Below are 57,671 nucleotides of genomic sequence, written 5' to 3' on the forward strand. Positions count from 1 at the left end.
GGGGTGATCCCCGCAGGGCGTCGAACGCACTGCCGCCGAGCTCTCCGACCTCCCGACACGTTCGACGTCCGAGGAGACACCCCGGCGCGCGCCCGACCCCGGCACAACCGGCCCCCCGGTATATCCCGCCCGAGCGGCGCAGCCAACCGGCGCCCGGCCCCGACACAACCAGCCCCCTGCCGCTCGGCCCCGTCCCAACCGGCCCCACCCCTGCCGAACCGCCGGAGGCAACCCGCGGCGCAGCCAAACCCACCCCTGCCGAACCGCCGGAGGCTAGCGGCGGTCTTCGATGCCGATCGCCTCCCGCAAGTCCCTGTGCGCCTGGCCCCATTCGCCCTCCTGCTGCTCCAGGAGGGCGGCGGCGATGGCGTCGAGTTTGTGCTGGATCGCGGCTTCGGCCCGGCGCTCGGAGTTCTTGAGCAGGGCCAGGAGCAGCAGGGCGACGGCGCCCATCGCGTCGCCCACCAGGTGCTGCCAGCTCGAGTCCAGGCCCGCCAGGTGGACCGCGACGAAGGCGGCCACAGCAGGACGCACAGGAAGGAGAAGAGGGGGAGCTGGTGAAGTTCGACGCGAGCTTCGCGAAGCGGCTGAGCCCCCTTCCCGCCCTGCTTCGCCGGATGCTCCAAGGTCATGCCCCGCGCCTGCCCACGCGCGGCCCCTCGAACCCCCCGGAGGCCACTCTTTGTGAAGATATCGCGCCAGACTGGCGAGATACCTTCCCCACAAGCGGTCATTTTCGCTCAGCAAGTGTCATCCACGGTCACCGGGCATTGATGCCGTCCTCCCCGCTCGGAGCCACGACAGCGTGCGGAACCGATCCTTCGAGGCCTTTCAAGGATGGCCGAAAACAATGTTCCACTATCGATGAGCAGACATCATCCGGCCATTCAATGCGAGTTGACCGGGTAGCGCGGGCCGACCTAAGGTTTGGACCAGTACTGCCCAGTACCCCATATCCGGCTTGACATTTTCTCCGCTGCACTCCGCCCGGGCGGACCGAGGAACGGGCATTTCGCGCCGACCGCACTCGTGGAGTCGCGTGTCGCTTTCGCCATTTGCCCGCCGGCCCGCACCCGGTGCGAGCATCGACTTCCGGCACTGATTGAGGCTGAGAATGCTTGACGAATCATTATCGCCGTTGCCCGCTGCCCCGGACGAAATCCCCTACGCCACCGTCGTCGACGCCCTGCACGCCCACGCCGCCCGCATTCCGCAGGACGCCCTGTTCACCTTCCTTCCCGACGGCGAGGAGGCGGAACCCTCCCTCACCTTCGCGACGCTCGACGCCCGGGCGCGCGCCGTCGCCGCGGACCTGCGCGCACAGGTGGAGCCGGGCTCCCGGGCGCTCCTGCTGTTCACTCCCGGCCAGGACTTCGTCGTCGCCTTCTTCGGATGCCTGTACGCGGGCGTGGTCGCGGTGCCCGCCTACCTCCCGCACCCCGCGCAGCGCGCCCGTGGACTGCTTCGGCTGGCCGGCATCGCCGAGGACGCCCAGCCCGCCGCCGTGCTGACCACCGCGGACATCCAGGCGGTCATCGAGACGACGGCCCGCACCATTCCGGAAATCCGGGGAACGGCGTGGCTGGCGGTCGACACGATTCCCGAGGAAAACGGAGCGGAATGGTCCGCCGCGGCCCCGGATCCGGATTCCCTCGCATTCCTGCAGTACACCTCGGGTTCCACCGGGCAGCCGAAGGGGGTGATGGTCACCCACCGCAACCTGGCCCACAACATCGACCTCATCCGCACGTCGCTCGGGATGGACGCGTCCACGGTCGTGGTCGGCTGGCTGCCGCCCTATCACGACATGGGACTCATCTCCATGATCATCCTGCCGGCGATGCTGGGGATCCATTCCGTTCTGATGCCCACCGTGGCGTTCCTGCAGAGCCCGGTGCGCTGGCTGCGCGCGATATCGACGTACCGGGGGACGCTTTCGGCGGCCCCCAATTTCGCGTTCGACCTGTGTACGCGAAAAGTGACCGATGAGGACCGCGCGTCGCTGGACCTCTCCTCCTGGACCGTCGCGACGAACGGCGCCGAGCCGGTTCGCGCGGAGTCGATGATCCGGTTCGCCGAGGCCTTCGCCTCCACGGGCTTCCGTCCGGAAACCATCATTCCGGTGTACGGGCTCGCCGAGAGCACGCTGCTGGTGAGCGGTGCGCCGCTCGCGCGGCCGTGGACGTTCCGCTCCTTCGACGAGAACGAGCTGGAGCGCGGTTTCGCGGAGCTCGTCCCGGAGGACGACCCGAACGCGCGCGTGCTCGTCAGCTGCGGCGTCAGCCGGACCCTGGACGTGGCCGTCGTCGACCCGGAGAAGCACATCCGCTGCCTTCCGGGACAGGTCGGTGAGATCTGGGTCGCGGGCGAGAGCGTCGCCGTCGGCTACTGGCAGCGCCCCGACCTCAGCCGCGAGGCCTTCGAGGCCACGCTGGGCGACAGCGGCGAAGGCCCGTACATGCGCACGGGGGACCTGGGCTTCCAGACGGAGGACGGCCTCTTCGTCTGCGGCCGCATCAAGGACGTCATCATCGTGGGCGGGCGCAACCACTACCCCCACGACATCGAGCGGACCGCCGAGAGCGCGCACCCCGCGATCCGCCCCGGATGCGTGGCGGCCTTCGGCGTGGAGCGCGACGGCGAAGAGGCGGTGGTGGTCGCGGCCGAGCTCCGCCGGGAGGCCGCCGGCGCCGCGGACGCGGCGGAGCCCGAGGGCGTGGCGAACGCGGTGCGGCGCGCCGTGATGCAGGAGCACCGGCTGACCGCGCGCGACGTCGTCCTCCTGCCCGCCGGAACCCTTCCCAAGACGTCGAGCGGGAAGTTGCAGCGCGGCGAAACCCGGAAGGAGTACCTGGCCGGCCTCGATCCGTGGAACGCGAAGCGCTGACTTGCACGACAGCAGAACACAGGGGGAAGCACATGACGGACACGGAGCTGGAAACCTGGCTGCGCCGGCGCATCGCCGAGCTGGCCCACATGGGTTCGGGCGACGACATCTCGGCCCACGAACCGCTGGCCGCGTACGGCCTGTCCTCGATCGACGCGGTCGCGCTCGCCGGTGAGATCGGCGCCCGCCTCGGCCGGAAGGTCTCGCCGACGGTCGCGTACGAACATCCCACGCTCAGGGAGATCCTGGACCACCTCCAGGGCACGCGGCCCGACCGGGCCGCCCGCAGCGCACCGCGCCGCGCGGCCGCCGGACCGCGGCCCGGCGAACCGATCGCGATCATCGGCATGGGGTGCAGGTTCCCCGGGGCCGACGGCCCGGAGGCCTTCTGGGACCTCCTCGAACAGGGCGTGGACGCCATCGGGCGGATCCCCGACGAGCGGTTCTCCCGCTGGGGCCGCGGGAACAGCGGCACGGACCGCGCCGGCCTCGGCGGCTTCCTCGACCGCGTCGGCGGCCTGGACCTCGACTTCTTCGGCATCGGCGAACACGAGGCCGCCAAGATCGACCCGCAGCAGCGGCTCGTGCTGGAGGTCGCCTGGGAGGCCGTGGAGGACGCGGGAATCGACCCGTACGGCCTGGCCGGTTCACCCACGGGCGTCTTCGTCGGCATCTCCAGCTCGGACTACCGCGACGCGCTGTCGAACGCGCCGTCGGCGGACGCCTACTCCCTGCTGGGCGGCGCCTCCAGCGTCGCCGCCAACCGGCTCTCCTACGTACTGGACCTGCGCGGACCGAGCCTGACGGTCGACACGGCCTGCTCCTCGTCCCTCGTCGCCGTCCACCTCGCCTGCGACGCGATCCGGCGCGGTGAGTGCGGCACGGCCATCGTCGGCGGGGTCAACGTGATCCTGAGCCCGGCGATCACCGAGGCCTTCGACGCCTCGGGCGTCATGGCGCCCGACGGGCGCTGCAAGGCCTTCTCCGCGCAGGCCGACGGCTACGTGCGCAGCGAGGGCGCGGGCGTCGTCGTACTGAAGCCGCTGAGCGAGGCGCTGCGCGACGGCGACCGCGTCTCGGCGGTGATCCGCGGGTCGGCGGTGACCTCCGACGGGCGGACCAACGGGCTGCTGGCGCCGAGCCGTCAGGCGCAGGAGGACGTCGTACGCCTCGCGCTCGCCCAGGCGGGCGTCGCACCGTCGGAGGTCGGCTACGTCGAGGCCCACGGTACGGGGACGGCCATCGGCGACCAGATCGAGGCCGCCGCGCTCGGGAGCGTACTGGGCCGGGGCCGCGCGGCGGACCGGCCGTGCGCGATCGGTTCGGTGAAGACGAACGTCGGGCACCTGGAGGCGGCGGCGGGCATCGCCGGCCTGATCAAGCTCGCCCTGAGCTTCGAGCACAAGGCCCTGCCGGCCTCCCTGCACTGCGAAGAGCCGAACCCGGACATCGACTTCGACGGGCTCGGGCTGCGCGTGCAGTCCTCGCTGCGGCGCTGGGAGTCCCCCGACGAGGTCGGCGTGGTCGGGGTGAGCTCCTTCGGCTTCGGCGGCACCAACGCGCACGCGGTCCTCGGCCCGGCCCCGGAGGCGGAGCCGGTGGCCGTCGCGGAGCACCCCGTCGGGCTGCTGGCGCTGTCCGCGGGCACCGAGGCGGCCCTGCGCGCGCAGGCCGCGGACCTCGCGGAGTGGGCCGGCGGGCTGAGCGCTGCCGAACTGAGCCGGGAGACGGCCGCGGCGACGCTGCTGCGGGGCCGCGGCGGGCCGCGGGGGCGCGATGTCCGCGCCGCGTTCGCCTTCGCGGACAAGGACGAGCTCCTCGCCCGGTTGCGGGAGGAGTTCACGGCCGCGCGCCACGTGCCGGACGACGCGGGCGTCGTCTTCGTGTTCCCGGGGCAGGGCGCCCAGTGGCTCGGGATGGGCCGGGCGCTGCTCGCCGCCGAGCCCGCCTTCGACCTGGCCGTCTCGCGCTGCGAGCAGGCGTTCGCACCCCATGTCACGTGGTCGCTGCGCGAGGTCCTGACCCAGGAGGACGCCGCCCCGCTGCTGGAGCGGATCGACGTCGTCCAGCCGGCGGTCTTCGCGATGCAGGTGGGTCTGGCGGCCGTCTTCCGGTCCTGGGGCGTGCAGCCCGCCGCGGTCATCGGCCACAGCATGGGCGAGGTCGCGGCGGCCCACGTCTCGGGGGCGCTGCGCCTGGAGGACGCGGCGCGGATCATCTGCCGCCGCAGCGCCCTGATGATGCGCCACCGGGGGCAGGGCGCCATGGCCCTGGTCTCGCTGCCCGTATCGGACGTGCGCAAGGCCCTGGAGCCGTACGGGGAGCGCCTCTCGCTCGCCGCGCACAACGGTCCGGCCACCACGATCGTCTCCGGGGAGACCGCGGCCGTCGACGCGTTCGTCGATGCCATGGACGCCAAGGGCGTCTTCTGCCGCCGGGTCAAGGTGGACGTGGCCTCGCACTGCGCCCTGCTGGAGGACCTGCGGGAGGACCTCCTCTCGGAGCTCTCCGGGCTGTCGCCGCGCCCCGCGGGCATCGCCTTCCACTCCTCCCTCACCGGGGAGCGCTTCGACACGGACGGGCTCACCGCCGAGTACTGGTGGCGCAATCTGCGCGAGCCGGTGCTGTTCGCCGACGCCGTCCGCGGCGCCGGGGTGGCCGGCCACCGGGTGTTCCTGGAACTGAGCCCGCACCCCCTGCTGTCGGTCTCGGTGACCGAGTGCCTGGAGGACGAGGACCGTCCCGTGGCCGCCGTGCCGGCGATGCGGCGCATGGACGACCGGGCCCCCTACGAGTCGGTCGCCGCGCTGTTCGAGGCCGGGTGCGAGATCGACTGGCGGGCCTTCCACGGCGGCGCGCCCCGGCCCGGCACGCGGTTGCCCGCGTACCCCTGGCAGCGCCAGGAGCACTGGATCGAGCCGCCCGGCCCGCAGGCGGACGGGACGCTGGTCACCGGTTCGCTGCCGGTGATCCGCGACCACCGCGTGCAGGAGCGGGCGATCGCGCCCGCCGCGTGGATGCTCGACGCCGCCCTGAAGGAGCTGGGCTCCGGCCGGGCGGGCGGGTACGGGCTCGACGACGTCCTGGTGACCAACTCACTGGCGGTCGCCGAGGGCGAGTCCCGGCACGTACGGGTCTCCCGGCGGATGCGCGCGGGGAACGAGCCGTACCTGTCCGTGGAGAGCCGCGCGGCGGACGAGCCGGGCTCGGCGTGGGAGGAGCACGTCACCGCCGCGTGGTCGGCCGCCGGACCCGTGCCGCCCGCGGTCGATCTGTCCGCGGTCCGGCGGCGCTGCCCCCGGCCGGTCGAGCCGCAGGCCCTGTACGAACACCTCGCGGCCTCCGGTCTGTCGTACGGGGACAGCATGCGGATGGTGACCGGGATGTGGCTGGGCGAGAAGGAGCTGCTCACCGAGCTGGCACCGCCCTCGTCGCGGACCCTGGGCCGCCCGCTTCCCGCGGACGTCGCGGACGGGGCGATGCAGTCGATCGCCGGGCTCTCCTTCGACGCCGGCGCCAAGGGGACCTTCGTCGGGTTCGGCTACCGCCGCGTCGACGTCTTCGCGCCGTGGTCCGGTCCGGCCCTGGCCCACGTACGGCTGCGGGGCGAACTCGACGAGGACGAGGACGCGGACACCTTCGACTGCGACGTCGCGGTCCTCGGCCCCGAGGGCCGGGTCCTCGCGCAGTTCACGGGGGTGTCGCTGAAGCGGATCCGCACCCGGCACTCCCTGCGGTTCTTCGCCGTGGACGAGCGGCCGCGGGCCCGGCCCGCCGAGCCGGCCGCCCGCCCCCGCCAGGTCGTCCTGCTGACCGGGGACGCGCAGCGGTGCGCGCCGCTGGTGGAGGAGCTGCGCGGGGGCGGCGCCGACTGCACCGTCCTGCCGCTGCCCGAGGGCGAGGACGGCGTGGCGTTCCTGGAGGCGCAGCCGGCCGCCGCGCGCCTGCTCGTCGTCGAGCCGGAGCGCGAGGCCTTCCTCGCGCTGCTGCGCTGCGCCGCGCGGACCGGGCCGGCGCCCCGCCGCGTGCTCGCGCTGGTGAGCAGCGACGTGGCGCTGCCGCCGCTGCTGCGCGCCCTCGAACAGGAGAGCGTGACCTGGTCGGGTCGGGCCGTCCGGATCGAGGCCGACGAGCTGGCGACGCGTGAACTCGCCCGTGACATCGCGGCGGAACTCGCCGTACCGGCGGACGCGTTCCTCGTCCGGTACCGGCACGGGGAGCGCACGCTGCCGTCCCTGACCCCGGTGGAGCCCGGCTCCGTACCGGCGGACCTCAGGCCCGGTGGCGTGTACTGGATCACGGGCGGTCAGGGCGGTCTGGGTTCGACGCTCGCGGTCACCCTCGCCCGCGAGGCGGGGGCCCGGGTGGTGCTCACCGGCCGCCGGGAGGAGGTCGACCCGCGGCTGGAGGAGGCGGTGGACGCCGCCGGCGGACGGCTGCTCTACCTGCAGGCCGACGTGACCGACGCGGCCGCCGTACGGGGCGCCCTGGACCGGACGCTGCGTCAGTTCGGCGCCCTGCACGGAGTGATCCACACCGCGGGGATCCTGGACGACGCGCTGATCGAGTCCACGCCGCCCGAGCGGATGCACGCAATCATGCGGCCGAAGGAGCTCGGCGCCCGGATCCTCATCGACGCGGTGGCCTCGGAGGACCTGGACTTCATCGTCCTGTTCTCCTCCATGGCCAGCCTGTTCGTGACGCCGGGCCAGGGCGCCTACGCGGCGGGCAACGCCACCCTCGACGCGCTGACCGGCACCGGGCGCAGCCGGCGCACACCGGTGCGTACGCTCAACTGGGGCCCGTGGGCGGAGCTGGGGATGGTCGCGGACCCCAAGTACCAGCGTCAGCTGCTCGAATCGGGCCTGCACCCGATGTCCCCGGACGAGGGGGCACGTGCGTTCCTGCTCGCCCTGGCCGGCTCCCACCCGCAACTGGCGGTCCTGGACGTGCGCGACGAGGTCGCGGACGGGCTGGTGGCCCGCTTCAACCGCGGCTCCGGCGGCGCCGGGACGCCGCGGGCCCGCGCCACGGCACGGCCGGAGGGCGCTGCGGGCTCCGCGGCCGACTTCGTCCGGGCGGAGCTGGCCCGTGCGCTGCGCCGCTCGCCGGGCGAGATCGACACCTCGGTCCGCTTCGACCGGCTGGGGGTCGACTCGCTGCTCGCCGTCTCCATCACCCGCAGGATCGGGGCCCACTTCGGGCTCGAACTGCCGGCGACGTTCATGTTCAACCACCGGACGGTGGACGCCGTCGGGCTCCATCTGGAAGGCCTGCTCGGGACGGCGGATCCCCAGGAGGACTCCCGGGAGGAGGCGGGTTCCGGGGCGTCGGCGCCGAGCGCGCAGGAGATCACGCTGGACGAGGCGGAGCGCCACAGCACCGTCCGCGGGTACACCGTGGTCGCGACCCCGTCCGGGCTCGACATGCGGCTCCAGGACGTGCCCGTGCGCAAGCCCGCGCCGGGTGAGGTCGTCATCGACGTGCACGCGGTCGGCGTCAACTTCATCGACGTCCTGGCCTCCACCGGTTTCCACCCGTTCCTCTCCAGCCCGCCGTTCGTCCCCGGGCACGAGGTGGCCGGTGTGGTGCACGCGGTGGGTGACGCGGTCGAGCACGTCCGGCCCGGCGACGCGGTCATCGCGCTCACCCCGCAGGGGGGTTACGCGGCCCGCGTGACGACGGAGGCGTACACGGTGGCTCCGCTGCCCGCCGGTGTCTCCTCCACCGACGCGGTGGCCATGCTGATCAGCGGTCTCACCGCCATCGCCTGTCTGGAGCGCGAGGCCCGCGTGGACCCGGGCGACCGGGTGCTCGTCCAGGCCGCGGCCGGGGCGACGGGCACGGCGTGCGTGCAGCTGGCGCTGCACCACGGCGCGACCGTGTTCGGTACGGCGAGCACGGAGGCCAAGCTGGAGCACCTGCGGGCGCTGGGCGTCCAGCACCCGATCAACTACGCGGAGGCGGACTTCGCCGACGCGGTCCGGGAGATCACGCCCGACCAGGGGCTCGACCTGATCGTCGACTCCCTCTCCGGGGACGCCGTGGGCAAGGGCCTCGCCCTGCTGCGGTCGGGGGGCCGCTTCATCGAGATCGGGGCGGCGGGGGTGCTCGACCTGGCCGTGAACGGCCGGGACCTGTTCATGAGCAGCCGCTCCTTCTGCACGGTGAACGTCGGGGCGCTGGCGCGTGATCCGTCCAGGCTCCGGCCCCTGATGGACCGCCTCGTCGAGCTGATCGACGCGGGCGTGTTCCGTCCCGCCGTGGGTGGGGTCTTCGCTCTGGAGGACGCCCCGCAGGCGATCACCCGGCTCCGCAACCGGGACAACATCGGCAAGTTCGTCATCACCGTTTCTTAGGATGGTCGTGGAAGAATCGCGCAGTCGATCAGAGTGGAAGCAGATATTCCGCACGTTTGCCGATGAGGTGATGGCACCGCACGTACGCCACTACGACGAGGCGCGGACGTACCCCGTCCCGATCCACGAACGGGCGGCGGCGCAGGGGATCCTCAACGCGGCCTTCCCCGAGGAACTGGGCGGCGCCGGGCTCTCGTACACCGAGTTCGCCGAGGGCATCGCCGAACTGTCGGCGGTCTGCCCCGGGATGACCTGGACGCTGGTGTTCAACCGCGGCGCCCTGCACCCCGTGGTCGCCGCCGGCACCCCGGAGCAGAAGGAGCTCTTCGTCACCCGGCTCCTGAAGGACAACGGGTACGCGGCGCTCGGGCTCACCGAGCCCGAGAACGGCTCGAACCTGCTGGCGGCCACCACCCGCGCCGTGCGGACCGATGCGGGCTGGCTGCTCAACGGCGGCAAGTGCATGTCCGGCAACGGGACCGTCGCCGACGTGTTCCTCGTCCTGGCCAACACGGTGATGGACAACCGCAAACGCGGTCTGTCGTTCTTCGCCGTCCCGCGCGATGCTCCTGGTGTGACCGTGAGCGAGGACATCGAGAAGGCGGCCTTCCGCTGCCTTCCCACGCCCTCGGTCACCTTCCGGGACGTGGTCCTGGAGCCGGTCAGCCTGATCGGACGGGCCGGTGACGGCGAGTTCCTGCTGAACGAGCTCCTGGCGACCATCCGCATCGGCGGGGCCGCGTGCGGCACCGGGCTCGTGGCCGCCATGCTCAAGGACGCGCTGACGTGGGTGGGCGAGCGCCGGGTGTACCCGGACGACCGCATGGACACCCTGAGCCACGTACAGCTGACCCTGGGGCGGCTGTACGTGGAGCTGTGCGCGGCGCGGAAGCTCCTGGAGGAGGCCACGGACCTCGCCGATCAGGGGCTGCCGTTCGGCAAGGAGAGCTCCATGGCGAAGTACGCCGCGACGGAACTGGCCGTGCGCGCGTCGAACGAGATCCTCCAGCTGTACGGCTGGCGCGGCATCGCCGCCGACTACGGGGTGGAGAAGCGCTGGCGCGACGCGCGCGCCCTCACGATCTTCGAAGGATCCAGCGAGATCCAGCTGTTGAACGTGTTCCGGGAGATGCGCAGGATGGCCACGAGCGAGGGAGGCCTGTAATTCCGTCGACAGAGATGACCACGGAGACCGTGCGCGCCGACGACGGCGCCACGGCCGACGTCCGGCTGTACCGCAGCACCGACGATCCGGCGGCCCCCGTCCTGGTGTGCATGCCCGCCATGGGCACCAGGGCCGCCGCCTACACCCCGTTGGCGGAGGCTCTCGCCGGGGCGGGCTTCCAGGTGGCCGTCGGTGAGCTGCGGGGCCAGGGGACGAGCTCGGTACGGGCGGGGCGCGGGGTGCGCTACGGCTATCACGAGATCGTGGCGTACGACTTCCCCGCGCTGTTCCGCACGGTCGCGGCCGCCTTCCCCGGAGCCCCGCGCCACCTCCTGGGGCACAGCCTCGGGGGGCAGCTCGGCACGCTCTACCTGAGCCAGGAGCCGCACATGGCCGCGGGCGCGGTCCTGGTGGGCGCCCCGTCCTGCCACTACCGCGGCTGGCCGTTCCCGCGGAGCCTGGGGATGCTCGCGGGGTTCCAGCTCGCGGCCGCGTTCTCCTCGGCGTACGGGTACTTCCCCGGCCGGCGCATCGGAGTGCTGGGCAACGACTCCGCGCAGATCCTGCGGGACATGGCCACCCAGGTCCGGACGGGCCGCTACGACGTGCCGTCCTCCCCGGTGGACTTCGAGCCCTGGCTGGCCAAGCTGGACCTGCCGGTGCTCGCGGTGACCGTCAAGGGCGACGGGATGGCCCCGCCCGCAGGGGTGCGGGGGCTCAGCGACAAGCTCACGAGCGCGCGGGTGACGCACTGGGAGCTGGTCCTCGGCGAAGGGGTGCGGGGCAGCCGGCACTACGGGTGGATCCGGGACCACGCCTCGCTCGTCGAACGGGTGAAGGCCTTCGCGGACCGGGCCTGACCGCCCGGGGTGAGGGCCCGTGCGCGGGCCGGTCAGCCCGGGCGGGACGGGGAGGAGGCGCCGGAGGTCAGCAGCCGGGGGGCGCCGGTGCCGTCGGCGGGCACGGTCCACAGGTCCGTGCTGTCGGCCGCCCCGTCGGTGGGCAGGGCGTAGGCCAGGGTCCGGTCGTCGAGCCAGGCGGCCTGGTCGTCCACACTGCGCTTCTCGGCGAGCGCGTGCTCGCGGAGCGTGCCCAGGTCCATGACGTGTTCGCGCCACAGCGTGGCTCCGGGCCGCACCCGCTTCTTGTACGCGATGCGGGTCTCGTCCGGCGACAGGGACGGGCATTCGACGTTCTGCGCCAGGGTGGTGACGGTACGCCGGGAGATCGACCCCCTGACCAGATGGGTCTGGCCGGCGGTGGCGAGGGTGGCGTAGAAGGTGTCGTCGTCCTTGGAGAAGGTGACGCCCCAGAAGTTCACGTCCTGGGCGCGGTAGTCCCGGCCGTCCATGGAGATGGCGAACTCCTCCAGACTGGATTCGAGCTTCCCGGTCCGCGTGTCCAGGATCGCGGTCCGGGTGGAGAAGAACGCGGAGCCGTAGGACTCGCCCGAGACGAAGACGGTCCAGGCGGCGAACCGGCCGCTGGGCGAGACGCGGGCGCGGCTCGGGGTGCCCGCGAGCGGCAGGCTGCGCACCGTGCGCAGGTCCGCGTCGACGATCAGGGCCTTGTTGTCCTGGGCGAGCGCGCCGGGCGAGGAGCGCAGGCACACGCCGGTGCCCGCGGCGGCGTAGAAGCGCTGGCAGTTGAGGTCGGAGGCGGTGCGCGCGGACTGCGGCGCACCGGCCGGGACCGAGGCGAGGGCTCCGCGGTGGGGGCCCTGTCCGCTGTTGAGGAAGACCAGTTCGCCCGGCCGGCTGAGCGTGACGCCGCCCGCGGCGATCTCCGGGCCGCCGGTCCCCGGCCGTCCGGCGCGGTCGGCGGCGCGCATCACCAGCACGGCGGCGAGGCCTCCGAGCGACAGCACCGCCACCGCGAGGACGAGCAGGCGGCGTGACAACGACAGCGTCATACGGGGGGCCTCACGGGCTTCGGGTCGGATCGGGAAGGGCGGGCGCGTCGGCAGACGGGTCGGCGGGGGCCCCGCCGGGGGCCTCGGGGCGCAGGACGTATCCGGCGACGGCCGCGCAGCACAGCAGCCCGGCCGCCGCGGCGGCGAGCGCCGGGCCGGTGCCCCACAGGCTCCACGCCCCGCCGAAGGCCAGCGAGCAGCCGAAGCGGGCCAGCGCCTGGCCGGTGCCGACCAGGGCCAGGCCGGTGGCGCGCAGCCGCCCGGGGACGGTGGCGGCCACGGCGGCGGGCAGCACCCCGTCGGTGGCGGCGTAGAACATGCCGTGCAGCGCGAGGACGAGGTAGGGAAGCGGCGGCCAGTCGGGGGCCCACAGCAGCAGCCCGTACCCGGCCAGCAGGAGGCCGTGCCCGGTCAGGAACACCGTGCGCCGGCCGATCCGGTCCGCGAGGCTCCCGGCGGGGACGGCCAGCAGCAGGAACACCGCGGCAGTGCCCAGCGGCAGCAGCGGGAACCACTGGTCGCCGATGCCGGTGCGGCGCTGCAACAGCAGGTAGACGAAGGCGTCGCTGACGGTGGTGAGGCCCAGCAGGACCGCGCAGAGCGCCAGGGCGCGCAGCCGGGGCAGCCGCAGCAGGGCCGCCGCGTCGCGCAGCCGTACGGGGTCCGGGCGGGCCTCGGCGCCGCGGCCGCCCGCCGGCCGGGGCGGCGGGGCCTCGCCGGCGCCCGACGGGACGAACAGCATGAGCACCACGACACCGAGCACCGCCACGCACGCGCTGACGCCGAAGACCGCGTCGTAGCCGTCGACCGCGACGCTCAGCACGAGGAACGCGGCGAGCGGGCCGAGCAGCGCCCCGGTGGTGTCCATGGCCCGGTGCACGCCGAAGGCGCGGCCTTGCGCGTCCGCCGGGGAGGAGAGGGAGATCATGGCGTCGCGCGGTGCGGTGCGCAGGCCCTTGCCGGTGCGTTCCAGCGCGAGGATCACGCTGATCGGGCCGAGGCTGTGGGCGAGGAGCAACAGCGGCTTGCACAGGGCGGAGAGGCCGTAGCCGATGCCGGCGATCAGCTTGTGGTTGCGGACCCGGTCGGCGAGGTGGCCGCCGGTCAGCTGCACCAGGGCGCTGACCCCGTTGTAGAGGCCGTCGAGCGCGCCGAAACCGAGCGGGCTCAGGCCCAGCCCGGCGATCAGGTACAGGGGCAGGACGGCGGTGACCATCTCGGAGGAGACGTCGGTGATCAGGCTGACCGTGCCGAGGGCCAGCACCGCCGAACCGACCGCGGGGGCCCGTAAGCGTCTGCCGTCCGGCGCGGTCCGCGTGTCCGCGGGCGAGGGCGCGGAGCGGTCCGCGAGGTACATGCTCTGGAGCTCCCGGTGCCGACGGTCTGAGTCACTCGAACGTGCGAAACCCTAATCGTTGTACGGGCCAACGGTGGGGCGTACGGCCCGATTCGGCCGGACGCCCCGATCGGCCCGGTCAGCCCTGCCGGCTGCTCTCGTCCCGCAGCCAGGTGGAGAAGTCCTGGTTCCGGATGGCCTTGCGGGACCCCCTGCGGGCGGCGAGCGCGGCCACGACGAAGACCAGCACCCCGGGGAGCAGCCGCGGCTGCGCCCGGAGGAGGGCGCGCAGGTCGGACGTGCCCGTACGGGCGGACGGCGCGGCCGCACCGGCGCGTTGCGAGGCCTGGAAGCGCTCGAACTCGGCGGAGGAGGTCGCCGCGCGGATCCGCCGCCGGACCAGGTCGGACCAGGTGCGCGGCGGGTGCACGACGACCCGGGCCGCCTCGACCACGCGCCGCTCCCCCGGCCCGAAGGCGAGGGACGCGGCCAGGTCGTCGGCCATCAGCGGGGGCAGCGCGGCGATCCGCGCGTGCCCCGGCTCGGTCACCGCGATGACCCCCCGCCCGAACAGGCCCTCGCGGACGGCCGGGAGCCGCTGCCACACCCGGTAGTACGCCCGGACCGGCCAGGCGCAGCCGGCCAGCGGGATGTCGCGGCCGGGGGCGGCGGCGAGCAGGTCGGGGCTCCCGGCGAGCGCGCCGGTCAGGGCCCGTACGTCGGCGGCACCGACGACGACGTCGGCGTCCACGTAGAGGCGGGGGAAGCCCCGCGCGTGCTCGTCCCCGACCCGGAGTGCCTTGTGTTTGGAGGGAGTCGGGATCTCCACGACGCGTACCCGGGGGCCGCGCGCGGCCGCCACCCGTGCGGTGTCGTCCGTACAGCCGTTGCACACCACGACGATGTCGGGGCCGTGGGTGTCGGTGGGGGTGTCGGAGTCGGCGTCGGCCAGGAGCGCGTCCAGGAGCCGGCCGATGACCCGGCCCTCGTTGTGGGCCGGTATCACGATGCTGGTCACCCGGGCAGTATGCACGGTCGAACACCCGAGCCAGGCGATTCCGTCAACTCTGCCCGGGGGTAGGCCCGGTGGACTAGATTGAGCGGCGCCGAGCGGTTTCGGCGAGAGGTACGGGTTCGGCTGCCTGGGGGAACATGCAGCCGGCCGGGGGGTAGTACGCGGAACACGCAAAGCATCGGTTGTGGGGGGCCATCACCGTTGAGCAGGTCATGCACGGGTCGCGCAGGCGTCCGGCGTGCCCTCGACGGCTCTTCCCTCCATCCCACGCGCCCCGGCCACGAGTTGTCGGCACGCCGTCGGCGTGCGCGGAAGGAAGGGGAACGCTGTGAAGCCCAACACTGTGAAGGACACCGGCGCGAAGGCCGCCGGTCAGGCGGAGCCGTTAGGCGTCGCCGTGGTCGGTGCGGGCTACTGGGGCCCCAATCTCGTGCGCAACTTCCAGTCCAGTCCGCAGTTCCGGCTGCGCTGGCTCTGTGATCTGAACGTCGACCGGGCCCGGCAGGTGCTCGGCGGTTACTCCACCGTCCAGGCGACCTCGGACTACGCGGCGGTCCTCGCCGATCCGGCGGTCGACGCGGTGGCCGTGGCCACCCCGGCCGGAACGCACCTGGACGTCGCGCTGGCCGCCCTGCGCGCCGGCAAGCACGTCCTGGTGGAGAAGCCCCTCGCGGCCACGTACGAGGACGGGCTGCGGCTCGTCAACGAGGCCGAGGAACGCGGTCTCACGCTGATGTGCGACCACACGTACTGCTACACCCCGGCGGTGGGCCGCATCCGGGAGATGGTCCGCTCCGGCGAACTCGGCGAGATCCACTTCGTCGACTCGGTACGGATCAACCTGGGGCTCGTCCAGAAGGACATCGACGTCCTGTGGGACCTGGCCCCGCACGACCTGTCGGTCCTCGACTTCATCCTCCCGGACCACGTCCGGCCCGTCGCCGTCGCCGCGCACGGAGCCGACCCGATCGGGGCCGGACAGTCCTGCGTGGCCTATCTGACGCTCCAGCTGAGCACCGGTGCCATCGCGCACGTGCACGTCAACTGGCTGTCCCCGACGAAGGTGCGCACCACCATGGTCGGCGGCTCCAAGCGCACCCTGGTGTGGGACGACCTCAACCCCTCCCAGCGCGTGGCCGTGTTCGACCGCGGCGTGGAGCTGAGCACCCCGCAGGAGATCGGCGCGGACGAGCGCCGCGACATGCTCGTCTCCTACCGGACCGGCGACATGGTGGCGCCCGCGATCGGTGAGAAGGAGGCGCTGCGCAGCATGGTCGAGGAGTTCGCCGCGGCGATCGGCTCGGGGCGGCCCGCGCTGACCGACGGGCGGGCGGGCCTGAAGGTGCTGGACATCCTGGAAGCGGCCTCCCGGAGCCTGGAGTTCAAGGGCGCGGTCGTCGGACTGCGCACCGGCCGCTGACCGTTCGCCGGCCAGTGACACGAAAGACGATGAACGACTCAGTGGGGGCAGGGCGTTGAGCAGCGTACGAGGCAAGAGGATTCTGGTCACCGGCGGAGCGGGCACCATCGGCTCGCACCTGGTGGACCTGCTGGTGGACAACGGGGCACGCGAGGTCGTGGTGCTCGACAACTTCGTGCGGGGGCGGACGGCCAACCTGGCCCGCGCCCTGCCGAGCGGCGTGGTGGAGGTCGTCGAGGGGGACATCCGCGACCTGGCCGCGGTGCGCAAGGTGACGGAGGGCGCCGAGCTGGTGTTCCACCTGGCGGCCATCCGGATCACCCAGTGCGCGGAGGAGCCGCGGCTGGCGAACGAGGTGATGGTGGACGGCACGTTCAACGTGCTGGAGGCGGCGGCCGGCGCCGGGGTCGGCAAGGTGATCGCCTCGTCCTCGGCCTCGGTGTACGGGCTGGCCGAGCAGTTCCCGACCACCGAGCGCCACCACCCGTACAACAACGACACCTTCTACGGCGCCGCGAAGGCCTTCAACGAGGGGATGCTGCGCAGCTTCCACTCCATGTACGGGCTGGACTACGTCGCCCTGCGCTACTTCAACGTGTACGGGCCGCGGATGGACATCCACGGGCTCTACACCGAGGTGCTGATCCGCTGGATGGAGCGCATCGCCTCGGGCGAGCCGCCGCTGATCCTCGGCGACGGCCTCCAGACCATGGACTTCGTCGACGTGCGGGACATCGCGCGCGCCAACCTGCTGGCCGCCGAATCGAACCTGACCGACGAGGTGTTCAACATCGCGAGCGGGACCGAGACCAGCCTGCTGGAGCTGGCGAACGGCCTGCTGGAGGCGATGGGCGCGGACGGCCTGGTGCCGGAGCACGGTCCGGCCCGCGCGGTGAACGGCGTGACCCGCCGGCTCGCGGACACCGCACAGGCCGCGGAGCGGCTCGGCTTCACCGCCGGGATCGACCTGCGCAGCGGGCTGCGGGACCTGGTCGACTGGTGGCGGGCCGAGCGCGCCGCCGACGCCGCCGCGGCATCGGCGGCAGCGGCGGCCGACAGCGCGGCCGGGGAGGCCGGCCGATGAGCGCGCAGGATCCCGTACCGCCCGCCCGCATCCCGGTGATGGTGCCGTGGCTGGGCGAGGCCGAGGCGAAGGCCGCGGCCGACGCCGTGCTCTCGGGCTGGGTGGCCCAGGGCCCGCGGGTCGCCGAGTTCGAGCGGGCCTTCGCGGAGCGGGTGGGCGCCGAGCACGGCATCGCGGTGAGTTCCTGCACCACCGCCCTGCACCTGGCCCTCGTCGCGCTGGACCTGGGCCCGGGCGACGAGGTGATCGTCCCCTCGCTGTCCTTCATCGCCACGGCCAACGCGGTCCGCTACGTGGGCGCGCGGCCGGTGTTCGCGGACGTCGAGGAGGCCACCGGCAACCTCACCCCGGCCACCGTGGACGCGGTCCGCACACCCCGTACGAAGGCGGTGCTCGCCGTCCACCAGGGCGGGGTGCCCGCGGACGTGCACGCGCTGCGCGCGGCGTGCGCCGACTGGGACGTCGCCCTGGTGGAGGACGCCGCCTGCGGCATCGGCGCGACGGTCGGCGGCAAGTCGGTGGGCCACGGCGCCCTGCTCGCCGCCTGGTCCTTCCACCCCCGCAAGGTGATCACCACCGGCGAGGGCGGCATGCTGACCACGGACGACGCGCAGTGGGCGGAGCGGCTGCGCCGGTTGCGCGAGCACGGGATGAACGTGTCGGCGGCGCAGCGGCACGCGAGCAGCAAGCCGATCGTCGAGAGCTACCTGGAGGTCGGCTACAACTACCGGATGACCGACATCCAGGCCGCGGTCGGCCTGGTGCAGCTCGGCAAGCTGGACGAGATCGTCGCCCGGCGCCGGGCGCTGGCGGCCCGGTACGAAGAGCTGCTGCGCGACGTGCCGGGGCTCACCCCGGTCCGGGACCCCGCTCACGGCCAGGGCAACTTCCAGTCGTACTGGGTGCTGCCGGCCGAGGACTTCCCGGTCGGCCGGGACGAGCTGCTCGCGGCGCTCTCCGAGGCGGGGATCTCGGCCCGGCGCGGGATCATGGCCTCGCACCTGGAGCCGGCGTACGCCGGGCACGGGGCGGCGCCGCTGCCGGTGACCGAGCGGATCAGCCGCGATTCGCTGATCCTGCCGCTGTTCCACACCATGACCGACGCCGAGCAGGACCGGGTGGTGACGGTGCTGCGGGAACAGGCCGGCGGATGAACGGGCCGCGGCACACCGAGGACCTGCTGATCGTCGGCGCGGGCGGGTTCGCCCGGGAGACCGCCCAGGCGGTCCGGGACGTGGCCGCCGCCGACGTGGCGCGGGGCCTCCCGCCGCGGTGGCGGCTCGCCGGGCACCTCGACGACGACCCGGCGCTGGAGGGCCGGGACGTGGACGGGGTGCCGGTGCTGGGCGGCAGCGACCGGGTGCACGAGCTGTGGGCCGCCCGGGTGGTGGTCTGCGTGGGCAGCCCGCGCGACTACGCCGTACGGGCCCGCCTCGTGCGGCGGCTGGGGCTGCCCGTGAACCGCTACGCGACGGTGGTCCACCCCACGGCGGTGGTGTCGGGTTCCTCGGTGCTCGGCGCGGGCTCGGTGCTGCTCGCGCACTGCGTGCTGACGGCCGCCGTCCGGGTGGGGTCGCACGTGGCGGTGATGCCGCAGGTGGTCCTCACCCACGACGACGCGGTCGGGGACTTCGCCACGCTCGCCTCGGGGGTGCGCCTCGGCGGCGGGGTGCGGCTGGGGCGGGGGGCCTATGTGGGGGCGGGCTCGCTGGTGCGCGAGTACACGACGGTCGGCGCCTGGTCGCTGACCGGTATGGGAAGCACGGTCCTGGCCGATGTGCCGCCCGGTGAGGTGTGGGCCGGGAGCCCGGCCCGCCGGCTGCGCGCCGCGGACGCTCCGGCGCTCGACGAGCTGCGGACCGATGGGGAGATGACCGGCCGCCGGCCGGGGACACGGATGGAGAGCCCAGTCGCATGAACCAGATACCGCTCGTGGACCTGAAGGCGGCGCACGCCGAGGTGGCCGGGGAATTACAGGCCGGGTTCGACCGTGTCCTCGCGAACACCGCCTTCATCGGCGGTGAGGAGGTCCGCGCGTTCGAGCGCGAGTACGCCGAGTTCGCCGGCGTGGGGCACTGCGTGGGCGTGGCCAACGGCACCGACGCCCTCGAACTGGCGCTGCGGGCCAGTGGGGTGGGGGTGGGCGACGAGGTGGTGCTGCCCGCCAACACCTTCATCGCGACCGCGGGCGCCGTCGCCCGGATCGGCGCCCGGCCGGTGCTGGTCGACTGCCTCCCCGACACGCTGCTGATGGACCCGGAGGCCGCGCTGGACGCGGTCGGGAAGGCCACCCGGGCGGTGGTCCCGGTCCACCTGTACGGGCAGTGCGCCGCGACCGCGGAGCTAACCTCGCGGCTGCCCGCCCACGTGCGGATCGTCGAGGACGCCGCACAGAGCCAGGGCGCGACCCGCGACGGCCGCTCCCCCGGCAGCGGCGGGATCGCCGCGACCAGCTTCTACCCGGGCAAGAACCTGGGCGCGTACGGCGACGCGGGCGCGGTGGTGACCGACGACGAGGAGAGCGCCGACCTGGTCCGGGCCCTGGCCAACCACGGCGGCGTCGCCAAGTACCGGCACGACGTGGCCGGGTTCAACAGCCGGCTGGACGGCCTGCAGGCCGTGGTGCTGCGGGCGAAGCTGGCCCGGCTGGCGGAGGGGAACGCGGCCCGCCGGGCCGCGGCAGCCCGCTACGACGGCCTCCTCGGCGAGCTCGCGGCGGCCGGCCGGATCACCCTGCCGGTCACGGCGGAGGGCAACGTCCACGTGTGGCACCTGTACGTCGTACGGGTCGCCGGAGCGGACCGCGACGCCGTCGTCGGCAAGCTCAACGCGGAGGGCATCGGCGCGGGCGTGCACTATCCGGCCCCGGTCCACCTGACCCCGGCCTTCGCCCACCTCGGGCACGGCCGCGGCGCCTTCCCGCACGCCGAGGAGGCCGCGGACCGGATGCTCTCCCTGCCCCTCTTCCCGCAGATCACCGCCGCCCAGCAGCAGCGGGTCGTGGACGCACTCAGCGCCGCCCTGCGCTGACGCCTCCCGGTTCACGCAAACAAATGAGGTACAGATGAACAAGCGGAGAAGGCTGCTCCGGTTCCGGTACGGTCTTTTCACCGTGGTCGCCGCCCTGGTGGCCACGGTTCTCTCACCGGCCTCGGTGGCCGGTGCCGCCGACCCCTGCGGTCCGACGTCGAACGCCGTCGTCTGCGAGAACTCCAAGCCGGGCACACCGATGTCGGAGTGGTTCGCACCCAGCGCCTGGGGCGACATCAAGGGCTTCAGCGCCCAGATGAGCGTCCAGGCCGGCGACACCGTGCAGTTCAAGGTCCAGTCCCCCTCCCCGTACCGCGTCTCGGTCTACCGGCTGGGCTACTACGCGGGCGACGGCGCCCGGCTGCTGTCGACGGAGGCCCAGGCCGCCCAGACCTACCCGGCCAACTTCTCCCAGGGCGGGAACCCGAAGTCCTGCACGACCAAGGCGTCGACCGGTCTGGTCGACTGCGGCAACTGGCCCGTGACGGCGACGTGGAGCGTGCCGTCCAACGCCGTCTCCGGCCTGTACATCGCCAACTTCGACCAGGCGGACGGCAACGGCCTGATGCCGTACCCGTTCGTCGTGCGCAACGACTCCAGCCACTCCGACATCCTGGTGCAGACCAGTGACCAGACCTGGCAGGCGTACAACAACTACGGCGGCCAGGACCTCTACGACGGCGGCGGTCCCGCCCCGGACGGGCGTGCCTACGAGGTCAGTTACAACCGGCCGATGGACATCGGCGGGGAGAACGGGATCTACGGCTCCGAGTACCAGATGATCTCGTGGCTGGAGCGCAACGGCTACGACCTCAGCTACATGTCCGGGATCGACATGTCGGTGCGCGGCGCCTCCCTGATGCAGAACCACAAGGTGTTCATGTCCTCCGGGCACGACGAGTACTGGACGCAGGAGCAGTTCACCAACGCCCTGAACGCCCGGCGCGCCGGGCAGCACCAGACGTACTTCGCCGGGAACGAGATCTTCTGGAAGACCCGGCTGGCGCCGAGCATCGACGGTGCCAACACCGCCAACCGGACACTGGTCTGCTACAAGGAGACCAAGCTCTCCTTCCCGGTGCCCAACGGCGTTCCCGACCCGAGCGGCACCTGGACGGGCACCTTCATGGATCCGGCCAGCGCCACCAACGGGCGTCCGTACCAGCCCCAGAACCAGCTGACCGGAACGCTGTTCACGGTCAACGGCTACCGGGCGGACGCGATCACCGTGCCGGGCGCGTACGCCAAGATGCGGCTGTGGCGCAACACGACCGTCGCGAACCTGACCCCCTCGCAGACCGCGACCTTCCCGACCGGAACGCTCGGCTACGAGTGGGACTCCGACATCGAGGACGCGGCGCGGCCGCCGGGACAGATCAAGATGTCCTCCACCACCGTGGACATCGAGGACGGCAAGTACCGGCTGGACTACGGCAACACCTACGGAAACGGCACCGCGACGCACAGCCTGGTCGCCTTCCGCGACCAGACCTCGCACGCGCTGGTCTTCGGCACGGGCACGGTGCAGTGGTCGTGGGGCCTGACCAACATGCCGACGGGCAACCCGGACGACACGGTGGTCACCGAGGACAAGCGGATGCAGCAGGCCACCGTCAACGTGTTCGCGGACATGGGGGTGCAGCCCAAGAGCCTGCAGGGCAACCTGGTCCCGGCCACCGCGTCCACCGACGCCACCGGGCCGGCCGTCACCGTGACGAGCCCCGCGTCCGGCGCCACCGTGCCGGCCCTGCGGCCCGTCACCGTCACCGGCACGGCGGCCGACAGCGGTGGCGGCGTGGTGGCCCGCGTGGAGGTCTCCACGGACGGCGGGACCACCTGGAAGGCGACCACCGGCGTCGGCTCCTGGAGCTACACCTGGACGCCGACCGCACCCGGCTCCGTGCAGATCAAGGTCCGCGCGGTGGACGACAGCGTCAACATCGGGGCCGTCACCACGGTGCCGCTGACCGTCGGCCCCCAGCAGTGCCCCTGCACCGTGTGGCCCGCAGCCGCGGTCCCGGGGACCGTCAACGCGGGTGACGGCAGCGCGGTGGAACTCGGCGTGAAGATCCGCACCACGGCGGCCGGTTCGATCACGGGAGTCCGCTTCTACAAGTCCCCGGCCAACACGGGCACGCACACCGGCAGCCTGTGGAGCTCCACCGGTCAGCGCCTGGCCACGGGCACGTTCACCAACGAGACGGCCTCCGGCTGGCAGCAGCTGAACTTCGCCACCCCGGTGCCGGTCAAGGCGAACACCACGTACGTCGCCTCGTACTTCGCCCCGCACGGCGGGTACTCCTTCGACAACACCTTCGCCTCCGCTTCCGCGGGGCTCGCCCCGCTGACCGCGCTCAAGAGCGGTACCGACGGCGGCAACGGCGTCTACCGCTACAGCGGGACGGGCGGCTTCCCGAACACGGCGGCGAGCGGCAGCAACTACTGGGTCGACGCGGTCCTGGACACCTCGGCCGCGAGCACCACACCGCCCACCGTCACCTCCACCTCGCCGCAGTCCGCGGCGACCGGCACCCAGATCACGGCCTCGGCGACGGCCACCTTCTCCACGGCCGTCGACTCCGAGACCCTGGTGTTCACCCTGAAGGACTCCGGGGGTGCCAACATCCCGGGTACGAAGGTGATGGGCGCGGCCAACAGCGCGACCTTCACGCCGTCCAGCGAACTCGCCCTGAACTCGACGTACACCCTGTCGGTCCAGGCGAGCGACCTGTGGGGCAACACGATGGCCGCACCGGTCACGTGGAACTTCACCACCAGTCCCAACCCGCCCACCGTCAACTGCCCGTGCGGCCTGTGGCCGAACACCGCCACGCCGAGCACCACCAACGTGGTGGACGACGCCAACTCCGTGGAGCTGGGCACCCGTTTCCAGTCCGCGGTGAACGGCTACGTCACCGGTGTCACCTTCTACAAGGGCCCCGGCAACACCGGCAGCCACACCGGCAGTCTCTGGGCCGCCGACGGCACCCTGCTCGCCACCGGAACCTTCGGCAGCGAGACCCTGACCGGCTGGCAGCAGCTCAAGTTCGCCACCCCGGTGCCGGTCACCGCCGGCACCTCGTACGTGGCCTCCTACCACGCGCCGAACGGCAACTACTCGGTGGACGGCGGCTACTTCGCCGGTGCGCACCGCTCCTACCCGCTGGTCGCACCGGCCGACGGAACGGGCGGCGCCAACGGCCTCTACAAGTACGGCGCGAGCACCACCTTCCCCACCAACACCTTCGGCTCGGTGAACTACTGGGTCGGTCCGGTCTTCACCACCACCCTGCCGAACGGACTCCAGTCGGACGGGTCCACGGAGGTGGCCGGCCAGTGAGCACGGTCAGCGTGGTCATCCCCTGCTACAAGTACGGCCACTTCCTGGCCGACTGCGTCAAGAGCGTCCTGGACGAGCAGGAGGGCGTCGACGTCCGGGTGCTGATCATCGACGACGCGTCCCCCGACGACTCCGCGGACGTCGCGCGCGCCCTCGCGGCCGCCGACCCGCGGATCGAGGTCCGGGTCCACGAGCAGAACCGGGGCCACATCGCCACCTACAACGAGGGCCTGCTGGAGTGGGCCGACGGGGACTACGTGGCCCTGCTGTCGGCCGACGACCGGCTGGTCCCCGGGGCCCTGGTGCGCGCCGCCGCCCTGCTCGACGCGCATCCGGAGGCCGGTTTCGCCTACGGCCGGCCGCTGCGCTTCCTGCACGGCGGCCCGCTGCCCGCGGCCCGCACCCACAGCACGGGCTCCGTCGTCTACCCCGGCCGGTGGTGGCTGGACCGACGGTTCCGGGAGGGCACGGGCTGCATCACCTCGCCCGAGGTGGTCGTCCGCACCAGTCTCCAGCGCAAGGTCGGCGGCTACGATCCCGAGCTGCCGCACGCCGGTGACATCGAGATGTGGATGCGGCTCGCGGCGCACGCCGACGTGGGCTACGTCCAGGGGGCCGACCAGGCCTTCTACCGGGTCCACGGCAACAACATGTCCACCACGGACTTCGGCGGACAGCTCGACGACCTGCGCCAGCGCCTGGTCGCCTTCGACTCGGTGCTCGACAAGTGCGCCGACCTGCTGCCGGGCGCCGACCGGCTGGCACTGGCGGCGCGCACCCGGCTCGCCCGGTACGCGCTGCGGCGCGCCTACCGGGCGTACGACCGGGGGCGCACGGCGGTGGTACCGGTGGACGAGCTGGTGGAGTTCGCGGCCGAGTGCCTGCCCGGCCGCTACACCTCGCTGGCCGAGTACCGGGCGCTGCGCAGGCGTCGGCGCATCGGGGCGCGCGTCATGCCCTACCTTCAGCCTCTGGTGCTGTCGGCCGTGGCCGACAGGGGGCGCGAGTGGCTGTGGTGGCGGTCCTGGAAGCGCCGAGGGATCTGATGCCCCGTCTCCACCGGTTCTCCCGGCGGGTCCTGCGGACCGGCGTCGGCGCGCTCGCGCCGACGCCGGTTCCGGCGCGTCAGGAGCTGGTCGGTCCACAGGGTCGCCGCCACGCCGGCGACCGCGGCCAGCAGGGCCACGCCGGCCAGGGCGCGCACCCGGTCGCCGGTCCGCGCGACCGCGTTCGGCTGCACCAGGAGGTCCACGCTCATCCGGGCCCCGGCCGGGATGCCCTGCTGCGTCTGGAGATCGTTCAGGTGCCGGGTGTAGACCTCGATGATCTTGCGTACGGAGGCGTCGGCCGCCGCCGGGTCGGAGTGCTCCACCTGGATCTGGAGCGAGGGGATCAGGTGCCGCGGGGTGACGCTGGTGCCGCTGTTGCGCGGTGTCATCCGGTAGGTGCCGGTGACCCCCGCGGCCGTGAGCTCGGCCGCGCCGGCGGGCGAGCCGAGCTGCTGCACCACCCCGTACGAAACGGCGGCGAGCGGCGGTTGGAGGTTCGCGAGCTGGTTCGGCTGGGTGCTGGTCACCGGCGGTTTGAGCACCACGATCGCGGAGCTCAGGTAGACCGGTTCGGGCCGCAGCACCGCCATCGCTCCCGCGGCCGCCAGCAGCACCGCAACGACCAGGACGTACCAGCGCCGGCGCAGCGCACGGACCAACTCACCAGGCGACACGGGGATCCCTTCCTTCATGACCGATCTTTGCAGGACCCGGGTAGGTCCGCCATCAAATCCGCTACCCGGCAGGGGTGTTCGTGAGCATTCGTGAAATGGGCGCCGTGCTGCGCCGGCGCTGGTACGTGATCGTGCCGGCGATCCTGTTCAGCGTGCTGGCGGCGCTCCACCTGTACCGGTCGGTGCCGGTGGCGTACCAGTCGCAGAGCTCGGTGGCGCTGCTCGACTCCAACGCGGCGTCCCAGCTGCCGCCCGCCTTCGGCAATCCCATATCCAACGCGGGCGGCAGCCTGGTCGTGACGGCGGACGTGCTGATCAGGACGCTGTCCGGGGCCGATGCCGCCCGCGACCTGCACAGCCTGGGCGTGACCGATCCGTACACGGTCGGCTTCGCCGCGAACACCTCGGGCCCGCTGCTGACGCTGACGGTCACGGGCACCGACCGGGGAAGGGTACTGGAGGAGACGAACACGCTGACGGCCTTCGCCGGTGAGCAGCTCAACGCGCTCCAGGCGGCGGCGAAGGTCCAGCCCGCGTACTTCGTGCAGACCGCGCCGGTGGTGCTGCCGCAGACCCCGGTGCCGCAGCTCAAGAGCCGCTACCAGCAGGTGCTGGGGGTCCTCATCCTCGGAGCCGGCAGCGGGTTCACCCTCTCCTTCGTGGCGGACGCCCTGCTGGCGGCCCGCCGCCGCAGGCGCGAGAGCGCGGCCGAGGCCGGCGCGCGCGGGAAGGCCGGCCGCCGCCGGTCCCGGGGCCGCCACGTGGACGCCACCGCGCTCCTCACCGGGTACATGGCGCTGGCCTTCTTCATCCCGTCGAACCTGACGCTGCCGGGACTGGGCGGGGTGGGCACCCCGGCCAACGTGTTCGCCCTGCTGGCCCTGTTCTGGTACCTCGCGACCTGGCTCACCGGCCGGATCCGGCCGGCGCCCGGGACCCGGCTGCCGAGGGTGGCCATGTGGCTGCTGGCCGTGTCGGTGCTCGCCTCCTACATCGCGAACGCGGGCCGCGGCAGCGTGCGCAAGGAACTGCTCGGCGCGGACCGCGGCCTGATCGCCCTGCTGGTGTGGGTGTCGCTGGTGGTGCTGGTCTCCGCCGGCATCCAGGACCGCTCGCGCCTGGACGTACTGCTGCGCCGGGCCGTGGTGATGGGGACGATCGTGGCCGCCGTCGGGTTCTACGACTTCTTCACCGCGACCAACATCGCCGACAGCATCAGCATCCCCGGGCTGCAGTCGAGCGTCCCGCAGATCGCGACCCTGGACCGCGGGGCCTTCACCCGGCCCCGGTCCACCACGGCGCAGCCGCTGGAGTTCGGCGGGATGCTGGCGCTGCTGCTGCCCTTCGCCGTGCAGCAGGCCTTCGATCCGGTACGGAGCCACCTTCGGGCGTGGCGCCGCTGGGGGCCGGTGGTGCTGATGGGCGGGGCGCTGCCGCTGACGGTGTCGCGCACCTCGATCATCGGGGCGCTGCTCGTGATCCTGGTGATGGTGCCGCGCTGGAAGCCGCAGCGCCGGTGGAGCGCGCTCGGTGTGCTGCTGGGCGCGGTGGCCTGCTTCAAGGTCATCATCCCCGGGCTGATCGGCACCATCACCGCGCTGTTCGCGTCCTTCCTGACGAACTCCGACAGCAGTACCCAGGCCCGTACGGTCAAGTACAGCGCGATCGTCCCCTACCTGGACGAGCGCCCGTTCGTCGGACGGGGCCTGGGCACCTTCATTCCCGAGCTGTACTTCTTCACCGACAACCAGTACATGCTGACCCTCGCCGAGATGGGCTTCCTGGGGCTGTTCGCGCTCCTGTTCCTCTTCCTCACCGGCATCCACCAGGGCGGGGCGATCCGCCGGCTGGCCGTCGGCGAGTCCGACCGGGAGCTCGGGCAGGCGTTCTTCGCCTCGGCCGTCGTCGCCCTGGTCGTCAGCGCCACCTTCGACGCACTCAGCTTCCCGATGTTCGCCGGGATGTTCTTCCTGACGATCGCCGCCGGAGGCAGCTACCTCGGCTTCATCCGGCGCGCGGCGCCCAAGCCCCGATCCGTGGAGTTCCCATGTCTTCCCGCCGCCCCGTCTCCCCTCAGCCCCTCCCCGGCTCCGGCTCCGACGCCGGCTCCGGTCCGGTAGCCGTCGTCGTCGTCACCTGGAACAGCGCCGCGGTGCTGCCGGAGTTCCTCGCCTCGCTGCCGGAGGGCATGGCCGGGCTCGACTGGCGCCTGGTCGTCGCCGACAACGACTCGGCCGACCACACCGTGGACCTGATCGGCTCCCTTGCCCCGGAGGCGACGGTCGTCCAGACCGGCCGCAACGCCGGGTACGCGGCCGGGGTGAACGCCGCCCTCGGGGCGGCCGCCGCGTGGGAGGGCGGCTTCCGGGCGGCCCTGGTGTGCAATCCGGACGTCCGGATGCGGCGGGGCTGCGCCGCGCTGCTCCTGGACGCGCTCGGCGCCGCGGCGCCCGGCGGCGGCCGCGTCGGCATCAGCGTCCCGCTGCTGTACGAGGAGGACGGCCGCACGCTCCTGCACTCGCTGCGCCGCGAGTCGCGCGTGACGCGGGCGCTCGGCGAGGCGGTGATCGGCAACCGCCGGGCGGGGCGGTTCCCGCGCTGGAGCGAGCTGGTCACCGACCCGGCCGCGTACGAGCGGGCGACGGTCGCGGACTGGGCCACCGGCGCGCTGATGGCCCTGTCCCGGGAGTGCCTGGACGCCTGCGGGGCCTGGGACGAGTCCTTCTTCCTGTACTCGGAGGAGACCGAGTACTGCCTGCGGGCCCGGGACCGCGGCTTCGTCACCCGGCTGGAGCCGGCGGCCGCGGCCACCCATCTCGGCGGGGACTCGCAGGTCTCGCCGCGCCTGTGGACCCTGCTGACGCTCAACCGGGTGAGGCTCTACGGGCGCCGGCACGGGGCCGCGGCGACGGCCGCCTTCCGGGCGGCGGTCCTGCTGCGGGAGTCCTCGCGGGCGGTCCTCGGCCGCCCCGCCAGCCTGGCCGCCGCCCGCGCCCTGGCCAGCCCGTCCGCCCTGCGCACCACCCCCGGCCCTTAGGAGACCGGGCCGTCCCAGGCGGTGTAGAAGCTGTCCGGGTTGACCAGGTAGCGGACCGTGGGGCGGGGCAGGTGGCGCACCTCGTGGCGGCGGGCGTAGCGGCGGACGAGCTCCCAGTCCTCGCGGGGCAGCACCTCGGGGGTGCGCCGCAGCCGGCTGAAGTACAGGGACCGGGTGCGGCGCGCCACGAAGGCGTTGGTGTCCAGGAAGGCCTCGTGGGCGGCGCGGCGGCGGTCGAAGGGCACCGACAGGACGTCGCGTTCGGTGCCGTCGGGCAGCACCCTGCGCAGCGCCGTGTAGACGGCGTCGGGGCCGCCCGCGGGTTCCAGTACCGCCAGGGCCTGCTCCAGGTGGTCGGGCTCCCACAGGTTGTCGTCGTCGAGGAAGGCCACGTAGCGCGAACCGGTGAGCCGGATCCCCACGTTGCGCACGACCCCGGCGGTCGCCGTGTTCCGGGCCAGTGACACCGCGAACAGCCTTGGGTCTGCAGGCAGTTCCGGCAGGCCGGCGCCGTCGTCGACGACGATGACCACCTGGTCGGTCACGGTCTGCTCCAGCGCCGAGCGGACCGCCGCGCGCAGCGCCTCGGGGCGCCGGTGCGTGGCGATCACCGTGGCGACCAGGGCGGCCGGGGGGCGGCCCAGGACGGCGGCGAGGCGGGTGGTCTCGGCGTCCTCGAAGCGGCGCAGCCGCACGGCGGAGGGGGCCAGCAGGAGCTTGTTCCTGGCCTCGAAGAGCACCAGCCAGCCGAAGGCCCGCTTGAGCAGCTCCCAGGGGGCCCGCGCGATCCGGCGCATCATGAACTCTCCGTCCTCAGCCGGTTGGTTCGGGGGTGACGGGCCGGCCGTCGGACATCCGGTTGCCCTTCCACACGTTCCCGGCGCCGCCCGCGTTCCAGGCGGCGACCGGGCCGTAGGCGCCTGCGCCCGGGTGGTACTGGGTGGAGAAGACGTTGTCGGTGACCTGGATGCCGGTGGCGCCGGGGCCGCCACCGTAGAGCGCGTACGCTCCCCCGGCGAGCCAGTTGCCGTCGACGACGACGGAGGACACGACCCCGGTGTCGGCGAACAGGCCGACGGCCGCGGTGGCCCCCCGGTCCACCGGGGTGGAGTTCAGCAGGGTGTTGTGGCGCAGGATCAGCCGGCCCTTGTTGCCGCCGCCGCTGATGACGGCGTCGGTGTGCTGCCATTCGCCGCCCTGGTTGCGGAAGGCGACGAGGTCGTGCACGTAGTTGTCGTGCAGGTTCCCCTGTCCCATGGACAGGGCGTTGCCGAAGACCGAGATGTCGCACCAGCCGACCTCGACGGAGCTGCCTCCCATGTTGGAGACGGCGTAGTTCACACCGCCGTTGTCGGGGCCCTTGCCCGGTACGGCGGTGATGGTGGTGTGCAGGACCTTCAGTCCGCTGAATCCGGGGCGCAGGTTGATCCCCCACCAGTTGGTGGAGGTGATCCTGCTGTCGATGACGGTGACGTCGTTGGCGTAGATGTCGAGCGAGCCTCGGATGTCCCAGCCCTTGATGACCGTGCCGTCCTTCTTGACCGACATGTTGCCCGTGTCGTGCCGTTCCAGGGCGATGCGCGGGCCGGTGCTGTTCTCGTCGGGGAATCCGCAGGCCCCGGGCGAGGTGCAGGCGGAGGCGGAGCCGGAGGGCGAGGGTTCGGGCGTACCCGGTGAGGGCGTCGGGGAGGGCGTGGCCGAGGGGCTCGGCGTGGCGGTGGGCGCGGGGGCGGCCGTACCGGGGGGTGCGGCGGTCGGCGTGGCGGGCGGTGCGGCGGCGGGATCGCTCACACCGGTGCGGTCCGCCTGGTAGAGGGTCAGTACGACGGCCAGCACGACCCCGGCGAGCAGCCAGGCCCCCAGACGCCTTCGGTGCTGTGTCACGGCCGCCTACCCCCGGAGCAACGAACGGCTGGGCAGGACGCACAGGCCGTAGACGAGCGTGCCGGCGATCGCGGTCGCCAGGAGCGCGAGGACCCCGGAGCCGAGGTACCGCTCCAGGCCGAGGACCACCACCGCCATCACCACCCCGCCGAGGAAGGGCCAGGCACAGGCCCGGACGACGCCGGCGAACGGGATGCCGCCGCAGTGCAGGGCGACCAGGTACACCGGCACCACGACGACCGCGGCGACCAGGACCTGGCCCTGCGCGACCCCCGCGATCCCGCCGGTGCGGGCGCCCACGACGAGGACCGGGATCAGCAGGAGGAGCCATATGCCCTGGACGGCGATCAGCGAGCGGCGCCGGCCGATGGCCACCAGACAGTCGTAGGCGAGTTCGCAGCCGATGCGGATCAGGCCGAGTGCCATCAGCCAGGGCAGTGCGCGGGCGGCGGGCCCCCAGCGCTCGCCGTAGACGAGCTCGACGATCGGTCCGGCGAGGCCGGCCAGCAGCACGCACAGCGGGACGGTGACCGTGACCAGGACGGCGAGGGCGCGGCCGAATCCGTCGGCCAGCGCCTTCGGGGACTCGGCCAGCCGGGAGAATCCGGCGAAGGAGACCCGGCGGGCCGCCTCGGAGACGATCCGTACGGGCCAGCCGGAGATGTTGAACGCGAGCACGTAGAAGCCGAGGGCCAGCTGGTCCAGGGTCGAACCCACCACCATGGGCGGCACGTTGGCGACGCCGAGGGCGAGCAGGCTGGCCCCGGCGAGGGGCAGGCCGAAGCGGAGCAGGGCCCGGGCCTGTTCCCGGTCCCAACCGAAGCGCAGGGTGCCGGGGGCCGCGAGGCAGCAGCCGACGAGCGCGCCCGCGCTGCCGACGACGGCTCCCCAGGCGAAGCTCATCGCGCCCCAGCCCTGGACGGCCAGCAGCAGGGTCACCGTGGTGCTGAGCACGAAGTTGACCGCGTCGACGGCCATCCGCCGGCCCTGCGCGAACGCGCGGGTGAGGAAGCCCGCGGGCACCTGGGACAGGCCGTCGAGGACCACCACCAGGCACATGACCCGCAGGACGCCGGAGGCCTCGGGCGAGCCGAGCACGTCGGCCACCGCGGGGGCCACGGCGAACAGGACCACGTACAGCAGGCCGCTGGACAGGGCGCTCAGGGTGAGGACGGTCGGGGCGAAGCGGCGCGGGTCGCCCTCCCAGCGGATGATCGCGAGCGAGACGCCGAGCTCGTTCGCGGAGAGCAGGACCAGCAGCACCGTCTGCGCGATGCCGTACACGCCCCAGGCCTCGGGCCCGAGGAAGAAGCGGGCCAGGATGATCCCGGTCGCGAAGTTGCCGAGGCGCATGACCACGGTGTTGATCAGGCTCCACCGGGCGGCGGAGCCCACCTTGCGCCCGAGCGACGGCGCCGCCGGGGCGGTCTCGGTGTCCGTTCCGGCGGCGGTCACGGCGATCCGCCCGTACGGGAGCCGGCCGCGCCGGAGCCGGCCGGGTGGGCGACGGTCATGCGCAGGGTGGCCGTCGGGTCACCGGCGTCCTCCGCGGCCGGTCCGCCGGCCTCGCCGCCGTCGCCGGGGGCGGGCCGGTGCCTGCCGGGCACCGACCGCTGCCGCTTGCGGGCCTCCACGAAGAAGGTGGCCACCAGGCTGAGTACGAAGCCCAGCGCGCCCGCCATGACCAGGAACTGGAGCCTGGCCTTGGTCTGTGCCTCCGGCTTCTGGGGAGGCACGATCGTCGACATCCGGATCATGGCGTCGGGTGCCACCGACTGCTGGCTCTGGAACTCCAGCAGCCGCTTCTCCGCGTAGGTGGTGAGGATCTCGTCCGACTTCAGCACGGCGGCCGGGTCGGTCCCGACGACGCTCAGCCACATGTAGGGGCCGAGCGCGTTGTCGGCGATCTTCGCCTCGTGCACCCCGGTGACGCCCAGGGACTTCAGGTCGGCCTTGGCGCCGTCGGAGTTGAGGTTGCGGGCCAGGCCGTCGGCCATCCCGGTGAGCGAGGCCTGGGTGCTCAGGAAGGGGTTGCCGTCGAAGGCCACCGTGGCCTTCTTCGAGTTCAGCAGCGTCACCGTGCTCTGCGACCGGTACTCCACCGGGACCAGCAGGTACACGGCGGCGGTGAGCGCCGCCGTGATCAGCAGTCCGGGCAGCAGCACGTACCAGCGTCTGCGCATGACCCGCCAGATCTCCGCGAGATCCATGGTCTTCCCCTTCGAATTGCGTTTACAGCACGTGCTGTCGATCGGTGGCCGCGCCGCGCGGGACGAGGTCGGTCGGGCGCGGCCGGGCGTGCGCGGGCGGGCCGTCGAGCAGGACCGCGGCGATGCGCTCGCTCGCCCGGCCGTCCCACAGTGCGGGGCAGCGCGGCGCGGGCGGGTGGTCGAGGACCCGGTTCACGGTGGCCGTGATGCGCTCCGGATCCGTGCCCGCGAGCACGTTGGTGCCCTCTTCGACGGTGATGGGGCGCTCGGTGTTCTCCCGGAGGGTCACACAGGGCACGCCCAGGGCGGTGGTCTCCTCCTGGACGCCGCCGGAGTCGGTGAGCACCAGGCGGGCGGAGTCCTGCAGGGCGATGAAGTCGAGGTATCCGGCGGCCGGTACGAGCCGGATGCCGCCGGGCACGCCGAGTTCGGCGAGCCGTTCCGCGGCCCGCGGGTGCACGGGCAGCAGCAGCGGGCAGCGGTCGGCGATCTCGCCGAGGGCCTTGAGCAGGCCGCGCAGCGCGCCGGGGTCGTCGACGTTGGCGGGCCGGTGCAGGGTGACCAGGCCGTATCCGCCGCGGGTGAGTCCGTACCGGTCCAGGACGTCCGAGGTCCTGGCGCGGTCCAGGTTGGCGAGGAGGGTGTCGATCATGACGTTGCCGACGACGTGGATCTGGTCCTCCCGGTAGCCCTCCGCCCGCAGGTTCGCGGCCGCGTCGGGCGAGGGGGCCAGCAGGTAGTCGCTGAGCCGGTCGGTGGCGACCCGGTTGACCTCCTCCGGCATGCTCCAGTCCCGGCTGCGCAGCCCGGACTCCACGTGGGCCAGCAGCGGGCCGGCCTTCGCGGTGACCAGGGCGCAGGCGAGGGTGGAGTTGATGTCGCCGACCACCACCACGGCGTCCGGGGCGAGTTCGTCGAGCAGCGGCTCGAAGGCGGCCATCACCCGCCCGGTCTGCTGGGCGTGGGTGCCGGATCCGGCGCCCAGGTAGCGGTCGGGCGGGCGGATGCCGAGGTCGCGGAAGAACACGTCGTTCATGGACTCGTCGTAGTGCTGTCCGGTGTGGACGAGGATCACCTCGGCGCCGCGGCGCTCCAGTGCGTCCATCACCGGTTTGATCTTCATGTAGTTGGGCCGGGCGCCGGCCACGCAGACGATCCTGGTCATGGGTTCAGAGCACCTCCACCGTGGGTCCGGAGACCCGGTTGCGGCAGTCGAGGACGAAGGAGGCGTGCTCGGTCACCATCGCGTAGTCGAAGGAGTCGTGGTCGGTGAGCAGGACGACCACGTCGGCGGCGGCCAGCTCCTTGCGGGTCGGTTCGACCCGCACGAGCCGGGCGTCGACCTTGATGCTCTCCACCACGTGGGGGTCGGCCGCACGGACCTTGGCCCCCATGTCGAGGAGCAGCTGGGCGATGCGGACGGCGGGCGACTCCCGGGCGTCGCCGGTGTTCTTCTTGTACGCGAGCCCCAGCAGCAGGACCTTGGAGCCGTTGACCGAGCGGCGTTTGGCGTTGAGCGCGTCGATCACCCGGCGCGTCACGTACTCGGGCATGTGGTTGTTGATGTCGTTGGCGAGTTCGACGAAGCGGAAGTTCTGGCCGAGTTCGCGCTGCACCCGCCAGTTCAGGTAGGAGGGGTCGATGGGCAGGCAGTGGCCGCCGACGCCCGGGCCGGGGGTGAACTTCATGAAGCCGAAGGGCTTGCTGGAGGCCGCCTCGATGGCCTGCCAGACGTCGATGTCGAGGTGGCGGGCGAACATCGCTATCTCGTTGACCAGCGCGATGTTCACGTGCCGGAAGGTGTTCTCCAGCAGTTTCGCCAGCTCGGCCTCCTTGGGCGAGCGGACCGGGACCGTGGTGTCGACGAGGTCCCCGTAGAAGGCCTCGACGGCCTTGAGGGAACGGGCGTCGACTCCGGAGACCACCTTGGGTGTCTGCTGGAAGCCCCAGACGGTGTTGCCCGGGTCGATGCGCTCGGGGCTGTAGCCGAGGTGGAAGTCCTCGCCCGCGGTGAGCCCGGAGCCGTCCTCCAGGATCGGCGCGAACAGCTCCTCGGTGGTGCCCGGGTAGGTGGTGGACTCCAGGACGACGGTCGCGCCCGGCCGCAGGAAGCGGGCCAGGGTGTGGGCCGACTCCTCGATGTAGCGCAGGTCGGGGGCCCCGTCCTGTAAGGGGGTCGGCACGGTGACGACGGCGACGTCGAAGCCGCCGCAGTCCCGGGCCAGTTCGCTCGGGCGGTAGGTGCCGTTGGCCAGCGCCCGGTTCAGCCGTTCGGAGGAGACGTCCTCCACGTACGATTCGCCGGCGGCGAGGCTCTTGACCCGCCGCGCGTCCACGTCGTACCCGATCACCTGGTGTCCGACCTCGGCGGCCCGGATGGCCAGCGGCAGTCCGACGTATCCCTGTCCCACGACGACGACGCGCATCAGTGACTCCTGTTCGCGGAACCGGCAGACGGTGTGCGGTGGATGAGTTCCCGGACCGTCATGGCCAGGAAGGCAGCGTTGGTGGTGAGGTAGCGCTTGCCGAGACGGCGCGGCTCCTGGAGGGTGCGGTAGAACCATTCGAGTCCCATCCGCTGCCAGACCAGGGGGGCCCTCTTGGTGATGCCGGCGAGGATGTCGAAGGAGCCGCCGACTCCGTGGACCACGTGGGCGCCGGTGCGCTTGCCGTAGCCCGCGGTGAAGATCTCCTTCTTGGGGGAGGTCATCCCGAGGAACAGCATCCGGGCGCCGCTGTCCGCGACGGCGTCGGCGATCGGCTCCTGGTCGGAGTCGTCGAAGTAGCCGTTGCGGCTGCCGGCCACCCGCAGGCGCGGGAAGCGTTCGGAGATCTGCCGGAGCATCTTCTCCAGCACGGACTGTTCGGCGCCGAGCAGGTAGACGGGGATGTCCGCCACCTCGGCCGCCGCGAGCAGCCGCATGAACAGGTCGATGCCCGCGACCCGTTCGGGCAGCCGGACGCCCAGGACGCGGCCGGCCCAGACCACCGCCTGGCCGTCGGCCAGGACGAGGTCGCAGCCGGCGACCGCCGCGGCGAGCCGGGGGTCGCGCCGCATGTTGACCAGCTTGGCGGCGTTGACCATGCCGATCTCGATCTGTTCACCGCGCCGGACCGCGTCGAGGCAGCGCTGCACGGTTTCGTCCATGGTCAGCGGATCGAGCGCGATCCCGAAGAGGAAGGGCCGCTGGGTCATCTCGGCAGCCCCCCGAGCCAGGCGAAGAGCATCCAGCCGAACTCGTACGGGCGGCACTCGCGGTCGACCGCGAGGGGCCGGAAGATCCGGTCCAGCGGGGCGAGGCGCGCGCCCGGCACGACCCGGGTGGTGAGCCCGCGGGCGGCGCGGACGGCCTTCTTCGGGTCGCCGCGGTAGACCTTGCGCCAGGTGACGCCGTGGTCCTCGCGGATCATCGGCTCCCGCGGGCTGCCGGTGGGGCCGGCGAGTTCGGGCACGTCGGTCATCCAGCGCAGGCCCTTGCGGACGGCCGCGCCGAAGTCGGTGCCGCCCGCCTCGGCCAGGTCGAGCAGCGCGGTCGGGGCCATGGCGTGCTGGTGCACGCTGTAGACCGGGTAGCCCTCGATCACGTCGCCGCGCCGGGCGTCGTAGTGCCACCACCACTGGCCGCCGTCGCCCTGCAGTGCGCAGATGCGGGCGGCGCAGGCGTCGGCGGCCGCGAGGGCCTGCGGGTCGTCGCCGCTCGCGTGCAGCCGGGCCAGTGCCTGGAGCGGATAGGTCTGGTCGGCGAAGCAGGCCACGTGGGAGCGGTACCCGGGGACCAGCCCCGGCCCGGTGGCGTGCGGGAAGAGCGGGCTGTCGCCCGTCCTGGCCAGCAGCAGGCGGGTGCGGGCGGCCGCGAGGCGGTCCTCCACGTCCACCGTGCCGCGCGCGGCGGCGAGGGCGGAGAGCACCCAGGCCGCCTCGACCGTGTACTGCGGCCGCCCGGGCACGTCCAGTTCCGCGACCCGGTCGAGGGCGTCGGACAGCTTCGGGTGGCCGGTCTCGGCGGCGGCCCAGGCGATGAGTGCCGCGTCGCCGAGGTTCACCACCCCCGGCAGCCGCTCGACGAGCAGGCCGGCGAACTCCCCGGCGGTGCGCCCGCCGAACAGGGCGCGCTGGCGGTCCTCGGGCAGGAACCGGGCGCCCAGCGCGGTGATGGCCGCGTACCGGGTGCTGGTCCCGCGCTGCTCCAGGCGGCGGGTGCCGTCGGGCGAGACCGTTCCCGCCCTGGTGAACACGAAGGTCTCGGCGCCCGGCAGGTACATCGCGGGAAGTCCCGCCTCGGCCAGCGCGAGCAGCCGTTCGGCGAGTGCGTGCAGCGGCAGGTCCTCGCCGGCCAGTACTGCTAATCGTGTGCTGGTCATCGGGTCCCCACCCCGATCCCCCGGGTGCTCCGCGCACTCCGTATGTCCGAGCCGTACGGCACCAAGACACCTACCCCCTCTGATCGCTCCTCGGAGGGGATTGCGCGTGACGACGACGCCCGTGCCTCCGGTGTCGTCCCACCGATGGCACGAGCCGTACCGAGGCTGCGTCTGGACCCCCCAGCGATGCCTCGGACTGGAGCATGCGTGATCGGCAGTGCGGGCGGGCGCATGGTGTGCGCGCCCGCCGTCACACTGCCGGCGATGCCCTCGTCGTGTTTACAACCCCCCACTGAGCACGGCCTGTTGCGTGCTCAGATCCCGTATACAGGGACAAGGTATGCCCACGGATGTTCGTTGATTGCGGTTTTGAGGAAATGCCGGTGACGTAGTTTGCCGACGTTCCGTCAGGTTCGCTCCAGGAGCGTGCCGTCCTTCTCGTCGTGCAGCGCGCCGGTGCGCGGGCACTCCCACACGCCGGGCTCGCCCGCGCGCTCCACCAGCCGGACCCCCGCCCGGCCCACCCAGCCGATCCGCCGCGCCGGCACACCCGCCACGAGCGCGAAGTCCGGTACGTCCTTCGAGACCACCGCACCGGCCGCCACCAGCGCCCAGCGCCCGACCCGCACCCCGGCCACGCACACCGAACGGGCCCCCAGCGAGGCCCCCTCGGCGACCACGACCCCGGCGGGCTCCCAGTCGCCGTCGCGCTTGAGCCGGCCGTCGGGTTCGACCGCGCGCGGGTAGAAGTCGTTGGTGAGGACGGCGGCCGGGCCGATGAACACCCCGTCGCCGAGCTCCGCCGGCTCGTATACGAGCGCGTAGTTCTGGAGCTTCACGTGGTCCCCGATCCGTACGCCGGGCCCGACGTACGCCCCGCGCCCCACGATGCACCCGCGCCCGAGCCGGGCCTCCTCCCGTATCTGCGCCAGATCCCAGATCGTGGTCCCCTCACCGAGCTCGGCGCTCTCGTCGACCTGGGAGGAGGGTTGGATGCGGACGCTCACGGCGCGGTCCCCTTACGGTTCGCGAGGCATACGGACGTACGGACGCACGGACGCACGTCCGTACGGGCCGAGCATATGCGCCGGCGGGGCACCCCACGTGTGGATCAACCAACCGTCTGCGTCCGGGATTTGGCCGGTTTCACACCCTGCCCCGTCCGGTCAGAGCAGGCGTTCGGGAACGGAGCCGGCCGGGACGGTGCGCGTGTGGAGGCGGCCGTCGGGGGCCAGGAACTCCACCTCGCCCATCGGGTCGGCCGTGACCTCGCCGACGACGGCGGCCTGCCGGCCGTGGGGGTGGGCGCGCAGCGCCGTCAGGACCCGGCCGGTGTGCTCCGGCGGGACGAACAGGCACAGGCAGCCCGCGCAGGCCGCGTCCAGGGGGGCCAGGCCGCGGGCGCCGAGGGCCACCCGGGCCTCGTACCGTACGGGCAGGGCGGCCTCGTCGACGCACAGCGTCAGGCCGCGGCCCGCGGCGCACTGGCGCAGCACCTCCGCCAGGCCCCCCGCGACCACGGTGCGGGCGTGGTGGATGTCGGCGCCCACCTCCCGCAGCATGCCGCCGAGCGGGGCGCAGTCGCTGGGGACGTGGTGCTCGTAGCCGAGGCCGTCGCGCAGGGAGACCAGGTGGGCGGCGTGGCTGCCGAGCGGCCCGGTCACCACGATGCGGTCGCCCGGCCGGACCGAGTCGAGGTCCAGGGCCGGTGCGCCGGGGCCCAGCACCCCGAAGGCGGTCGCGGTGACGAAGACCCGGTCGGCCTCGCCGGCGCGGACGACCTGGGTGTCGACGGCGGCGATCGTGACGCCGGCCTCGGCGGCGGCGGAGCGCACCGAGGCGGTCAGCCTGCGCACCAGCTCCAGCGGGAGCCCGGCCTCCAGCACGATGCCGAGGGCGATGTGCCGGGGTTCGGCGCCGGTGACGGCCAGTTCGTTGACGGCGCCGCAGACGGCCACCCGCCCGATGTCGCCGTTGCCGAAGAACGGCGGGTCGACGACGTACGTGCCGGTCCGGACGATGACGCTCCGGTCCGGCAGGAGCTCCTCCTCGATCAGGGCCCGTACCCCCGGCCCGAAACCGACCTGGGCCGCTTCCCACCCCTGTGTGTACGTCACGCCATCCCCCGATGCCCGCGAGTCATGATCGCCCCATCATCCTGCGCGTACGGGGCCGGGCATACCCGTTTCGGCCGTACGGCGCCGGATGAGGGGTCAGTAGGGGCGCCGGCCCGGAGCGGTCAGCAGGGGCGCCGGCCCGGACGTCCGTAGCCGCGCAGCAGGACGACGGCGCCGGCGGTGGCCAGGGCCGGGAGCAGCGCGAAGCCGGCCAGCATGCCGAGTTCGGCGCTCGCGCTCTGCTCGGCGGCGCGGCCGGTGCCGGAGGAGACGTAGCCGGAGAGCTGGAGCACGAGGCCGTAGAGGAAGGGACCGAGGGCGACGCCGAGCCCCTCGCCGGTGGTGAACAGACCGGACAGGACGCCGGCCTGGCGGCGCTCGGTGCGGGCGGAGTCACGGGCGATGCAGTCCGGCAGCATCGCGTACAGGAAGAGCAGCTGGCCCGCGTGGCCGGTGCCCGCGAGCGCCATGGTGGCGAGCACCGCCGCCGGGGGCAGCAGCGGGGCGGCGAGGAAGAGCAGGCAGCCGGTGGCGAAGAGGGCGGAGGCGAAGGCGTGTCCGCGGCGGCCGCGCAGCCGTGACCAGAGCGGGAGGGTCAGCAGGTTGGGGGCGACGAACGCGGCCACCATCGGGCCGACCCCGGCGGAGTCGTGCAGCACGTGGTCGGCGAAGTACGGCGCGCCCGCGAGAAGGACCCCCGTCGCCACGGACTGGACGACCACGCACCGCAGCAGCGCCGTGAAGGAGGGGTTGCCGCGGGCGGCCGCGAACTGGCGGCGCAGGCTGGCCTCGCTCTCCAGGACGGGGCCGGAAGGGCCGGCGCCGGAGGTGCCGGCGAACACCCAGAGCGTGCCGAGGGCGATGACCGCCGCGCCGAACACGCCGACCCAGCGGTGCCCGGCGAGGCCGCCGCCACCGGCGTCGACGAGGGCGGGCGCGGCGGCGCCGGTGACGAGGGCCGCCACCCCGATGACCGCGACCCGCCCGCCGACCAGCCGCATCCGGTCCTGGTCGCGGTCGGCGAGCTCGGCGGGCATGGCGACGTACGGCACCTGGAAGAAGGCGAACGCGGTGGCGGTGAGCAGGTAGCCGGCCGCGGTGAACCAGGCGCCGGCGCTGCCCGGCAGCGGGCCCGCGAAGGTCAGCGCGAAGGCCAGGGCCATCACGAGGCCGCCGCCGAGGACGTACGGGCGGCGGGCGCCCCAGCGGGTACGGGTGCGGTCGCTGGCCCGCCCGACCAGCGGGTTGAGCAGCGCGTCCCACGCCTTGGGCACGAAGACGATCGCGCCGGCCAGCGCGGCGCCCACGCCCAGGGTGTCCGTGAGGTACGGGAGCAGGAGCAGGCCGGGGAGGGTGGTGAAGGTACCGGTGACGAGGGAGCCGGAGGCGTAGCCGAACCGGAGCCGGGCGGACAGAGCGGCCGGCGGCCGGTTCGGCGGTCCCGAGGGGGCGGGCGGGGCGTCCGGTACGGCGCGGGGGGTGCGCGCGGACCCTGTGGTGGCCATCGGGGGCTCCCTTCCGGGATCGGGGAGAGCGACGGTGCGAAGGCCCCGCCCGAAGGGGTGGGGGACGTCCCGGGGGGCGGGGCCTCGGCACGAACAGTGCGCCCCGCCGCATGGAGGTCACTAAAACCCAGGCGCCTTCAGGGTCTCGGGCACGGCCGTGCCCTCGGCGAGAAGGGCTGCTACTCCTGCGGCGGCTCCTGGCGGCGGCATTGCCACCGCTTCCAGGCGATGGCGACGCCGGCTGCCACTGCGCTGCCGAGGATCTGCGACGGCATGTTGGTGAGGAGTCCTTCGAGGGCGAGGTTCAGCAACTCGTGCATGTCAACTTCCCCTAAGCAGTGGTGACTTGCTCGGTGAGACCAGGGTGCACGAGGCGGTGACCCGCCAGGACGCATGGAGACGGACGGCTACGGATTCCCACGAACCCGAACGTAGAACGAAGCAATCCGACGGCTGCGTACGAGGTGAGATGCTGGTGGATGGTTCTGGACGGTTCTGGACGCAGGGGGCGCGTTATGGGGAAGCCGGGTCTGTTCAAGAGGCCGGAGTTGCCAGAGGGGCCGCTGAAGGCTCTGAACGATGCGCTGCACACACTCCACCTCTGGGCGGGGCGGCCGTCCCTGAGTGTGATGCTCCGGGCCATGGATGCGTCGACACGGGCCTCGCGAAGCACGCTCCATGCCGCGTTCACCAGCCCGGTACTGCCGAGCCGGGACGTCTTGGACTCACTTGTCGAGGTCTTGGGCGCGCGTGCCCGCAGAACCACTCCAGAGGAGCAGATCGATCGATTCGATGCCCTGTGGCAGGCGGCGGCGGTGGACGAGATCGTCGAACTCGTCGCAGACGTGCCGTCGCTCCCCGTGGAGCTTCAGGAGTCCGTGGCGGAGGCCGTGCGGGGCGGGCTTGAGTATTGGAAGTTGCCAGGAATGTTGCCTGAGGGGCTCATCGTGCCCCCACAGCCCACCGTGCGGCCTGGGCACGGAAGTGAGTCGCGCGTCCTCCGAGAGCACCTTTGGGCATCGAGCCCCGACACCGTCGCTGACGTTCTCGTCCTCTTGAGGGACATTCGGGCGAGCGAGCAGGACGAGCCGCAAAGGGGAGGGGAATTGGTACTGGCCAAACTGATGCTGGATCAGGGCCTCTTGAAGGACTTCTCCGGGATCATGGAGAACTTCCGGGACCACCGCGATTCTCTCGCCACGATCCGCTTGGACCCCTCCGACGTCGGGAGTGCGAAGACAGCAGGCCAAGACGACCAGGCTCTCCACGCATACCGCGTCTCGCCATGGGAGCGCGACGCCATGCCGCCCCCAGGCCAAGCCGGCCACGGAGGACATCCGCTCGCTTGACGCAACCCCTCCATCGCGGATCCGGATGACGCGATGCGTCCGGGCGGCGGGCCGCCCGCAGGCCTGCGCGGTGTACCGCTCCTCCACCACATGACGTGGTCGTCCCTGCGGGATGCCGGGAGCCCCGGCCGTCGGTGCTTTGTGCGCGGTGGCCGGGGCTCCGGTGTGTTCGGGTCGGGTGGTCAGCCCTGGGTGAAGTAGCCGAGGAGGTCGGCGATGACGTGGTTGCTGCCGCCCCAGCTGTTCCAGATCGCGATACGGCCGCCGGCGGCGGGCGTGGTGACGTGGTTGGGGACGGTGACACCGGGCCGGGTGTTGAGGCTGCTGGCCTCGGGGCGGGCGGTGCCGTCGGCGTGGGCGGTGAGGAAGCCGGCGCCGACGGTGTCGGTGGCGGTGATGTTGACGACGGCGCCGAGGGCGTTCGCGGGGATGCCCGCAACCGTGGTGGTGGCGCCGGGGGCCATCTTGCCGGTGGTGCGGGTGTCGGCAAGGCGGGTCGGCACGACCGGGGTGAAGAGGGCCTTGCCGTCCTTGGCGTAGTAGCCGACGGCGTCGAGGATCAGGTCGGTGGCACCGGCGTTGTTGTAGAAGGTGACGGTCCCGTCCGCGCCGACGGGGACGATGGCCTGGTTGGACTTGTCGACGCCGGGCTCGGGGTTGAGGTTCGACGTCGCGGTGCGCTTGGCCGGGTCCGGGTAGGCGATGACGTGGGTGTTCTGGGTGGTACCGGTGCTGGTGAGGTTGAACGCGACGGCGGTGGCATCGGCCGGGATGCCGTTGACGCCTGCGACCTTGACGGTCCGGGTCTGCCCGCCGCCGAGCTTCCCGCCGGTGGTACGGGTGTCCAGGACGCGGGTCGGGGTCTGCGGCGTGAACCGCCGGCCGATGTTCGGCTGGTAGTAGCCGACGAAGTCGACGATGAGGGCGGCCTTGCCCGCGTTGAGCTGGGCGAGGATCTTCCCGTCGGCGCCGACGGGCACGGTGACGGTGTTGGAGGCGGTGCCGCCGGCCTTGACGTTGACGTTGGACGTGATCGGGCGGGGCTGGCCGGAGGGCCAGACGCTGAGGTGGGTGTCCTCGGAGGCGTCGGTGACGGTCACGTTGAGGACGACCGCGGCCATGCTGCCCGACTGGGGGTGCTTCGGGTCGGCGATGCCCACGGGCAGGGTGATCGGGGTGGCACTGCCGGCCTGGAGCGAGCCGCCCTCGCGGGTGTCGAGCACTCGGAACGGCTCGACCGCCGCGTAGCCGGAGGGGGCGTAGTCGACGCGGACGTTCCGGCTCACCGTGTTCACGGCGCCCTTCTTGTCCCCGAGGGTGAACGTCACCTTGTAGTCGCCGGGCTGGGCGTAGGTGTGCGCGTAGGCACGGTCCATGTGGTCGCTGTGCGCGTACGTACCGTCGCCGAAGTCCACGTCGACGCGCTGCACCGGCCACGGTGCCGCGGTGGCGGGCCGGGGGTCGAACTCGTAGGTCAGCGGGCGGGTGTAGCCGATCGGGTTGTCGGAGGTCGGCAGGACCGCCTGGGTGGTGAAGCCCGCGGTCAGCGGGCCGGGCGCCGTCGCCCTGGTGGTGGTCTCGCCGGTGGCCCGCACACCGACGCCGGTGACCGCGGTCACCTTGACGGTGCACTCGCAGGGCTTCGCGTAGACGTGCTGGGCGGTGCGGTCCTTGGTGGTGACCGGCGCCGTGCCGTCACCGAAGTCGTAGGTGTAGGTCAGCCCGCCCCACCTGCTGTCGGTGATGGCCTTGGCCGTGACCGTGGTGCCGACCGGGGCCCAGTTCTCCTCGATCTCGACCGAGGCCGTGGACAGCGAGTCCTGGGTCTCCCGGTTGCCGCGGTCGATGTACCCGCCGTTCTTCCCGGTGTTGGGCTGGCGCGGGTCGTCGGCGGTCGGGAAGTCACGCTCGTCGGTGGGCAGGACGCCCGGAGCCGTCGGGTCCCCGGAGTCGATGATGGGCGAGCCGTCGTTCCCGTCGACCACCCACATCGCGGACGGGACCAGGATGTCGTGCTCACCCTGGCCGGTCGCCGCCTTGAGCGCGGCGGCGGTCTCGTAGGTGGTACCAGCCCACTTGTACGCCGTCAGCCAGCTGGTCTCGCCGTCGACCAGCAGGTTGGAGTCGGCGCGGGTCCCGGAGGCCGCGCTCGGCGCCACCTCGATGCCGGTGACCGGGGCGCCGTCCGGGCACGGGCGGGTCATCCGGTACGCGTAGACCACATTGTTGAACAGAGCCGATCCGGTGGAGGTACCGGTGACCGAGGCGGATGCGAAGCAGTCGTTGACCAGCCTGTTGTTGGTGATGACGGTGCCGGGCGCGTCCTGCGCGGCGACCGGCGGTCCGTCGACGCCCACCAGTTCGTTGCGGCCGAGCAGCGTGCGCTGGGAGCCGCCCTCGATACGGACGTCGGTCGCGTGGCTGCGAGTGAGGCGCACATCCGTGCTCGCGCCGCCGATCACGACGCCGGGCACGTGGCCGCCAGAGGTCCTCAGCCGGTCCAGCTCGATGTCGGCGGACCCGGAGACCCTGACGGTGTTGGGCCGGAGCCCTCGGACCACCAGGTGCGAAGCACCGTTGACGGTGAGCGACTTGACGGAGATCGCGGGCTGGCGGTCGGCGAGCTCGGCGTCGAAGACGATCGGCTTGCCCGGCGTGCCGGAGCGGTCGAGATCCAAGGCCTCGGGGTAGACGCCCATCCCGATCTTCACGGTCTGCCCCGGTCCGGCCACCTTGGCGGCCGCCGAGATGGTGCAGTACGGGACCGCCTGCGAGCCGGGTCCGGAGTCGGTGCAGTTCGACCCCTCCCGGCTGTTCACGTAGAGGGTGGAAGGGGTTTCGGCCGCGGTGGCGGCCGGTGTCCCGAGAAAGGTGACGAGACCCGCGGTGAGCAGGACGGTCGCACGAGTGGGGCGCAACGGAAGGCATCCTTCGAGCAGAAAACGGCGTGGGTCGCCACGGGCAGTGCGGTGCGGTGCGGTGCATCACGACACCGGATGGCGCCAGTTCCCCCCGGCGGCCATCGGACACTCGGACCCGTAGCGGCAGGGATCATCATCCACTTTCGGCCAGCCGCTGTCACGCCGATTGCCGACTCTTTTTGAGCGCGTTCAATGATTCCTCTGCCGCCGGGCCCCGCAGGGAGCCGGGAGCCCGGGGGCGGGACGAGTTCCTGCCATGCACCTTGCTGACACCGGCGCCGGGTGGCTGCCCGCTCCACCACGGCTCCACCATGGCTGCAGAGAAGGAGAGGGACATGACAGTCGACAACGGCACGACCTCGCCCCCCACCATCCATGGACACGCGACCGCGGGCACCCAGCACCTGATCCACCGTCCGCCCACCCGGGCGTACTACGCCCTGGACGCACCCAGCCTGGGTGAGGAGCACTTCACCCTCGTCGGCGCGACTCCCGTCACTCACCCGCTCTTCAACGACGGCCCGGGGCACTTCCACGACCTGCAGATCGCCACCGAGACGGTGCGCGAGATCGGCGAGTTCGTCGGGCACCGCTACTTCGGCGTGCCGGACGACCGGCCCGGCCTCTTCTACCGCTTCACCCTCGACTTCACCGACCTCTCCGCCTGGCGCACGGACGCGGGCGCCGCCGGCCCCGTCCCGCTGGCCACCCACATCACGGCCCGCCCGGCGAACGTGGTGGCCGAGGTCCCGCGCGGTCTCGACTTCCACCTCCAGGTCACCATCGACGGCCGCCCGTGCGCGACCGGCGCCGCCGGCCTGGTCTTCCTCATGCCGAAGCTGTACCGCAAGCACGTGGAGCACTCCCGGCAGGCCCTGCAGGCCGCGCCCGAGCTCGACGACGCCCCGGACGGCCCGCTGCGCCCGGTCGACTCCGCCGAGGCGGGCCGCTACGCCCCCGAGAACATCGTGATCAGCGAGCCGACCGACGTCTCGCGCGGCCGGCTCAGCACCTGGCTGCTCGCCACCCGGGTCAGCCCCGTGTTCACCGGCGAGGACGGCCAGTACTCCGGTCTGCACCTGATGGAGGCCCTGCGCCAGACCTCGCTGCTCGCCTCGGGCCGCGCGCACGGCCTCAACCCCGCGCGCAGCACGCTGGGCGCCTGCCAGGTGCACTTCCGCGGGCCGGCGGAGCGCGATCTGCCGCTGCGGTGCGTGGCGGTGGCCGGGCCGCTGGGGCGCGACGACGAGGGGCGGCCGACCGTTCCCGTCACGCTCACCCTGACGCAGCGCCGCCGGGCCGTCGCCGAGGCCCGTACCTCCGTGGTGCAGGACTACTGAGCACCATGCGCTTCGGGATTCTGGGCCCGCTGGAGATCGCCGGCGGTACGGGCCCCACGGACGCCGGCCAGACGACCTCGTACGCCCCGCAGGCCGCCAAACTGCGGGTCGTCCTCGGCACGTTGCTGGTCCGGGCGAACGAGGTCGTGTCGGTGGAGAGCCTCATCGACGAGCTCTGGCCGGACGCGCCGCCGCGCACCGCGACGACGACGCTCCAGGTGTACGTCTCCCACCTGCGCAAGACCCTGCAGAGCGCCGACCCGGAGAACGGCCGGGAGGCGCTGGTCACCCGCCGGCCGGGCTATCTGCTGCGGGTCGGCGCGGACGCGGTCGACAGCACGGCCTTCGAGGAGCTGTCCCGGCGCGGCCACCAGGCCCTGCAGGACGCCGACTTCGCCGCCGCGGCCGAGCTGCAGCGGCGGGCGCTCGCGCTGTGGCGGGGACCGGTGCTGTCGGACACCCCGCACGGTCCCGTACTGGAGGGCGCGGCCGTGCGCCTGGCCGAGGCGCGCACGACGGCGCTCGACGAGCGCATCCGGGCCGAGCTCCACCTCGGGCTGCACCGTGAACTCGTCGCCGAACTCCAGGAGCTGGTCGCCGAACACCGGATGCACGAGGAGTTCCACACCCATCTGATGGTGGCGCTGTACCGGTGCGGGCGGCAGGCCGAGGCCTTACGGGTGTTCGCGCTGCTGCGCGAGACCCTGGTCGAGGAGCTCGGGATCGAGCCGGGTCCGGCGTCGAGCCGGCTCCAGCGGCGCATCCTGGAGGGCGACCCCGCGCTGTCGCGGTCCGGGGCCGGGGCGAGGGCCAGGACGGCGGCCGGGACGGGTCCGGGGGGCGGGACGAAGACGAAGGGGGCGGGCGCCGGCGCGGCGCCGGCCGGACCGGGACTGGCCACGCACCACGACGACGGCGCGGCCGGGGCCGAAGCCGCGTACGGGGAACGGGCGCCGGGCACCGGCGAGGGGATCGACGCGGGCAGCCGGTCCGCGGCGGTCGGCGCGCCGCTGCCCGCCGCCGACCCCTGTTTCACCGCCCGGACCGACGAACTCACCGCACTGGAGCGGATGTTGCGCAGCGCCCCGGCGGGCGGCTGCGTCGCCGTCACGGGCATGCCGGGCGCCGGCAAGACGGCCCTGGCCGTCGAGGCCGCGCACCGGGTCGCGGACGCCTTCCCCGACGGCCGGATCTTCATGGACCTGCGGGACGGCGCCGGCACGCCGTCGGGCGGGCCGCAGGCGGAGCGGGCGCAGGCCCTGGACCGGCTGCTGCGCGGGTCCGGCGGACCCGCCGGCCCGGCGGACGGCCCTTCGGCGGCCCCCCGGGTGCTGCTGGTCCTGGACGGCGTCACCTCCGAGACCCAGGTGCGGCCCCTGCTGCCCGCGCTGCGGGGCGCCGTGGTGCTGCTCACCGCGCGCCGCGTGCCCGCCGGGCTCCCCGGACTGCGGTCCGTGGTGCTCGGACCGTGGCGTCCCGAGGAGACCAGGCGGCTCGTCGGGCTGTTCACCGGGCGCGCCGGTACCCGCGCGCTGACGCGCGGCGGCACTCCCGTCCTCGATCCCGGCCCCGGCCCCGATCCGGGCACGGTCGCCGAGATCGCCGAACTGTGCGGGCGGCTGCCGCTCGCCGTGCGGACCGCCGTCGCGCAGCTCGCGGCCCGGCCGCACTGGTCGCCCGCCACCCTGGCGGAGCGGCTGCGGGAGGAGGGCGGCCGCCTGGACGCGCTGCGGAGCGGGGACGTGGACGTACGGGCCCGCCTGCTGGAGGCGTACGCGGCGTGCCCCGACGAGCAGCGGCGGGCCTTCCGGCTGCTGTCCCTGCTGCCCCCGGGCCGGTTCGGCGCCGTGCAGGCCGCCGCCGCGCTGGACGTGACCGGGCCGCAGGCCTCGGTGGCTCTGGAGGCCCTGGCCGACGAGCGGCTGGTGGCGGTGGACCGGGACGGCTGGCACCTTCCGGAGCTGCTGCGGCTGCTTGCGGTGGAACGGCTGGCCCTGGAGGAGGAGCCCGGGGCGGTGCGTGCGGGGGCCGAGCGGGTGTGCCGTGCGTACGTCGACGCCGCGGAGCCCGGTCACGTACCGGACGCCGGTGCGCGCGCGCTCGTACGCCTGGCCAGGACCGCGTACGAGGCCGGACTGTGGGCGCTGACCGTGCAGCTGACGGACGCCCTCGCCGGCGCGTGGGTGCAGGACGAGGGCGAGGCCGCCTACACGCTGGCCCTGGACGCCGCCGAGCGGTGCGCGGACCGGCCGGCCCAGGCGCGGATGCTGCGCTCGCTCGGCGATCTCGCCTGGCAGTACCGGCGCGTGGAGCGGGCCCACGAGCTGTTCTCCGGGGCGCTGGCCCTCGCCCGGGCCGCGGACGACGAGGAGGAGGCGGCGCGCGCCCTGGTGGGACTGGCCGAACTGCGCCTGGACGCCGGCGAGTCGGCGCAGGCGGCCGCCCTGCTGGAGCCCGCCCTCGCCGCCCTGTCGGCGCCCGGCCGCACGCGGGGCCGGTACGAGGCGAGCCGCGCGCGGGCGCTGCTGGCGCTGGCGCAGGACGGGCCGGAGACCGCCCGGGCCTGGTTCGGCGAGTGCCTGGAGCTGGCGGGCGCGCTGCGCGACCACCGGCTGGAGGTGTACGCGTTGCGCTCGCTGCGCGCGCTGAGCAGCCCGTCCGGGCCGGGCGCGGACTCCGGCTCCGGCTCCGGTTCCGGCCCCGGCCCCGCGGCGACGCGTGCCGTGGAGATCCGGCCGGGGCTCTGGCGGATCCATCCGGCCGGGGTCCGCACATGAGCGGGCCGCGGGAGTCGGCGGGACACCTCCTGGGTCCGGTGACGGAGCTCGTCGGCCGCGAGCTCGAAGTCGCCGCGCTGCGGGGGCGGTTGCGGGACCCGGCGGTGCGGCTGGTGACGGTGACCGGGCGGGCCGGGGTGGGCAAGAGCCGGCTGGCCGTGGAGGTCGTACGGGAGGTCGGCAGGGAGATCGACGGAGAGAGCGGCGGAGAGAGCGGCGGGGGGTTCACCCGGGTGGAGCACCTGGACCCCGCGGTAGCGCGCCCGGACCTGCCGGAGCCGCACGACCCGGCCAACCCGCACGACCCGGCCGGCCCGGCTGGCCCGGCCCACCGGATCCTGGTGGTGCTCGACGGCTGTGACCACGAGGCGCGCCCGTCCGCCGCCGCCGCCGCGGAGGCCCTCGCCGGTGATCCGCGGGTGGTGGTGCTGGCCACCGCCGTGGAGCCGCTCGGCGTGTACGGGGAGCAGCTGCTGCCGCTGGCGCCGCTGCCCGTACCGGGGCCCCGGCGGGGACCGGCCGGCGGCCCCGCCGATCCGCACGAGGTGCAGGAGGCGGCCTCGGTCGCGCTGTTCGTGCGCCGGGCCCGGGACGCCGACCCCTCCTTCGCCCTCACCCTGGAGAACGCCGGGGCCGTCGCCGAGATCTGCACGCTGCTGGGCGGCCTCCCGCTGGCCGTCGAACTCGCCGCGCGGCGGCTGCGGTTGTTCCCCGCGCACCTGCTGCCCGGGCGACTGCGCAGCCGTACGACCATGCTGTCCGGCGGCCCGGCGAACGCGCCCGAACGGCACCGCTCGCTCGCCGCGCTCGCCGAGTGGAGCTGCCGCGGCCTGGACGAGGGCGCCCGCGCGCTGCTGGGCCGGCTCTCGGTGTACGAGCCGGGCTTCGGCCTGGCGGCGGCCGGGCTGTCGGCCGAGGCCGCCGTCGAGCCCCTGCTGGACCGCGGGCTGCTCGCCGTGGTGGGCGAGGAGCAGGGGGAGCTGCGACTGTCCGTGCCCGAGCCCGTACGGTCCCACTGCCGGGCCGAGTTGGTGGATTCGGGCGGCGAGGGCGCGGCGCTGGACGCGCACGCGGAGCGCTACCGGCTGCTGGTCACCACCGCGCTGCCGGGCCTGCGGGGCACCGAACAGGACCGGCTGCTGCGCGAGTTGGCTGCCGAGGGCGCCAACGTGAGCGGAGCCCTGCGGCGGCTGCGCGAGCGCGGCGACAGCGAGACCGCGGCCGCCCTGGTGCTCGGCTGCCGCCTCCCGTGGCTGGCGCAGGGGCGGCTGCGGGAGGGACTGGAGTGGTGCGACGACACCGCCGAGGCGGGCGGGTCGGCGCTGCCGGAGGCCGTACGGGCCCGGCTCGCCGACGCGTCCGGCGTGTTCGCGCTCGCCCTGGGCGATCCGCAGGAAGCGGTCCGCCGCCACCGGCACGCGCTGGCCCTGGGCAAGGGCGTCGGCGACCGCCGGCAGAACGCGCTCGTCTCCGCCCGGCTCGGCGCGGCCCTGCTGCGGGCCGGCGATCCGGCGGGCGCGCGGGCCGTCCTGGTGACCGCCCTCAACGCACTGGAGTCGATGGGCGTCACCGGGGGCGCGGCCGAGGCGGCGGGCTCGCTCGCCGCCGTCCTGCGCGGCGAGGGTGACCGGCGCAAGGCGCAGGAGCTGCTGGACCGGTCCGTGGAGACGTACCGCCGGATCCGCGACGGGCGGGGGCTCGCGGGCGCCCTGCGGACCGCGGCCGCGCTCGCCCTCGAGGGCGACGAGCCGGACGGGGCGGACCGGGCGCTGCGGGAGAGCCTGCGGCTGTACGGGGCCTTCGGCGAGCGCACCGAACTGCCGGGAGCGCTGGAGGAGTTCTCCCTGCTGCTGCTCCGCACCGCGCCCGCCCAGCAGCCGCGTGCGGTACGGCTGCTGGCGGCGGCCGACGCCCTGCGCGCCGAGACGGGCGCGCGGGTGCCGGACGAGTGGCGGTCCGCGGCCGAGCGGGCCCGTACGGAGTTGAGCGCGCGGCTCGGCTGGACCGACTTCGCCGTGGCCTGGGCGGAGGGGGTCCGGATGCCCGTGCCCGCGGCGGTGGCGGAGGCCCTTTCGGCGCCCGCGCCCTCGCGGCGCGCCGCGGCCGGGACAGCCCCCGAGGCGCAGTCGCTCACCCCGCGGCAGGTCCAGGTGGCGTTGCTGGTCTCCGAAGGCATGACGAATCGTCAGATAGCGGCCAAGCTGAGCATCTCCGAGTGGACCGTCGTCAATCACGTCCGGCACGTGATGCGCCGCCTCGGATGCAGTTCGCGCGTGCAGGTGGCCGGGGCGGTGGGCCGATGGGCCTGACCGGCCCCGCCGCGCGCGCCGCGGCGGGCACGCGCCCCGGGCCCACGCCGACGCGCCCGCTGGACCTGACCCCGCCCGCCGAGGTCGCGGAGCGGTTCCGGGCCGCCGGCTGGTGGCGCCCGCAGACCTTCCTCGACGACCTGTACCGTACGGCCGCCCGCGCGCCCGGGCGCCCCGCCCTCGTCTCGGAGCGCGCGCACCGGCCCGCCGGCCTGCGCCGGGTCACCCTCGGCTACGCCCAACTCGCCCGCTACGTCGACCGGTTCGCCGGCGCCCTGACCTCGCTCGGGGTCGCCCCGGGCGATCCGGTCGCCTTCCAGCTGCCCAACTGGTGGGAGGCCGCGGCCCTCACCCTCGCCTGTCTGCGGGTCGGCGCGGTCGCCGTGCCTGTACTGCCGACGGTACGGACCCACGGGCTGCACCGGATCCTGGACGGCACCCGGGCGAGGATCTGCGTGGTGCCGGACGTCTGGGAGGGCTTCGCGCACGCCGAGGCCCTCGCGGACCTCGCCGGGAGGCTGCCGTGGCTGCGCCACCGGGTCGTCCTCGGGGACGCGGCGGCGACCGGAGCGGTCGATTTCACCGCGTACTTCCAGCGCACCGCCCACGAGCGCACCGAGGCGGGCCTGCGCGGCCGGCCGCGCGGCGGGCAGGCCGACCGGCCCGCACTGCTGATCAGCGTCATGGGCCTGCGGGACGCATACACCTCGGTGCTGCACTCCCCCAACACCCTGTACGCCAACATCTCGGCCCAGAGCGGGCCCGACGGCCCGGGGCGGCGGCCAGGCGAGGTCTTCCTCAGCACGCTGCCGCTCACCTCGCTGGCCTCGCTGCTCTACACCGTGTGCTGGCCGCTGGCGGTCGGCGGGACGGGGGTCCTCCAGGACGTGTGGGATCCGGGCCGGTGCCTGGACCTGATGGCCACGGCCGGGGTCGACCAGGTCTACGCGGAGCCGGCCTACCTGTCCGAGCTGGTCACCGCGCAGCGCCGGCGCCCCCGGGAGACGGACCGGCTGCGGCTGGTGCTGTCGGGGGGCCGCACCAGCACCCCGGCGCCGCTCGCCGCCGAGCTCCGCGAGGTGTTCGGCGTACCGGTGCTCTCCGTGTGGGGGGCGCCCGAACTCGGCATGGGCGCGCTCTCCGGGGACACCGCGGGGGGCGGTGACGGCGTCCACGGTGACGGAGTCCACCCGCTGCGGGGGCTGGAGGTGTCGGCCGCGGACGCGACGTCGCCGCTGGAGGTGCGCGGCCCGTCGGTCTGCCTGGCCACCTGGCGCCACGGCGCCCCGGCGCCGGTGGCCACCTGGGAGCGGGCGGACGGCTGGCTCGACACGGGTGACCTGGCGACCGCCGACCGGCACGGCGGGATACGGGTCCTGGCCCGGGCCGGCACCCGGACCGGCGCCATCTTCATGGTCCCGGTCGCCGAGGTGGAGGAACAGCTGCTGGCCCACCCCCGGGTGCGCGAGGCGGCGGTCGTCGCCTACACCGACCCCGAGCACGGGGAACTGCCTTGCGCCGTCGTGGTCCCGACCGCCCTGGACCGGCCGCCGGGACCGGCCGAACTGCGCGAGCACCTCGTCGCGCTGGGCGTCGCGGAGGCCTTCCTGCCGACGCGGCTGGAGATCGTCGGCGCACTGCCGCGCGACGAGGGGGGCCGGATCCGCCGCGGCGCCCTCCGAACCTGGCTGACCCGCCTCCACCCGGGCACCCCCCGCCCGACGCCGACCTGACGGTTCGGCTGCGGTTGGCTGCGCCGCTCGGGCCGGATCGGAGGGGGCCGGTTGTGCCGGGGCCGGGCGCCGGTTGGCTGCGCCGCTCGGGCGGGATGCTGCGGGGGCCGGTTGTGCCGGGGCCGGGCGCCGGTTGGCTGCGCCGCTCGGGCGTGCGGTGGGGGCCGGTTGTGACGGGGCCGGGCGCGCGCCGGGGTGTCTCCTCGGACGTCGAACGTGTCGGGAGGTCGGGGAGCTCGGCGGCAGTGCGTTCGACGCCCTGCGGGGATCACCCCGACACACACCCGACCCCGCCCCAACCGGCCCGCTTCGGCCGCACCAAATCCAGCCCCTCCGGCGATTGAGGAGCGGGGTCCGGGGCAGAGCCCCGATCTTTGAGCCGCACCAGCCAGCTTCGCCGCACCACCTTCGGCTTCGCCGCACCCATCCAGCCTCGCCGCACTACTCCAGCCTCGCCGGCGATTGAGGCGCGGGGTCTGGGGCGGAGCCCCGGTTTTGAGGCGCGGCGCCCGGCCTACCCTGCGGCCTCGTCGGCGATCGCGGCGGGCTAGCCCGCGAGCTCGCGGGCGAGCGCGCCCAGTTCGGCGCGCCAGCCGCGAGGGATCCGCGCCCCGGCCACGGCCTCGTCCGCGCGGAGCACGAGCGCGGCGATGGTCTCCTCGGCCCGGTCCCGCGCCTGCGCGTCGAAGAACACGTCGCGCAGGAACTGGGCGTCGCCGTCGAAGCCCGGGCCGCCGCTCAGGAATCCGCGGATCCGCCAGGCCCCGTGCACGGCCCGGGCGTACGCCCCGTAGGCCTCGTCCAGGTCCTCGCGCCCCGCGAGCGCCGCCCCGATCAGCAGCGCGTGCCGCAGCCCGTACCAGCCCGCGCCGCAGCCGCTGCCGCAGCCCTCCAGGCACTGCCCCGGCCAGGCGTCGTCGAGGTACTCGGTCGCCGCGGCGGCCTCCATGTGCGCGCCGATGGCCCGCTCGGCCCGCAGGTCGTCCCACAACCGCCGCGCCTCGTACGGCAGTCCGACCGCCAGCCGGTCCCCGTAGGCGAGGGCCAGGTCTCCCGCGAGGACGGCGGTGCCCTCCCCGAACCGGCGCGGTTCGCCCCGCCAGCCGTTGCGTTCGTGCTCGGCGGCATGGCTGATGTGCAGGGTCGGGATGCCCCGGCGCAGCGGTGCGTTGTCCCGTACGTCGGCCCGTATCACCAGGCAGGTGTCGAGCAGTTCGAGCGCGGCGGCCGCGGTCACCGCCTCCTCCCCCGCCGGGTCGCCGCCGGCGGCGAGGTACCCGGTGAGGCAGATCGCGGGGCGGGCCCGCTCCCCGCCGGCCTGGACGAGCTCGGCCACGCCCATCACCAGGACGGCGCTGCGCGGGTCGGACGTGCGCCGGGTGCGGTGCTCCTCGGCGAGCAGTCCGGCGAGTCGTTCCTCGACCCGGTCGATCATGGCGTCACGGACCTGTCCGGGCGGCGCGGTGCGCCCCGGCTGGTCGTGTGTCGGTGTGGTCATGGTGCCCTCCCTGCGGGCTACGTCCTCATGACCGACTTTCCCGTACACAGGGCGCGGAAGCCACCGAAGAGCGTGCACAGACAGGTTCCGGGGTGCGCGGCGGGGCCGGGAGTCCCCGATGTCTGCCATGCCCGGGCGGGGAGGGATTGGCTTGCCATCACCTTGTCATACCGGGCCCCCGCCGCCTCGGACGAGCTCCGCGACGCCAGCCTGGAGGTCGGCCGGAAGGGCCTGCCGGCCGGGAATGTTCAGTTTGCGGTAGACCCGGGTCAGGTGCTGTTCCACCGTGCTCACGGTGATGAAGAGCTTCTTCGCGATCTCCCGGTTCGTGTGGCCGTGCACCGCGAGCAGGGCCACCCGCCGTTCCGACTCGCTCAGGCTCGCCACCAGTCCGGCGTCCGGCGCCTCGGCCGTCTCCTGCGCCTCGTCGTCCTCACCGGTGTGGCCGGGCAGGATCTTCACGCACAGCGCCTCGGCCCCGCCCGCCTTGGCCAGGTGCCAGGCCCTGCGTTCGACCATGGCCGCCCGGGCCGGTTCGCCCACCTCGCGCAGCACCTGGCCGAAATCGCCCATGGCGCGCGCCAGTTCGTACTGGTCCCCGGACCGCTGCAGTTCGTCGACGGCCCGGGCGAGCATCGCCTGCCGCTCCCGCGGCTCGCGCAGGGACGCCCGCAGCCGGAGCGACATGCCGCGCACCCAGGGGTCGGCGGCGTCCGGCGTGGTGAGCTGGTCCGCGAGGAAGCGCTCCGCCTGGTGGGTCTCGCCGAGCCGGAGCAGGGCCTCCGCCGCGTCCGTGCGCCAGGGCAGGACCCTGGGCCGGTCCAGGCCCCACCGCTTCATGTGGCGGCCGATGTCGAGGAAGTCGCCGAGGGCCGCGTGGAACCGGCTCGTCGCCAGCGCGTACTGGCCCCGGGCGCGCAGGTGGCCCAGTACGTGGACGCTGCCCGCCAGTTCGGCGGGGACGGGCCGGCTGAGGGCGGCCGCCGCCTCCTCGGGCCGGCCCATGGCGATGCGGGCCCGGGCCAGCGTCCCCGCCACCGCGCTCAGCAGGATGCTGCCGCGCCGTCCCGGCGCCGAGCGCAGGACCTCCTCGGCGGTGTCCGCGGCGCCCGTCAGGTCGCCGGCGCGCAGCCGCGCCTCGGCGAGCAGACCGGCGAAAACGTCCCGCCAGCCGGTGGCTCCGCGCTGCGCGGCCTGCCGGACGAACTCCTCGCACCAGGGCAGTGCGCGGGCCGGGCCGTCGAGATAAAGCAGGGTGCGCAGGGCCTGCGCCACGGGTTCCACCGTGCCCTCGGCGAGGGTGGCCCCGCGCAGGAACAGTTCGGCGGCGCGGACGGCCGTGCCCTCCTCCGCCTCCCCCGGCAGGGTCCACGGGGCGGCCGGGTGCACGGTGGTGCGGGCGGGGCGGACCGCCGGGCGCGGCCCGCCGTCGGTGTTCCCCCGGCGGGCGGAGGCGGCCCACTGGGGGAACGCCGAGAGGCCGTCCAGCGGGTCCTCGCCCGGGGCGCCGGTGCGGCGTCCGTCGGCGGGCGCGAGCCGTTCCAGTACGTCGACCGCCGCGTCGATGCGGCCCTGGGCGGCCAGCGCCCGGGCCAGCGAGCCGAGCGCGTGCGGGTCCAGCCGGCCCCCGGCCACGGCGGCCAGCGGGGCCGCGAGGTGGTGTTCGGCGGCGGCCGGGTCGGTGCGTGCGGCGACGGTGCTGAGCCGGACGCTCACCTCGGCGCGCAGCGTGTCGTCGGGGCAGGCCTCGTGGGCGAGCCGCAGGAGGGCCACGGCCCGGTCGAGGTCCCCGTCCGCGACGTGTTGGTCGGCGGCGGAGCGCAGGACGGGCAGGGCCCATTCCTCCCGGGTGTGCCGTGCGGCGAGGAGCTGTGCGGCGGCCGCGGTGTCGGGGGCGCCCGACGCGCGGGCCAGCAGGGCGGCTTCGCGGTGCAGGGCCGCCCGGGCGGCCGGGTCCATCCGGTCGAGTACGGCGGCCCGCGCGGCCGGGTGGCGGAACCCGCCCTCGGGGGCGAGCAGGCCCGCGGCCTCCAGTGCCGTGAGCGCCCGGGCCGCGGTGGCCTCGGGGGCGCCGGTCAGCCGTGCGAGGTGGGCGGGGGTCGCCAGGTCGTCGAGTACGGCGATCGGCTCGGCCAGGTCGGCCGTGGCGGGACCGCTGTGGTGCAGGCAGGCGAGGACGGCTTCGGCGTAGCAGTCGCCGGGCAGGGCCCGCGGGTCCTGGAGCAGCGCCCGCAGCAGCAGCGGGTTCCCGCCGCTGGCCTCGTACAGCCGGGCGGCCTCCGCCTCGGTCCGGTCCGCCAGCATCGCGCGGACCGCCTCGGGTGCGAGCCGCTCCAGGCGCAGCCTCGCGAAGTGGGGCAGCCGGATCAGCTCGGTGCGCAGCAGCGGGTCGTCGCCGTGTTCGTGCGCGGACTCGGTGAGCACGAGCAGGACCGCGGCCTGCCGGGTCCCGCGCGCGAGGTGCAACAGGTAGCGGCGGGACAGCTCGTCGGCGTGGTGGAGGTCGTCGACGCAGACGACCACCGGTGCGGTGAGGCTCAGTTCGCGGACGGCCGCGGCGAAGGCCCGCATGGACTCGACCCGTTCCGCTTCGTCCGGCGACGCCGGCGGCGGGGGGAGCGCACCGGCCGGGGCGTCGGCGGTCAGCTGGCGCAGGACGCCCAGCGGGTGGCCCTGTTCGGCCACGGTGCCGATGGCGCGCAGAACGGCCGCGCCGCGGACCTCCGCTTGTCCGGCGGCCGTTTCGAGGAATTCGCTCTTTCCGCAGCCGACCGCACCCTCGACGAGCAGCAGTCCGGAATTCCCGGCCGCGCAGCCGGAAAGCAGCGCATCTAATAGGGCAATTTCCTCGGCGCGCCGGAACAAAAGCATAAGAGTCCCCCAGTGCCCCTCTTCCGCACATTCGGCAGGAAAGCGCGAGCACGGAAAGGGACTGTTCGAGCGTGGAGCGAGCAGGAATTCACGGTCAGTCTAGGCCGGGATGGCACGGCCCACACTGTCCGGAAGTTGCCACGCATCAATTCCCGCGGCCGGCTGCGGGGAAGATCCGGCGCGGGGTGTCGCGCGGATGGCCGGGCCGCTGCCACTCCCGCGGATAGCCCACGGACACCTCCTCGAAGCGCACTCCGTCGTACCAGGTGGTGCGCGGGATGTGCAGGTGCCCGTAGACGACGGCGGCGGCCCGGAACCGCGTGTGCCAGTCGGCGGTGAGCTCGGTGCCGCACCACTGGGCGAACTCCGGGTGCCGCAGGATCCGGGTGGGGGTGCGCACGAGCGGGAAGTGGTTGACGAGCACGGTGCGCAGGTCGGGGTCGCAGGCGGCCAGCCGCTGTTCGGTGACGGCGACCCGGGCCCGGCA

39 protein-coding genes (1 of these 39 running past the window's edge) are annotated in these 57,671 nt (G+C 73.7%); 18 read left to right on the forward strand and 21 right to left on the reverse strand.

Annotation, left to right across the window (positions count from 1 at the left end; all coding sequences use genetic code 11):
• Positions 1 to 273: 273 nt before the first annotated feature.
• Entirely contained in the window at positions 274 to 534 is a 261-nt protein-coding gene (locus AB0D29_RS25220; protein WP_362857253.1) for a hypothetical protein, read from the reverse strand.
• A 604-nt stretch (positions 535 to 1,138) separates the two neighbouring features.
• On the opposite strand from AB0D29_RS25220, the gene AB0D29_RS25225 reads away from it, so the two are divergent.
• From AB0D29_RS25225 to AB0D29_RS25240, 4 genes are read left to right on the forward strand one after another with little or no spacing between them, the layout of a single operon-like run.
• Positions 1,139 to 2,887, forward strand: coding sequence for a fatty acyl-AMP ligase (locus AB0D29_RS25225; protein WP_362857255.1), 1,749 nt, complete (start codon positions 1,139 to 1,141; stop codon positions 2,885 to 2,887).
• A 32-nt stretch (positions 2,888 to 2,919) separates the two neighbouring features.
• A complete protein-coding gene (locus tag AB0D29_RS25230) occupies positions 2,920 to 9,246 on the forward strand; it encodes a type I polyketide synthase (RefSeq protein WP_362857257.1) in 6,327 nt (2,108 codons plus the stop codon).
• A gap of 1 nt (position 9,247) precedes the next feature.
• Positions 9,248 to 10,411 (forward strand): acyl-CoA dehydrogenase family protein, encoded by a 1,164-nt coding sequence (locus AB0D29_RS25235; RefSeq protein WP_362857258.1) that lies wholly within the window; start codon positions 9,248 to 9,250, stop codon positions 10,409 to 10,411.
• Positions 10,412 to 10,425: 14 nt separating this feature from the next.
• On the forward strand, positions 10,426 to 11,271 hold the full coding sequence (locus tag AB0D29_RS25240; RefSeq protein WP_362857260.1) for an alpha/beta fold hydrolase: 846 nt from the start codon (positions 10,426 to 10,428) through the stop codon (positions 11,269 to 11,271).
• A 32-nt stretch (positions 11,272 to 11,303) separates the two neighbouring features.
• On the opposite strand, the gene AB0D29_RS25245 is transcribed toward AB0D29_RS25240, so the two are convergent.
• From AB0D29_RS25245 to AB0D29_RS25255, 3 genes are all read right to left on the reverse strand, one after another.
• Complete coding sequence (locus AB0D29_RS25245; protein ID WP_362857261.1) at positions 11,304 to 12,323, reverse strand: TolB-like translocation protein; 1,020 nt, start codon at positions 12,321 to 12,323, stop codon at positions 11,304 to 11,306.
• Positions 12,324 to 12,333: 10 nt separating this feature from the next.
• Entirely contained in the window at positions 12,334 to 13,680 is a 1,347-nt protein-coding gene (locus AB0D29_RS25250) for an MFS transporter (RefSeq protein ID WP_362857263.1), read from the reverse strand.
• Between the two features lie 118 nt (positions 13,681 to 13,798).
• Positions 13,799 to 14,677 (reverse strand): glycosyltransferase, encoded by an 879-nt coding sequence (locus AB0D29_RS25255; RefSeq protein WP_362857265.1) that lies wholly within the window; start codon positions 14,675 to 14,677, stop codon positions 13,799 to 13,801.
• A 325-nt stretch (positions 14,678 to 15,002) separates the two neighbouring features.
• Between AB0D29_RS25255 and AB0D29_RS25260 the strand changes: the two genes are divergently transcribed.
• The 7 genes from AB0D29_RS25260 to AB0D29_RS25290 are packed head-to-tail and all read left to right on the forward strand — an operon-like array spanning position 15,003 to position 24,594.
• Positions 15,003 to 16,094 (forward strand): Gfo/Idh/MocA family oxidoreductase, encoded by a 1,092-nt coding sequence (locus tag AB0D29_RS25260; RefSeq protein WP_362857267.1) that lies wholly within the window; start codon positions 15,003 to 15,005, stop codon positions 16,092 to 16,094.
• Positions 16,095 to 16,149: 55 nt separating this feature from the next.
• Complete coding sequence (locus AB0D29_RS25265) at positions 16,150 to 17,178, forward strand: NAD-dependent epimerase/dehydratase family protein (RefSeq protein ID WP_362857268.1); 1,029 nt, start codon at positions 16,150 to 16,152, stop codon at positions 17,176 to 17,178.
• Positions 17,175 to 18,332 (forward strand): DegT/DnrJ/EryC1/StrS family aminotransferase, encoded by a 1,158-nt coding sequence (locus AB0D29_RS25270; RefSeq protein ID WP_362857270.1) that lies wholly within the window; start codon positions 17,175 to 17,177, stop codon positions 18,330 to 18,332. The genes AB0D29_RS25265 and AB0D29_RS25270 overlap by 4 nt, the downstream gene beginning before the upstream one ends.
• A complete protein-coding gene (locus AB0D29_RS25275) occupies positions 18,329 to 19,096 on the forward strand; it encodes a NeuD/PglB/VioB family sugar acetyltransferase (RefSeq protein ID WP_351287029.1) in 768 nt (255 codons plus the stop codon). Before AB0D29_RS25270 ends, AB0D29_RS25275 begins: the two co-directional genes overlap by 4 nt.
• Positions 19,093 to 20,208 (forward strand): DegT/DnrJ/EryC1/StrS family aminotransferase, encoded by a 1,116-nt coding sequence (locus AB0D29_RS25280; protein ID WP_362857271.1) that lies wholly within the window; start codon positions 19,093 to 19,095, stop codon positions 20,206 to 20,208. The genes AB0D29_RS25275 and AB0D29_RS25280 overlap by 4 nt, the downstream gene beginning before the upstream one ends.
• A gap of 34 nt (positions 20,209 to 20,242) precedes the next feature.
• Positions 20,243 to 23,548 carry a DUF4082 domain-containing protein gene (locus AB0D29_RS25285; RefSeq protein WP_362857273.1) on the forward strand — a complete coding sequence of 1,102 codons (3,306 nt, stop codon included), beginning with the start codon at positions 20,243 to 20,245 and terminating at the stop codon, positions 23,546 to 23,548.
• Positions 23,545 to 24,594, forward strand: a complete 1,050-nt coding sequence (locus tag AB0D29_RS25290) for a glycosyltransferase (protein ID WP_362857275.1) — start codon at positions 23,545 to 23,547, stop codon at positions 24,592 to 24,594. The genes AB0D29_RS25285 and AB0D29_RS25290 overlap by 4 nt, the downstream gene beginning before the upstream one ends.
• Here the strand turns inward: AB0D29_RS25290 and AB0D29_RS25295 are convergent.
• Positions 24,513 to 25,271: a hypothetical protein gene (locus AB0D29_RS25295; RefSeq protein WP_362857277.1), complete on the reverse strand. Its 759-nt coding sequence runs from the start codon at positions 25,269 to 25,271 to the stop codon at positions 24,513 to 24,515. The two genes, AB0D29_RS25290 and AB0D29_RS25295, sit on opposite strands and share 82 nt — an antisense overlap.
• 80 nt (positions 25,272 to 25,351) lie before the next feature.
• Here AB0D29_RS25295 and AB0D29_RS25300 point away from each other — a divergent pair, with 80 nt between their 5' ends.
• Both AB0D29_RS25300 and AB0D29_RS25305 read left to right on the forward strand, forming a co-directional pair.
• The gene (locus AB0D29_RS25300; protein ID WP_362857279.1) at positions 25,352 to 27,391 is read left to right on the forward strand and encodes an O-antigen ligase family protein; all 2,040 of its coding nucleotides are present in this window, start codon (positions 25,352 to 25,354) and stop codon (positions 27,389 to 27,391) included.
• Entirely contained in the window at positions 27,319 to 28,308 is a 990-nt protein-coding gene (locus AB0D29_RS25305) for a glycosyltransferase family 2 protein (protein WP_362857281.1), read from the forward strand. The genes AB0D29_RS25300 and AB0D29_RS25305 overlap by 73 nt, the downstream gene beginning before the upstream one ends.
• On the opposite strand, the gene AB0D29_RS25310 is transcribed toward AB0D29_RS25305, so the two are convergent.
• From AB0D29_RS25310 to AB0D29_RS25365, 12 genes are all read right to left on the reverse strand, one after another.
• Positions 28,305 to 29,108, reverse strand: coding sequence for a glycosyltransferase family A protein (locus AB0D29_RS25310; RefSeq protein ID WP_362857283.1), 804 nt, complete (start codon positions 29,106 to 29,108; stop codon positions 28,305 to 28,307). The two genes, AB0D29_RS25305 and AB0D29_RS25310, sit on opposite strands and share 4 nt — an antisense overlap.
• Positions 29,109 to 29,121: 13 nt before the next feature.
• Positions 29,122 to 30,192: a hypothetical protein gene (locus AB0D29_RS25315; RefSeq protein ID WP_362857285.1), complete on the reverse strand. Its 1,071-nt coding sequence runs from the start codon at positions 30,190 to 30,192 to the stop codon at positions 29,122 to 29,124.
• A gap of 6 nt (positions 30,193 to 30,198) precedes the next feature.
• Positions 30,199 to 31,647: an oligosaccharide flippase family protein gene (locus AB0D29_RS25320; protein ID WP_362857287.1), complete on the reverse strand. Its 1,449-nt coding sequence runs from the start codon at positions 31,645 to 31,647 to the stop codon at positions 30,199 to 30,201.
• A complete protein-coding gene (locus tag AB0D29_RS25325; protein ID WP_362857289.1) occupies positions 31,644 to 32,402 on the reverse strand; it encodes a chain length determinant protein in 759 nt (252 codons plus the stop codon). The genes AB0D29_RS25320 and AB0D29_RS25325 overlap by 4 nt, the downstream gene beginning before the upstream one ends.
• Positions 32,403 to 32,424: 22 nt before the next feature.
• Entirely contained in the window at positions 32,425 to 33,567 is a 1,143-nt protein-coding gene (wecB, locus tag AB0D29_RS25330; RefSeq protein ID WP_362857291.1) for a UDP-N-acetylglucosamine 2-epimerase (non-hydrolyzing), read from the reverse strand.
• Between the two features lie 4 nt (positions 33,568 to 33,571).
• Positions 33,572 to 34,828 carry a nucleotide sugar dehydrogenase gene (locus AB0D29_RS25335; protein WP_362811911.1) on the reverse strand — a complete coding sequence of 419 codons (1,257 nt, stop codon included), beginning with the start codon at positions 34,826 to 34,828 and terminating at the stop codon, positions 33,572 to 33,574.
• A complete protein-coding gene (locus AB0D29_RS25340; RefSeq protein WP_362857293.1) occupies positions 34,828 to 35,598 on the reverse strand; it encodes a WecB/TagA/CpsF family glycosyltransferase in 771 nt (256 codons plus the stop codon). The genes AB0D29_RS25335 and AB0D29_RS25340 overlap by 1 nt, the downstream gene beginning before the upstream one ends.
• Positions 35,595 to 36,764 carry a hypothetical protein gene (locus AB0D29_RS25345; RefSeq protein WP_362857295.1) on the reverse strand — a complete coding sequence of 390 codons (1,170 nt, stop codon included), beginning with the start codon at positions 36,762 to 36,764 and terminating at the stop codon, positions 35,595 to 35,597. Before AB0D29_RS25345 ends, AB0D29_RS25340 begins: the two co-directional genes overlap by 4 nt.
• Before the next feature lie 407 nt (positions 36,765 to 37,171).
• Positions 37,172 to 37,771 (reverse strand): acyltransferase, encoded by a 600-nt coding sequence (locus tag AB0D29_RS25350; RefSeq protein WP_319722627.1) that lies wholly within the window; start codon positions 37,769 to 37,771, stop codon positions 37,172 to 37,174.
• Between the two features lie 159 nt (positions 37,772 to 37,930).
• A complete protein-coding gene (locus AB0D29_RS25355) occupies positions 37,931 to 38,881 on the reverse strand; it encodes an AIR synthase-related protein (RefSeq protein ID WP_362857297.1) in 951 nt (316 codons plus the stop codon).
• Positions 38,882 to 39,003: 122 nt separating this feature from the next.
• On the reverse strand, positions 39,004 to 40,386 hold the full coding sequence (locus tag AB0D29_RS25360) for an MFS transporter (RefSeq protein WP_362857299.1): 1,383 nt from the start codon (positions 40,384 to 40,386) through the stop codon (positions 39,004 to 39,006).
• Between the two features lie 179 nt (positions 40,387 to 40,565).
• Positions 40,566 to 40,706 (reverse strand): hypothetical protein, encoded by a 141-nt coding sequence (locus tag AB0D29_RS25365; protein WP_362857301.1) that lies wholly within the window; start codon positions 40,704 to 40,706, stop codon positions 40,566 to 40,568.
• 195 nt (positions 40,707 to 40,901) lie between these two features.
• On the opposite strand from AB0D29_RS25365, the gene AB0D29_RS25370 reads away from it, so the two are divergent.
• A complete protein-coding gene (locus AB0D29_RS25370) occupies positions 40,902 to 41,735 on the forward strand; it encodes a hypothetical protein (RefSeq protein WP_362857303.1) in 834 nt (277 codons plus the stop codon).
• Between the two features lie 182 nt (positions 41,736 to 41,917).
• Here the strand turns inward: AB0D29_RS25370 and AB0D29_RS25375 are convergent, their stop codons facing one another.
• Complete coding sequence (locus AB0D29_RS25375; protein ID WP_362857305.1) at positions 41,918 to 44,653, reverse strand: PKD domain-containing protein; 2,736 nt, start codon at positions 44,651 to 44,653, stop codon at positions 41,918 to 41,920.
• A gap of 338 nt (positions 44,654 to 44,991) precedes the next feature.
• Here AB0D29_RS25375 and AB0D29_RS25380 point away from each other — a divergent pair, with 338 nt between their 5' ends.
• The 4 genes from AB0D29_RS25380 to AB0D29_RS25395 are packed head-to-tail and all read left to right on the forward strand — an operon-like array spanning position 44,992 to position 52,815.
• The gene (locus AB0D29_RS25380; protein WP_362857307.1) at positions 44,992 to 45,996 is read left to right on the forward strand and encodes an AfsA-related hotdog domain-containing protein; all 1,005 of its coding nucleotides are present in this window, start codon (positions 44,992 to 44,994) and stop codon (positions 45,994 to 45,996) included.
• 5 nt (positions 45,997 to 46,001) lie between these two features.
• Entirely contained in the window at positions 46,002 to 48,773 is a 2,772-nt protein-coding gene (locus tag AB0D29_RS25385; RefSeq protein ID WP_362857309.1) for a BTAD domain-containing putative transcriptional regulator, read from the forward strand.
• Complete coding sequence (locus AB0D29_RS25390; protein ID WP_362857311.1) at positions 48,770 to 51,082, forward strand: LuxR C-terminal-related transcriptional regulator; 2,313 nt, start codon at positions 48,770 to 48,772, stop codon at positions 51,080 to 51,082. Before AB0D29_RS25385 ends, AB0D29_RS25390 begins: the two co-directional genes overlap by 4 nt.
• Positions 51,073 to 52,815: an AMP-binding protein gene (locus AB0D29_RS25395; RefSeq protein WP_362857313.1), complete on the forward strand. Its 1,743-nt coding sequence runs from the start codon at positions 51,073 to 51,075 to the stop codon at positions 52,813 to 52,815. Before AB0D29_RS25390 ends, AB0D29_RS25395 begins: the two co-directional genes overlap by 10 nt.
• 547 nt (positions 52,816 to 53,362) lie before the next feature.
• On the opposite strand, the gene AB0D29_RS25400 is transcribed toward AB0D29_RS25395, so the two are convergent.
• The 3 genes from AB0D29_RS25400 to AB0D29_RS25410 all read right to left on the reverse strand — a co-directional run.
• Entirely contained in the window at positions 53,363 to 54,313 is a 951-nt protein-coding gene (locus tag AB0D29_RS25400; RefSeq protein ID WP_362857315.1) for a polyprenyl synthetase family protein, read from the reverse strand.
• A 165-nt stretch (positions 54,314 to 54,478) separates the two neighbouring features.
• Positions 54,479 to 57,184: an AAA family ATPase gene (locus AB0D29_RS25405; protein WP_362857317.1), complete on the reverse strand. Its 2,706-nt coding sequence runs from the start codon at positions 57,182 to 57,184 to the stop codon at positions 54,479 to 54,481.
• A 145-nt stretch (positions 57,185 to 57,329) separates the two neighbouring features.
• Positions 57,330 to 57,671 carry the 3' end of a metallophosphoesterase gene (locus tag AB0D29_RS25410; protein ID WP_362857319.1) on the reverse strand. The gene runs 486 nt beyond the window's last position, so only the last 342 of its 828 coding nucleotides appear in the window; its start codon lies beyond the right edge, outside the window; its stop codon occupies positions 57,330 to 57,332.

The organism is Streptomyces sp. NPDC048424 (genome assembly GCF_040651555.1).
Classification (GTDB): domain Bacteria; phylum Actinomycetota; class Actinomycetes; order Streptomycetales; family Streptomycetaceae; genus Streptomyces.

Excerpts from the sequence above, each read along its gene's own strand:
- AB0D29_RS25230 (WP_362857257.1), top strand. The coding sequence starts at position 2,920 with ATGACGGACACGGAGCTGGAAACCTGGCTGCGCCGGCGCATCGCCGAG.
- AB0D29_RS25235 (WP_362857258.1), top strand. The coding sequence starts at position 9,248 with ATGGTCGTGGAAGAATCGCGCAGTCGATCAGAGTGGAAGCAGATATTC.
- AB0D29_RS25240 (WP_362857260.1), top strand. The coding sequence starts at position 10,426 with ATGACCACGGAGACCGTGCGCGCCGACGACGGCGCCACGGCCGACGTC.
- AB0D29_RS25245 (WP_362857261.1), bottom strand. The coding sequence starts at position 12,323 with ATGACGCTGTCGTTGTCACGCCGCCTGCTCGTCCTCGCGGTGGCGGTG.
- AB0D29_RS25250 (WP_362857263.1), bottom strand. The coding sequence starts at position 13,680 with ATGTACCTCGCGGACCGCTCCGCGCCCTCGCCCGCGGACACGCGGACC.
- AB0D29_RS25270 (WP_362857270.1), top strand. The coding sequence starts at position 17,175 with ATGAGCGCGCAGGATCCCGTACCGCCCGCCCGCATCCCGGTGATGGTG.
- AB0D29_RS25275 (WP_351287029.1), top strand. The coding sequence starts at position 18,329 with ATGAACGGGCCGCGGCACACCGAGGACCTGCTGATCGTCGGCGCGGGC.
- AB0D29_RS25280 (WP_362857271.1), top strand. The coding sequence starts at position 19,093 with ATGAACCAGATACCGCTCGTGGACCTGAAGGCGGCGCACGCCGAGGTG.
- AB0D29_RS25285 (WP_362857273.1), top strand. The coding sequence starts at position 20,243 with ATGAACAAGCGGAGAAGGCTGCTCCGGTTCCGGTACGGTCTTTTCACC.
- AB0D29_RS25305 (WP_362857281.1), top strand. The coding sequence starts at position 27,319 with ATGTCTTCCCGCCGCCCCGTCTCCCCTCAGCCCCTCCCCGGCTCCGGC.
- AB0D29_RS25310 (WP_362857283.1), bottom strand. The coding sequence starts at position 29,108 with ATGATGCGCCGGATCGCGCGGGCCCCCTGGGAGCTGCTCAAGCGGGCC.
- AB0D29_RS25325 (WP_362857289.1), bottom strand. The coding sequence starts at position 32,402 with ATGGATCTCGCGGAGATCTGGCGGGTCATGCGCAGACGCTGGTACGTG.
- wecB (WP_362857291.1), bottom strand. The coding sequence starts at position 33,567 with ATGACCAGGATCGTCTGCGTGGCCGGCGCCCGGCCCAACTACATGAAG.
- AB0D29_RS25335 (WP_362811911.1), bottom strand. The coding sequence starts at position 34,828 with ATGCGCGTCGTCGTCGTGGGACAGGGATACGTCGGACTGCCGCTGGCC.
- AB0D29_RS25340 (WP_362857293.1), bottom strand. The coding sequence starts at position 35,598 with ATGACCCAGCGGCCCTTCCTCTTCGGGATCGCGCTCGATCCGCTGACC.
- AB0D29_RS25345 (WP_362857295.1), bottom strand. The coding sequence starts at position 36,764 with ATGACCAGCACACGATTAGCAGTACTGGCCGGCGAGGACCTGCCGCTG.
- AB0D29_RS25360 (WP_362857299.1), bottom strand. The coding sequence starts at position 40,386 with ATGGCCACCACAGGGTCCGCGCGCACCCCCCGCGCCGTACCGGACGCC.
- AB0D29_RS25365 (WP_362857301.1), bottom strand. The coding sequence starts at position 40,706 with ATGCACGAGTTGCTGAACCTCGCCCTCGAAGGACTCCTCACCAACATG.
- AB0D29_RS25370 (WP_362857303.1), top strand. The coding sequence starts at position 40,902 with ATGGGGAAGCCGGGTCTGTTCAAGAGGCCGGAGTTGCCAGAGGGGCCG.
- AB0D29_RS25380 (WP_362857307.1), top strand. The coding sequence starts at position 44,992 with ATGACAGTCGACAACGGCACGACCTCGCCCCCCACCATCCATGGACAC.
- AB0D29_RS25385 (WP_362857309.1), top strand. The coding sequence starts at position 46,002 with ATGCGCTTCGGGATTCTGGGCCCGCTGGAGATCGCCGGCGGTACGGGC.
- AB0D29_RS25390 (WP_362857311.1), top strand. The coding sequence starts at position 48,770 with ATGAGCGGGCCGCGGGAGTCGGCGGGACACCTCCTGGGTCCGGTGACG.
- AB0D29_RS25395 (WP_362857313.1), top strand. The coding sequence starts at position 51,073 with ATGGGCCTGACCGGCCCCGCCGCGCGCGCCGCGGCGGGCACGCGCCCC.
- AB0D29_RS25400 (WP_362857315.1), bottom strand. The coding sequence starts at position 54,313 with ATGACCACACCGACACACGACCAGCCGGGGCGCACCGCGCCGCCCGGA.
- AB0D29_RS25405 (WP_362857317.1), bottom strand. The coding sequence starts at position 57,184 with ATGCTTTTGTTCCGGCGCGCCGAGGAAATTGCCCTATTAGATGCGCTG.